The organism is Anaerorudis cellulosivorans (assembly GCF_025943985.1).
Lineage (GTDB): Bacteria > Bacteroidota > Bacteroidia > Bacteroidales > Dysgonomonadaceae > Anaerorudis > Anaerorudis cellulosivorans.
The window spans coordinates 1-43,965 of sequence record NZ_JAPCWE010000022.1 but is presented as its reverse complement, the minus strand read 5'-3'; the positions used below and the strand labels follow the sequence as shown (position 1 = coordinate 43,965).

Genomic DNA, 43,965 nt, shown 5'->3' with positions numbered 1-43,965 from the left:
ATTAAAAAATGGATATGTTTTGAAAATAATGTAAACTCTCTAATAAATAATTTTTTAAACAACTCTCGTCTGAAATATCTCAATTTTTCGTACTTTTGAAAAATGGGGTTATCAGAGGAGACTCATCAATTCAATTATAAATCGAGTTATAAAGCACCTGATGGGACCCTTTATTTTGGTTCGATAGATGGTTTTGTGCGATTTAATCCTGCTTATTTTAAAGAAGATAGTGCTATTCCGCCTATTGTGTTGACGGATTTTCATTTGAATAATTCGCCTGCAAATGTGTGCGATAAAAATTCTCCGTTAAAAGAGAGCATTTTGTATACTCAATGTATTCGTCTTCCTTATGATAAAAATTCTTTTACCATTAAATATGCGCTATTGAGTTATTCGGGGTTTCATCCTAAAAATGTGGTTTACAAGCTTGAAGGTTTCGATAAGGAATGGATCCCGGCCAATTCCACTCAGTCTATTATTTATTCAAATTTAAATCCGGGAGAATACAAGTTGATTATTTCTTTAGAAACCGAATCTTCGAGTGGAATAAATAAGGCAATGAAGACGTTGGATATAATTGTTAGTCCACCTTTTTGGAAAACTTGGTGGGCATATGCGTTTTATATTATATGCTTGATTTCTTGCGCATTCTTTATCATATTCTATTTTCATCGGAGATCGAGAAAACTTCAGTTGCAAAAAATGCGCCTTTTTGAGCGTGAAAAAGAAAAGGAATTGTATGAATCAAAGATTGATTTTTTCACTAACGTGGCTCACGAAATTAGAACCCCATTATCATTGATTAAAGCACCTCTTGAACAGATTTTGAAAAATGATGCGCTTCCAACCGAAGTAAAAGATAATCTGGAAGTAATGAGTAAAAATACCGATAGATTATTGGATTTGACCAATCAATTGCTGGATTTTAGAAAAACGGAAGCCGAACTTTATAAGTTAAACGAGAAAGTGGCAAATGTGTCAGATGTGGTCAGGAAAACTTTTGAACGATTTATACCGTTTGCAAAACAGAAAAATATCGATTTTAATTTAAAACTTCCTGAGAAAGACATCATTGCAAAAATTGATGTCGAAGCTTTTATCAAAATTATTAGTAATTTGATAAACAATGCTATAAAATATTGCGATAGTTGCGTGAATGTTTTTCTCGATTGTTCAACCGACGAAAATTCAAATGACTTCTTCAATTTTGAGACCGAAAACGATGGTCCGATCATACCGGATCGTTTTAAAAAAGAAATGTTCAAGCCTTTCACCCGCTTTGATAGCGAGAAAGATAAAATCGTCACCGGAACCGGGATAGGTTTGGCTTTAACAAAATCGTTGACCGAATTATTAAAAGGATCGATAACATATTGTTTGAGGAATAATTTGAACGTATTTCGAGTTATCTTCCCAATAGGATCTTTAGGTGATGACGAAAATACTGAAGTCGTCGAAGAGAGGGATGAAATTTCGGAGAAAACAGATAATGGGAAAAAAGGAAAATCAAAAAAGCGACCTTTGCTTCTTTTGGTTGAGGATGATTTGGAGATGAGGGATTTTCTCGAAAAATGCTTACAAATCCAGTATAATACGATAGTGGCATCCAACGGAGAAGAGGCATTGGGTATACTGAAAAATCAAAATGTAGATCTTGTTGTCAGCGATATCATGATGCCTAAAATGGATGGTTTTGAATTGACCGGGCATATAAAATCCGATATCGAGTTTAGCCATATTCCGGTAATTCTTCTTACTGCCAAAGTAAATGTCCAATCCAAAGTACAGGGTTTTGAAGTAGGTGCTGATGCGTATGTCGAAAAACCTTTTTCTGTTGAAGTCTTACTTGCCCAAATTACCAGCCTTCTTCAAAATAGAGAAAAATTTCGTGAAGCGTTCTTGAAATATCCTTTTGCCGGAATGAATAACATTGATCTTAATAAATCGGATAGCGAGTTTTTGCAGAAATTGGATGAGATTATACAAGACAATATTGCAAATTCGGATTTCAATATTGAAGATTTGGCCGACCGGTTTTGTATGAGCAAAGCTAGTTTTTACCGAAAAATCAAAGGTGTTCTCGATGTAACTCCTAACGAATACCTTAAAATAGCACGATTAAAAAAAGCGGCTCAATTGTTAAAAGAAGGCAACTATAGGATAACCGAAATATGTTACATGGTCGGATTTAATTCTCCTTCTTATTTTGCTAAATGTTTCCAACAGCAATTTGGGGTTTTACCCAAAGATTTTTCTTAGGTCATGGATTTTTGAGATGATAGTTGCATTTTTCGATTCATTTGTTTTGTTGTACTGCTGAAATTTGGGTTATGTTTGCTTTGTTTTTAATTCGCGATAAAAATACCGGTATTAACTTTAAAATAAATTTAAATTTAAAATGAAAATGAAAGTAAGACTTCTTGTATGTATGGGTTGGCTGATGGCCTTTTCTGCTTTTGCCCAGTGGCAGCCGGCCGGCGATAAGATTAAAACCCGATGGGCATCGCAAATCGATGTGAACAATGTATTGCCTGAATATCCCCGTCCGATTATGGAACGTGCGGAATGGCAAAACCTGAATGGCTTGTGGAATTATGCCATACTTCCTATAGGAAAGCAAACACCTTCAACATTCGACGGCAAAATTTTGGTTCCGTTTGCAATAGAATCAAGCTTATCCGGTGTACAGAAAAAGGTAGGTAGGGAAAACGAATTATGGTATCAGCGGGAATTTACCATTCCTTCAAAATGGAAAAATAATCGGATATTGTTGCATTTTGGTGCAGTGGATTGGAAAGCCGATGTGTGGGTAAACGATATTAAAGTCGGTCGACATACCGGTGGTTACACGCCTTTCTCTTTCGATATAACGTCGGCGTTAAAAAGTGGGTCCAATACGTTGGTTGTAAAAGTCTGGGATCCGACCAACGACGGTTATCAACCTCGCGGGAAACAGGTAAATAGGCCCGAAGGCATTTGGTATACATCGGTAACCGGTATTTGGCAGACAGTTTGGTTGGAGCCTGTCCCGGAAAAATATATTACGAATGTAAAAATTACTCCGGATATCGATAAAAACATACTTACCGTGGAGGCATCGGTAAATGAAGTATCTGCATTGGATAAAATAGAAGTAAAAGTAATGGATGGTTCGCAAGTTATTGCTTCCGGTCGTTCCATCAATCATCTTCCGGTTGAGATTACGATGCCGGAGCAGGTAAAGCTGTGGTCTCCCGATAGCCCATTTCTTTATGATTTGGAAATTACGTTATGGAGCGACAATAAACCGCAGGATAAAGTAAACAGTTATGCGGCCATGCGTAAATATTCGATAAAACGAGATAATAAGGGGATTGTTCGTTTGCAATTGAACAACAAAGATTTGTTCCAGTTTGGTCCTCTCGATCAGGGTTGGTGGCCTGACGGTTTATATACCGCTCCTACCGACGATGCTCTGAAATTCGATATTCAGAAAACCAAGGATCTTGGGTTTAACATGATCCGCAAACACGTGAAGGTTGAACCTGCACGCTGGTATATGCACTGTGACCGGTTGGGCATGATTGTTTGGCAGGATATGCCCAATGGAGATCGTGGTCCCCATTGGCAGCCACGTCAATATTTCAATGGTGTGGAATGGCTCCGTTCTCCCGAATCCGAAGCAAATTATCGCAAGGAGTGGAAAGAAATCATCGATTTTCTGTATTCCTATCCTTGTGTAGGCGTTTGGGTTCCTTTCAATGAAGCATGGGGCCAATTTAAAACGAAAGAAATAGCGGAATGGACCAAACAATACGATCCTTCCCGCTTGGTTAATCCGGCTAGTGGGGGCAATCATTATCCTGTAGGGGATATGTTGGATTTGCATAATTATCCACACCCCGAATTGTATTTGTATGACGGTCAACGGCCAACCGTTTTAGGCGAATATGGCGGAATTGGATGGGCTGTAAAAGGGCATTTGTGGGAACCCGACCGTAATTGGGGATATGTGCAGTTCAACAGTTCCAAAGAAGTTACCGATCAATATGTGGAATATGCCGAGCAGCTTAAGACACTGATTAAACATGGTTTCTCTGCAGCAGTTTACACCCAGACTACCGATGTGGAGGTTGAAGTCAACGGTTTGATGACTTACGACAGGGAAATGATCAAGATGGATGAACAACGAATCAAACAAGTAAATAGTGAGATATGCAATATCTTAAACTATTGATTTATACATTGTTATTTTTGTCGTGCAAGGGGAGTGAGGCAATCACTCCTCAGCCGACAGATAAAGATAGATATCAAAATCCGGTGATTCATCGCAGTTTGCCGGATCCTACCGTAATAAAGGCAAATGATGGTTATTTCTATCTTTATGCGACAGAGGATATTCGTAATATTCCGATCTATCGCTCTCCCAATCTTATTGATTGGGAGTTTATGGGAACCGCTTTTACCGATCAAACGCGTCCTACTTTTGTATCGAGAGGCGGATTGTGGGCACCCGATATCAACTACATAAACGGCAAATATGTGCTGTATTATTCCATGTCGGTTTGGGGTGGAGAATGGGCGTGCGGAATCGGGGTGGCTACGGCCGATAAACCCGAAGGACCGTTCACCGATCACGGGAAACTTTTTCGCAGCGACGAGATCAATGTTCAAAACTCCATCGATCCGTGTTATTACGAGGAGAATGGAGAAAAATATTTGTTTTGGGGGAGTTTTCACGGGATATATGCCATTGAATTGTCAGATGATGGGTTGGCTTTGAAATCCGGTGCGGAAAAAGTACAAGTGGCAGGTACGGCATACGAAGGAACCTACATTCATAAACGCAATGGCTATTATTATTTATTCGCTTCCACGGGTACCTGTTGTGAAAGATTGAACAGTACGTATACTACAGTAGTTGGGCGGTCTGAACATCTTTTCGGCCCCTATGTCGATAAATCAGGTCAATCAATGATGGATAACCATCATGAGATTCTTATTCGTAAGAATACCGAATTTGTCGGTACCGGACATAATTCGGAAATCGTAGCGGATGATAAAGGTCAAACTTGGATGTTTTACCACGCCTATTGGACAGCGCATCCCGATAAGGGAAGGGTATTGATGCTCGACAAAATACAATGGATAAACGATTGGCCTTCTGTTGCGAATGGGACGCCGTCGTTAAAATCCGAAAGACCTGTTTTTGACGAATAAGCCGGCTACGAATTTCAGAAGAGCGGCATTTATTTTTTTCGGCTCAATCGAAAAATGGAAATGATCAGTCCAAGTCCCAAAACGCCGGCAAGAATATAGCCAATAATTCCAATGATGGAAACATTGGAAATTGTAGGTCCGATCCCTTGTTGCAAAATTAAAGAAGATCCCACGATGAGTGCTGCGATAATCAAGCTTGCCGAAATTCGGTTGCTCGATCCCTTAATTTCCTGGGTAATTTCTTCCAGCTTGTGATGTTCAAGTTTTACCTCAAACTGCCCTTCTCTTAATTTTCGGAGCAAATCGGATAAGTGGTGGGGCAAGTGTTCGACGAGCTCTACACTTTCATCCATTACGTTTACACCTCGTTCTTTCCATCGTCTTGGAGAATAAAGTTTAAAATATATTTTTCTGACAAAAGGTTGTACGAGGCTGAACATATCGAAATCGGGTTCCAATTGTTTCCCTACCGATTCGGCAATGGAAATGGAACGTAGCATCATTACCAGATTTGAGGGGATGGCCATTTTGTGACGCATCATGATTTCCAAAATTTGCTGATTCATTTTGGCCATGCTGATGGTTTTGAAAGGGCGATCGGAATAGAGTTCTATCAATTCGTCTAAATCTTGCCGCAGGGAAAACTTGTCTATTTTTTGAACGACCAATCCCAGATCCTGCAGTCCGCGAATGATGTGGCTATAGTCTTTTTCGTTGGCTGCACGCAAGGTCTTGGCAATGATGATGATGGTCCTTTCGTCGAGATGCCCCGTCATTCCCACGTCGAGCATCACGATGGTGTCGGGAGGCTGCACGAAAAGATTTCCGGGATGCGGGTCGGCATGAAAGAACCCGTCGAGGAGGATTTGTTTAAGAAGCGCTTCCGCAGCCCGATCGGCAATTTTCTTCAGGTCAAACTGTTGTCTGTATTTTTCTTGGGTGATTTCTGAAATTTTTACCCCTTCGATAAATTCCATGGTCAACAGTTTCTCGGTAGTCAAATCCCAATAAACTTTGGGAACTTTAATATAATCAATCCCCTTAAAATTATTTCTGAATTTATCGAAATTATGGGCTTCGTTCAAGAAGTCCAGTTCTTTTCTGAGGGCTTTTTTTATTTCTGCCACCACAGCTTTGGGACTGTGAAAAGGACCGTTTCGCAGTCGTTTCTCCAACACATCTGCAAAGCTTTCCAAAATGGAAAGATCCAGTTCAATGGTATTCCGAATGCCGGGTTTTTGAATTTTTAGGGCTACAATTTCTCCATTGTATAAAACGGCTTTATGAACCTGGCTTAAAGAAGCAGAAGCAACAGGTTTTTCATCGAACTCCTTAAACACTTGGTTTAATGGTTTATTGAGTTCTTTTTCAATACATTCCCGAATCCGTAAGGTTTCTACCGGTAAAACTTTATCTTGAAGTTTTTCCAATTCGGAGATATAGTCTGAAGGAAGGAAATCGGGGCGAGTACTCAGAATTTGACCGAATTTGATAAAAGTAGGACCTAATTCTTCAAAAGCCAAACGAAGCCTTTCGGCACTCGATAATTTTTCATATCCTTTTCGACGGCTTCGTATTTTGGTAATAAAGTTTACGCGAGAAACATCCAAAAGGTAATCCAGACCAAATTTGATAAAAACAGAAATGATCTGGCGACTTCGTTTGACTTTATCCAGATTACTACGAAAACTCAACCCTGACTGTGGGTAAAATTCCGGCATTAAATCGAGGTTTTTAAAAGATTGCTATGCTGTTTTGTTCACCTGTCGGGATAATTCTTCCACTTTATTCTTTAATTCTTCAAATTCCTTTCGTGAAGGAATATTTATTCTGGATAAAATGGTTTCGACCGTTTTCTCGATTTTCTGTTCGATTTCTGTTTTGGTTTTTTCCGATTGATCCAAAACATCTTTTACGAATTTAGCTTTCTCGTTTTCGGTTAATTCACCTCGTTTAATAAGTTCTTTTGCAAATTCTTCGGCTTTTTCGCTAGTTAGCGAAATAAGACCCAATCCTGCCAAAACTGCATTTTTAATGAAGTCTGCCATAGCTATATCCTCCTTCTTTAAATGATTTATATTTTAAGGTACTGAGAACTTTTCTTTCATTTCTTTGTAAAGTTACACTATTTATTGAATATTTCACTTCCGGCATTCACTTTTTCTTAAGCTTTGAAAAAATAATTTTCATGCAGGGACCCATGCATCGGAATGGGTACAAACCAAAGCCGACCTGTCAATCACCGGTCGATGGGTTTCTCGTTCGTTTTTTAGATTTTTTGTCGATTGATTTTATTGCTTTAGCAATAAAAAACATGAGGATAAGAACAAAAATGATGAAAGCTCCTGAAGGTACATTCAGGTAGTAAGACAAGAATAAGCCGACGATGCACCCTACAAAACTAAAGGCGGAAGAAAGGTAGATGATGTGAGAATATTTTACGGTGAATACGTTTGCCGTCATCTGTGGAACGGTGATCAGCGACATGAGCAGGACGATTCCAACCAAGCGGATACTCAGCACGATGGTGACAGCAATAAAAAACATCATTGTATATTCGATGAAACGAGTGGATATTCTTCGTGTTTTTGCAAACTCGATGTCGAAAGAAACGGAAACGATGGCTTGGTAATGGGTCAAAAAAAACATGGCAAGCAAAACACTAAGGGTCAACAATGCCCAAATATCGGTTTTAGTAATGGTGAGGATGTTGCCGAAAAGATATTCGGACAAATTGGGTGCGTATCCCGGCGAGAGAAAAGTAAGAATAATTCCTATAGCCATACCGAGCGACCAGAAGACAGCTATCGCAGAATCTTCGCGTACACCTTGTTTTGTTGATAGCCATTCGATGCCGAATGCCGAAAGGACCGAAAAACCCATTGCTGAGAGAATGGGATTTAAGCCGAAATAAAATCCGATTCCTAATCCCCCGAACGATGCATGTGTGATTCCGCCGCTGATAAACACCAGTCGGCGTGAAACTACATATGTTCCGATCATTCCACAGGCTATGCCGGCAAAAAGGCTACCCCATAGTGCATTACGAAAAAAAGCATAATCGAATAGTTCCAATAAATTCATGTTCAATAAACATCATGCATGTGCTTTTCGGGTACGCAAATCAGTAATAACCATCATTACCTCATCATTCATTTGCTCGGGAATAGAAATTTTGCGTATCTGCAAACTGTGTATCCATCGGGGTTTTTCTTCATCGAGAAGTGAATAGAAAACTTCTCGAAACTTCTCAACTTGTTCTTCGCTATAGTCGGAAGAGTCTTTACCTTTATATTCGTCAAGTTCCTCGTCGTCGAAATATTCCGGTTTTTGACCGAAGGCAGCTTTTAGATTGTTGCGTTCGCAAACTTCATGCATGCCACAGCATCCCCCCTCAATGAGTGGTGGAGCCGGCTTGTTTTCCTCTATATTTCCTTTTTTGCGCTGGATCGAATTCCAGATATGAAGTGCAATTACGAAAAAAATGATAATTCCTATAAATAGAAACAGACTAAGCATGTTAATTTTTTTTTTCTTCAATAGTGAAACCTGCTTTTTTGAGGTCATCCCAAAATTTTGGATATGATTTTGCGACGACTCCCGGGTTATCGATAATTACAGATTCGAAGGGTATGCATGCAGGAGCAAATGACATTGCCATTCGATGATCGTTATAGGTTTCGATAACAGCATTTTTTTGTGGGAAACATCGTTCCTTATCCCATTCCAGCATTCTATATTCGTTATCGTCTTTCAACACATATCCGAGTTTTAATAATTCCGTTTTCAATGCATTAATGCGATCGGTTTCTTTTATTTTGAGACTTTGTACTCCCGAGAACAGAAACGGTACATTCAATAAACAACAAGCAACCACAAAAGTTTGTGCGAGATCGGGTTCGTTGACAAAATCGTGAAAGAATTTTTTTGCCGATTTTTTTGTCTTTCGAATAATCACGCCATCGGGAATGAATTCTGTGGACACGCCAAGATCGGGAAAGAGATTTACAAGGTTAGAATCTCCCTGCAAACTGTTCCTGTTTAATCCTAAGAGCGTTACTTCTGCTTCCGGAATCAATGAGGCTATCGAATACCAATAGGAAGCCGCAGACCAATCGGCTTCAACCTTGATAGGGGTGGGGACATATTCCTGGTGTTTTACAGTGATGTCTTTTCCTTCCCATTTTGCTTTCACTCCATATTTCTCCATGAGTCCGAGTGTCAGATGAATGTAGGGTTTCGAGATCACTTCGTTTTCCAAATGGATGATGAGACCGTTGTCCATTTTGGGTGCAATCATCAGTAATGCCGATACAAATTGCGAACTCATGTTGCCCGAAAGATACACTTCGCCTCCTCCTAGGTGTTTGCCTTTGATTTTCAACGGAGGATAACCTTCTTTTTCTAAATATTCAATTTCGGCTCCTAAAGCAATAAGGGTGTTAACCAGTGGATAGATAGGACGTTCGTGCATGCGGTTGTTTCCCCTAATAATCCATTCTCCCTCCATTTCGGCCAGAAAGGCTGTTAAAAAACGCATGGCTGTACCTGCTCCTTTGACGTCGAAAACATTGGAGTCGGAGTTAAAAGCATCGATAAGTACTTGGGTGTCTTCACAGTTAGATAAGTTTTCAATGGGGTAGGGGCTGCAACTCAGGGCATTTAGAATCAGCACACGGTTGCTGATGCTTTTTGAAGGGGGGAGGGTAATGGTGGTTTGTAATTTTTCAGGTGGAAATATTTTATACTGCATGGATTTCCTTCTTTATTTTACACAAAAGTAATACATTTTGGAGGAAGAGCAAAACACTTGAATAGAACTTTTCTGCAATCCGCCGATTTATGAAAGGACTTTAGTGGATGATTATTATTCAACCTGCTTCCCGATACGATTTTTCTGAAAATGGCGTGGCGATAAGGCTCAATGAGAAAGATATATGTTGCAGTTTTGATTTTTTTCGAAAATGTTAGGATAACAAGCCGTAGAGAAATATGGCTAAGATTGCAATGGGGGCTACATAGCGAAGAATAAAAATATATCCTTTAAGAAATGCTCTACCATATTTGATAGTTCCTTTATTGGTGATATGAGCCATGATCATTCGTTTATCCAGATACCAACCAACAAAAAGAGAAATAAAAAATCCACCGATAGGGAGCATAAGTTTAGCAGAAGCATAATCGAGTAAATTAAAGAATTCAGGAGAGAAAGAAGAGATGGTTCCTGTAATGAATACACCGATACACACAAAGAATGTCGCTTTTTTTCGCGAAATTCGATATTCTTCCTGGAGATAAATAGTGGTTACTTCCATTAACGATATGGTTGAGGTGATGGCGGCCAGTGCCAGAAGAACAAAAAAGAACGTTGACCACAATGCCGATAGCGACATTTGGCCAAACAATTGGGGTATAGTGATGAATAATAAACCGGGACCACCGGCTACCAGATCGGAAATAATGGTATCGGGGTTTGCCGTTAGTGCAAAAGCAGAGGGAAAGATAACCACTCCTGCCAGAATAGCTACCAAGGTATCGAGAACGGAGACTTGAACGGCTGTTTTTGTTAGGTTCACATCATTTCTAAAATAGGAGGCATAAGTTGTCATGCATCCCATTCCAATGGAAAGCGAGAAGAAGGCTTGCCCCATCGCATCGAGGAAGACGGTAGATTTTACGTTTTTCATTTCGGGCTTAAATAAAAAAGCCAATCCTTCCGATGATCCGGGAAGAGTAACTGCACGAATTCCCAAAATAATGAGAAGCAGAAAAAGTATCGGCATAAAAATTTTGGACGATTTTTCTACTCCCCTTTTCACGCCGGACAACGTAAATAAAGCGGTCAAAATAATGAAAATAGTTGTTAACAGGGTTTGTTTCAAATGATTTTCCTGAAGTTGGACAAAGTTAGCGGCATAATCTTTAACGGAAAATAATTGCCCGGTAAGCGATTGAAAAATATAGTCGAGCGTCCAACCGCAAACTACCATGTAAAAACCCATGATTACAAATCCGGTAAGTACCCCCAAACGTCCTACCCATATCCAAGGTGTACCCGGCGCCAATTTGCGAAAAGCCCCTGCTGTATTTGCCCGAGATGAACGACCAATGATAAATTCGGCTGTCATCAGAGGTATGCCGAAAAACAATACACAACCAATATAAACCAAAATAAAGATGGCACCTCCTCCGCCGGCCGTTTGGCTTGGAAAACGCCAGATGTTGCCCAATCCTATGGCAGATCCTGCAGCAGCAGCTACCATTCCTATTTTCGATACAAACGTTACTCTGTTTTCGTCCATATTAGTAGGGATTGTCTTTTTATTTCAATCTCCATTCGAAACCATCTTTGGTATCTTTTATTTCGAATCCCAACGCAGTCAGTTCATTGCGTATCCTGTCTGCCAGTGCCCAATCTTTTCGTTGTTTGGCTTCCTGACGAATGGTCAAAAGTAAATCGACAGCTTTAACAAAAGCTTCATGACCGGCAACGTTGCTTTCAACTTCGTTTTTAATACCAAGAATAGTAAACAAAAAGTCGTTAAAGAGGTTTTTTAACTCGGTCTTGTCTTCTGTTGTTATCTTTTCTACTTCGCTTTTAGTGGCATTGATGAGGTGTGCAGCCTCAAACAGGTGTGAAATAAGAATAGGAGAATTCAGGTCGTCGTTGAGCGCCTCGAAGCATTTTTGGCGCAGAGCCTTGACGTCTATCGTTGAAGCATTGCTGACGGGAATTTTATCGATCATGTCATATGCTTCCAATAATCGTTTCAAACCCTTTTCAGAGGCTTGAAGAGCTTCATTACTGAAATCTACGGTACTTCGGTAGTGAGATTGCAGAATGAAAAAACGGATGGTCATGGGCGTATAAGGCTGTTCTAGCAACGGATGTTTTCCGGTAAAAAACTCTTCGAGTGTGATAAAATTACCGAGCGACTTACCCATTTTCTGCCCATTGATGGTGATCATGTTATTGTGCATCCAATATTTGACAGCAGGAGTCCCTTCGGCAGCCGTATTTTGAGCGATTTCACATTCGTGATGAGGAAACATCAGATCCATTCCGCCTCCGTGGATATCGAATTCCTTGCCAAGATACTTAATACTCATGGCAGAACATTCGAGATGCCAACCGGGAAACCCCTTGCTCCATGGCGATGGCCATTTCATGATGTGTTCAGGAGCTGCTTTTTTCCATAAGGCAAAATCGTAGCTTTTGCGTTTTTCCTCTTGTCCTTCCAATTGTCGGGTATTTTCGAGCAGTTCCTCGATGTTTCGTCCCGAAAGTTTACCGTAGTGATAGAGTTTGTTATATTTTTCTACATCGAAATATACGGATCCGTCGCTTTCGTAAGCAAAACCGTTATCCAGAATGGTTTTGGCCATTTCTATCTGCTCGATGATGTGACCGGAGGCGCGTGGTTCTATCGAAGGAGGGAGCACATTGAGCGCTTCCATTGCTTTGTGATAGCGAAGGGTATAGTATTGGGCTACCTCCATGGGTTCGAGTTGCTCGAGGCGGGCTTTCTTTTCGATTTTGTCTTCTCCCTCATCCGCATCGTTTTCCAGATGTCCGACATCGGTAATGTTGCGTACATAGCGTACCTTGTAGCCGATAAATTTGAGATATCGGAACAACAGGTCGAAAGTGATTGCCGGCCTTGCATGCCCAAGATGCGGATCACCATATACCGTGGGGCCGCAAACATAAAGCCCTACATGAGGCGGATTCAATGGTTCAAAAACTTCTTTCTTTCGGGTAAGCGTGTTGTAGATAACCGGTTTTTGTGCTATTGTATCGGACATATTTAAACTATTGGAAATTTTGTTTTGGGAACACAAAAATACAAATTTATATCTTATGTTGTATAAATCAGAGCAAAAAGTGGGAAATGCATTTTTTAATGATCCTGTTTCTACTCGAGTTAGGTTTCGGGACAGAATAAAGCGATATAATGGTGAATTGATATTGAAGTTAATTCACTACTTTTGCACAAAAAGCAGAATTCTTAATTGGCGTTTATTATTAAATAATTGAAAGTAAGCTAAAAAGAACGATAGAATGTTGGAGAAACTTTTTAACTTAAAGCAAAACCGGACGAATGTCAGAACAGAGATTGTGGCGGGAATCATCACGTTTCTCACAATGTCCTATATTTTAGTGGTCAATCCCAATACATTGGGAGCGACCGGCATGGATAAATCGGCGTTGTTTACGGCGACCGCTTTGGCAAGTATTTTGGGCACGCTTTTCATGGCCTTTATCCCCAATTTGCCGGTTGCTCAAGCTCCGGGAATGGGGTTGAACAGTTTTTTCGCTTTTTCGGTAGTCATCGGCTTGGGCTATTCTTGGCAAATGGCTCTTACAGCCGTGTTCATCGAAGGAATCGTTTTTATTATTCTTACGTTTTTTAACGTGCGAGAACTCATTGTCAAAAGCATTCCGAGAACCATTAAAGAAGCCATTCCGGTGGGGATAGGTTTGTTTATTGCCTTTATCGGATTACAGAATGCCGGATTGATTGTTAAAAATGAAAATACCATGCTTTCGTTGGGCGATATGTCCAATCCACATGTGTGGGTGGCTTCGTTAGGGTTAATTGCGACCAGTGTATTATATTATCGCAATGTGCCGGGTTCTATTCTCATCGGGATCATCCTATCTACGATATTTTCCGTTATTCTCGGATTGGTTGAAATGCCAAAAGAAGGTATCGTTTCGCTTCCGCCGGATATTTCGCCCGTTTTTATGAAATTTGAGTGGGGAAATATTTTTACACTCGACATGTTGATCGTGGTGTTTACCTTTTTATTTGTAAATCTTTTCGATACGATTGGAACATTGTTGGGAGTGGCCTCCAAAGCGGGGTTTATTGATAAAGACGGTAATTTTCCGCAAATAAAAAAGGCGCTTTTTGCCGATGCTCTCGGTACCACTTTCGGTTCAATGTTGGGAACGAGTACGGTGACTTCCTATGTGGAAAGTGTATCGGGTGTTGCTGCCGGGGGAAGAACCGGGCTTACTTCCGTATCAACGGCATTGATGTTTACCCTTTCTTTATTTCTCGCCCCTTTATTTCTGATGGTTCCTCCATCGGCAACGGCTCCTGCCTTGATTTTGGTAGGTTTGTTTATGATTACTTCTATTGTCAATATCAATTTTGCCAATATAACGGAATCTTTACCTGCCTTTCTGACCATCATTATGATGCCTTTTGCTTTCAGTATTGCTCAAGGGATTGTGTTCGGCATGCTTTCGTATGTATTTTTAAAAGCGTTGACCGGCAAGTTTCGCCACATTTCCGTTACCATGTGGGTTATTTTTTTGTTGTTCATTGTTAAACTGGCGTTGGAAGGGATGCATGTCATTTAGTAAAGGTGTTGATTTGGTTTTTTGAGGGGGAATAATTACTTTTGCTTGCAAAATACAGAATACAATATTAACTATAACCATAATTTATGGCAACAACTGCTGATTTCAGAAACGGAATGTGCATTGAGGTCGACGGCCAATATTATTTCATTGTGGAATTTCTCCATGTGAAACCCGGTAAAGGACCTGCTTTTGTGCGGACGAAATTAAAAAATGTAACAACAGGGCGTGTAATCGATAAAACGTTTTCTTCGGGCGTAAAAGTAGATGAGGTTCGCATTGAGCGTCGTCCATTTCAGTTTCTTTACAAAGATGAAATGGGGTATAATTTCATGAATACCGAAACCTTTGAGCAAGTTTCTCTCCCTGCCGAACAGATCGAAGGAGTAGACTTCCTTAAGGAAGGCGATATGGTGGATGTACAGGTGCATGCCGATACCGATACTATTTTGACGGTTGAACTCCCTTCCCATGTTGTTTTGGAAGTTACTTATACAGAACCGGGTTTGAAGGGCGATACGGCAACCAATGCATTAAAGCCTGCAACGTTGGAAACGGGGGCTGAAATTCGTGTTCCGCTCTTTATTGAGGCGGGCGATAAAGTAAAGGTAGATACCCGAAGTGGTAGCTATGTGGAACGAGTGAAGGAATAAATGACCCCTTTCGATTCCACGAAAATTTCCATTAAGCAATGGGCTGAAGAAGATCGACCGCGCGAAAAACTATTAATGAAAGGCGCTTCCGCTCTTTCCAATTCCGAATTATTGGCTATTCTGATTGGTTCGGGAAATGATAAGGAAAGCGCTGTCGAATTGAGCAAACGAATTTTGCAAAAGGCCGATAACGACCTGGGTAAACTGGCAAAATTTGCGGTGAGTGATTTGGTTAATAATTTTCGAGGGATAGGTACAGCTAAAGCTGTTACTATAGTAGCCGCCATGGAACTGGGAAAACGAAGAAAAGAGGCAGGCGCTGCGGAACGAAAAAAGATTCTTTCGTCAAAAGATGCTTATGAAATTTTTTCTTCTGTCTTTATCGATCTCAATCATGAAGAAACCTGGGCTTTGCTGTTGGATCGTGCCAATCAGATTGTAGATCACATGCAGGTTAGTCGTGGCGGTATAGCCGGAACGGTGGTCGATATTCGTCTTATCCTGCGTGAAGCACTCAATAACTATGCATCGGGGATTATTTTGGCTCACAATCATCCCTCCGGCAATTGTGTCCCCAGCGGGAACGATGTTCAGCTTACAAAAAAACTGAAGGAAGCCGCTCGTTACATGGATATTGTGTTGCTTGACCATCTTATCGTGACCGACCATACCTATTATAGTTTTGCGGATGAAGGGGCAATCTGATTGTTGAGCAGTCGATTTTTTTTTTGAGGGGTCGGCATAAACAATACGTGAAAAAATTCGTTTAGTTAGAAGCGATTATTTTGTAATGTATAAATAAAAGACAATGAACGAAGAACTTCAGAAGATACAGGATCAGATAGTTACCTTGCTTCGTACAGTGTACGATCCCGAAATTCCCGTAAACATCTATGATTTGGGAATGATTTATGATATAGATGTGGATGAAAATAATAATGTAACCATTGAAATGACATTCACTTCGCCCGCTTGCCCTGCTTCCGATTTTATCCTTTCGGATGTGCAAATGAAAATTGAATCTATTCCTGAAGTCAATCATGTAGATATCAACCTTACTTTTGATCCGCCCTGGGATCAGTCGATGATGAATGATGAAGCCAGGTTGGAATTAGGGATGATGTGAAAGGGACACTGCCTCTTTTTTCTGTTGCTATAATTTGAATACAACGGATGATCTCGAAGAAAAGGATATATTTTCTGGCAGATGCACATTTGGGGTCGAAATGGCATGCCGATTCTGTTGAAACCGAGCGGAAATTATGCCGATGGCTCGATCAAGTAAAGCAGGATGCCCGTGCGATTTTTCTTTTAGGTGATATTTTCGATTATTGGTTTGAGTACAAATATGTCGTACCGAAAGGCTACACGCGCGTGCTTGGAAAATTGGCCGAAGTAAGCGATTTGGGAATAGAGGTCCATTTCTTTATCGGCAATCACGATATTTGGCTCACGGATTATCTCTCAAAAGAGTGCGGCATGATTCTTCATTTTGAGCCCTTTATTGCCGAGTGGAATGGCAAGAAATTTTTTCTTGCACATGGCGACGGGTTGGGTGATGATTCACCGGGTTTTTTGTTCCTCCGTAAGTTGTTTCACAGTAAGTTTTTGCGTTTTCTTTTTTCTGCTATTCACCCCCGATTAACGGTTCCTCTGGCACATGCCTGGTCGAACCACAGTCGTGAAAACGGTGGAATGGTCGAATATTTGGGCGAAGACAAAGAGTACCTTGTGCTCTTTGCAAAACAAAAACTCAAAGAAATGCCCGATATAAATTATTTTATTTTCGGTCATCGGCATATTATGCTTGATCTGCCGATTGGCGAGTGTTCTCGCGTCATTATTCTTGGCGATTGGATTCGTTATTTTTCGTATGCCGTTTTCGATGGAGAAGAATTAACCTTAAAAACATTCGAAGAATAACTGCTTATAAAAGCAACTATCAAAATTTCCATCGAAAATAGGTGTAAATGTCTGCGCGCAGGTTCCCATCGATTTGCTCCGTTCCCGAGCCAAGGGTATTTCTGTCTGAATAGCGGGTAACTCCTCCTTTCACCGATAAAATTACGTTCCGAAGGATAGCGTATCGTGCCGAAAGCGTTATTCGGATTCCTTTTCCGTAAAATGACGGCATATAAAAAGTGTTCAAGATATTACGTTCGTAAGAATATACGCGTGTGTTATAGGTGTCGGTGTGGAAGTAACCTACAAAAAAGTCACCCGAAATCTTGTTATCCCCACTATATCCAATATTCTGAGCGAGGATATATCCATATTCCTTGGGGAAGTATTTTGTCCGATACCTATTTACGTCGACGGTTGTGTGCATGTTCCATCCATTTTTGAAGGTGCCTGTGTAACGTAAACGGATTTTATGCGTCATATAAGGAAGAACCGAGGTTGTTGTGTTGTTGGGGTAAGTCGTGTTTTTTTCTTTTCGTTTTATTTTATAACGGATATCGAATAGGGAATTTTTCGAAAAAGAATAGGAAGTCATCGCATAAAAATCAACGGCCGATGAAGGTTTATTGATATTATATCGGAGCCAAGGAAATCGGGCGATATCGATAAACATGGTCAATGAAGTACGGGGAAAAGGATAAAGGGTTGAACCGATATACAGGCCTTCTTCGTTTTGGATATGGCTGCTTTCCGAAAATGCGTTTGCATAGCTTGCTTGAAATGCTTTCGAATAGTTTCTGTAGAGCAACGAAACGGATTCAATATGAGGCGTTGCCGGCTTCCATTCTATTGCATGTATTGTAGCCGCTGCTCCGTTTTGCGATATGGCCGTTTCGCCCGCTAAAACAAGACGGTAAAAACGATACGAATAATCTATACTCCCATTTGTGTTCATGCTGTCGCGCAGATAATAGGTATTGTAATCATGCAATACAGGGTTGTACATGCGGTTGTAACGATAGTATAAACCATTGATTCCGATCTGAAATCGGTTGTTGCTATAATGTATGTTCATGCCTGTCACTTCCTCGCGGGTATTGTTTTTCTTTTCCATATCCAGGGGTACACGATGATAGCCATCGGTTTTGAATGAGGTGATGTTCCCTTCTTCGGAGATAGTGGCATCGATGTACTTATTGGAATAAAAGGCAGTAATCATGATATTTTTTATTCCTATCGCTGCTGCAGCCCCTCTGAAAAAGCCGTTTTCGGCAGTAGAAAAATGGCGCTTAGGTTTTATGGTATTGCGAATCACGGTGTTGGATGTTCCTGATTTTGAGATCATGAAATCGTTGTTAAGCACCAATCCCTGACCGAATGATAATCGATAATCGCCTAAGGCCAACGTTTTCAGTATTCCCCTATCGCGTACGATCAGATGAAAGCCGTAATGGTCGTATCCTTTAGGATAACCGGTTTTTAGGAATGGTTCACCGGCGTCTTTTTCGCCGACAATGCCGAACTGGATTTTGTCCTTATAAGCAAACGAATATTTTAACGACGTGTAAAAATCTTCTCCAAGGTATTTTCTGTTGGGATAACGTGCGAGAATACTATCGGAGAAACATCCGTAACCGGCACGCTGCGTCAGGGTTTTATCGAAACGGTTTTGAATCTCGTTTTTGCCATTTTTTATTATTTCACCCAGTGTTTCTTGTTTTCGATCGCCTACTTCTCCTACGTAAAAGAAAGGGAGTATACGTTCTATTGTTGCATAATCCAATGCAAGTACATTCCTTAATTCATAAACAGTATAAACCGGTCTGTTTTTCTCCAGAAAATCGGCTATCGCCCATGCCTGGTCAATCGAAAGAAGCGGAAATCGTTGCAATTCATCTCGGGTCACGGCATTCAGGTTTATCGGATTATTTTCGAGGGAAGTAAGCTCTTCGTACATGTTTTCGATAGTTGTTCCGTCCGTTCCCTCTTCGGCCAACTGTTCAAGATATTCACGCCACGTTTGATTTTGCCCTTTCACTTGAATCTCTATACCTTCAAAAAGAATTATGAATAGCAAGGTAAGTATACGATATTTCGTAGGTATTGATGCTAGCGTCTTTCTTCTTTCCATTGTGCAAAAGTAAAGATTTTTTGTGAGTTTATGTGAATATCTGTTGTTTTATTCCGCTTTCAGCCGTAACGTTAGTTAAAGCAAATTGACTAACAGGTACTTGGCGAAAGAGATTTTTTGTACCTTTGTGGTCGTTTTTTAGATCGTATACGCATAGAAGGATGAAGAAGAAACAGCTATCTATTTTTTTAAGGTATGCCGTGCCGGTACTTCTTGCAGCAATGTCGATTTCCTGCATGAGGAACAAGAAGAAAACTTCAACGTCCGATTTTCCTCAGATTATGGAGCGAGATACGCTTAGGGTGCTGACACTGAATACTTCCATTTCTTATTTTATCTATCGTGATCAACCGATGGGGTATCATTACGAAATGATCAGCGATTTTTGCAATAAACATGGTTTAATTCCTGAGGTTGTTCTTGCTCATAATTCAGAGGCATTGGTAAGCATGTTGAATAACAACAAAGGCGATGTTATTGCGTATAATGTCCCGGTGGATAATACCTTAAAAGATTCTCTTTTGTATTGCGGATTGTCCGAGATCTCACATCAGGTACTGGTGCAGAGGGCCGAAAGAGGGGATACATTATTAAAAGATGTCACTCAATTGATCGGTAAGGAAGTATATGTGAAGTCCGGCACTAAATATTATGACCGGCTGGTGAATTTAAACGAAGAGTTAGGCGGGGGGATCATTATAAAAGATGTAGATAAAGACACCATTGTGGAAGAAGATCTTATTCGGATGGTAGCAAATAGGGAAATCGATTATACAATTGCCGATGAACATGTAGCGCGTCTCAACAAAACCTATTTTCGGAATATCGATGTGAGTCTTGTGGTAAGTTTCGATCAACGTTCGTCGTGGGCAGTGCGAAAAAATACACCCATTCTGGCAGATTCGCTTAATCGTTGGTTTGCCCGTGTAAATATAGAACCTACCTATCAGCGCATTACTAAACGGTATTTTGAAGAAGCAAAACGATTTGAGAGAGGTGGAATCTCATCGTTTGTGACTTTTTTAAAGCCCGGACAAATTTCGTCTTTCGATCATTATTTTAAGCAGTATGGTAAAAAAATTGGCATCGATTGGCGGTTATTGGCTTCAATTGCCTATTATGAATCTTCCTTTGATCCTCAAAGTCGTGCATGGACGGGAGCCGGTGGGGTCATGGGCTTAATGCCGGTCACGGCTGCGAACTTTGGCGTCAAGGGCAACTTGCTTTATGATCCCGAAAAAAATATAAAAGCGGGGACCGAGTATCTGAAGACATTATTGGTTTCCTTTTCTTCGGTGAAAGACAGTATGGAACAGGTGAAAATGGCGTTAGCAGCCTACAATGGCGGCATCGGGCATGTGTTTGATGCTCGGGCACTTGCCGAGAAGTATGGAGCCGATAAAGATAGATGGGATGGGAATGTGGAGAAATATTTACAACTGAAAAGGCTGGAACAATATTATGAAGATCCCGTGTGCAAAATGGGGTATTTTCGTGGAGACGAAACGATTGAATACGTGCGTAATGTAATGGATTTGTGGGGAGTATATAAAACGAAAATAAAGGATTAAAAGTGCGTTTGTTCGTCGATATACCAAGCGTATATTCTTTCCACCCCTTCTTCAATTTCTATTTTGTGCTGCCATCCCAATGCATGTAATTTGGAAACATCCGTCAATTTGCGCATTGTGCCATCGGGTTTTGAAGGATCGAAAACGATACTTCCTTCATAGCCGATGGTTTTTTTAATAAGTTGAGAGAGATTATAGATGCTGATTTCTTTGCCTGTACCGATATTGATATGACAATTTCGAATTTCTGTTTTGCCTTTTGCCAAGTCTGCAAAATCCACATTCTCCATGATAAAGACACATGCATCGGCCATTTCTTCGCTCCAAAGAAATTCCCTCATGGGTTTTCCGGTACCCCATAGTATCACCTTATTGCTTAAAATACCATATTTTCCCAGAACACCAAGGATTTCTTCTTTCGGACTTTTCCCCGAAATGTTTTCAACAGGTCGTGTATTCAAATCTTTCCGCAGACCATCCCAATTATTGGTCATGAGGCATTTGCCCAGATGGATTTTTCTGATCATGGCAGGTAAGACATGACTTTTTTCAAGGTCGAAGTTATCGTTTGGTCCGTAAAGATTCGTCGGCATCACGGCGATGTAATTTGTGTCGTACTGAATATTGAAACTTTCGCACATTTTCAACCCTGCGATTTTTGCAATAGCATAGGGTTCATTGGTGTATTCGAGAGGAGAGGTCAGCAAAGTCTCTTCACTCATGGGTTGAGGTGCTTCTTTGGGATAAATGCAAGTGCTTCCCAAAAAAAGGAGTTTCTTTACGCTATGGCGAAAACTTTCGCCAATCACGTGGTTTTGTATCTCCAGATTACGATAAATGAAATCGGCACGATAGGTATTGTTAGCAACAATACCGCCCACATAAGCAGCGGCAAGAAATACATATTCGGGTTGCTCTTCGTCGAAAAAATGTTTTACGGCATCGCCATCCAATAAATCCAACTCGTTGTGGGTGCGCCCGACAAGATGGGTATATCCTTTTTCTTCTAATTTTTTCCAAATTGCCGATCCTACCAAACCGCGATGACCTGCAACGTAAATTTTTGATTGTTTTTCCATTAAACTGCCTATTATCGGTGTTTTTTTACAAATTCCATATCATGCTTTACCATGAGCTTTACCAAATCTTCAAATGAAGTTTTTTGCGGATTCCATCCCAATACGTTTTTTGCTTTACTTGGATCACCCTGTAGTTGTTCTACTTCAGCCGGGCGAAAATATTTCGGATCAACTTCCACCAATACTTTTCCTGTAGCCTTATCGATTCCTTTCTCTTCAATACCTTTCCCTTCCCATTGGAGCTTGATTCCGATTTCGGCAAAAGCCAACGTGCAAAATTCCCTGACGCTGTGCATCTGACCGGTGGCAATAACAAAGTCTTCGGGTCTATCGTGTTGCAGCATCAACCACATGCATTCTACATAGTCTTTGGCATAGCCCCAGTCACGCTTTGCATCTAAATTTCCGAGATACAACTTATCCTGCAAGCCTTGAGCAATACGGGCCACAGCAAGGGTAATTTTTCGACTTACAAAAGTTTCTCCCCGTCGTTCGCTTTCATGATTGAACAGGATTCCGTTTACGGCAAACATACCGTATGATTCACGGTAGTTTTTGGTAATCCAGTAGCCGTATAGCTTGGCTACACCATAGGGACTGCGGGGATAAAAGGGCGTGGTTTCCCGTTGGGGTATTTCCTGCACCAATCCAAAGAGTTCGGAAGTAGATGCCTGGTAAATACGGGTTTTATTTTCTAGTCCCAAAATGCGCACAGCTTCCAGCAGACGGAGGGTGCCTACTGCATCAGTTTCGGCTGTGTACTCAGGTACATCGAAGCTAACTTTTACATGACTTTGTGCTGCCAAATTGTAGATTTCATCGGGTTGGATGTTCTGAATAATACGTATCAGCGAACTTGAATCGGTCATGTCGGCATAATGCAGGTTAACAAGACGTTGTTGGCGCATATCGCGCACCCATTCTTCAAAGTACAGATGTTCGATACGGCCGGTGTTGAACGAGGAAGAACGACGCAGTGTTCCGTGGACTTCATACCCTTTTTCGATCAATAGTTCGGCAAGATATGATCCGTCTTGTCCTGTTATTCCGGTGATTAAAGCTTTTTTTTTCATTGAATTTTGTTTAGTTGTTAGCGATCATCGGGAAAGTCTTTCCACCATTTTTTGACTTTATTGTTGCAAATTTACTAAATTCTTCTTTTCAACTATTAATTTGGTAAAAAATTACCAGAAGAAAAGCAATTTAGAAGTAATGTTGATTATAAGAGATGATGAGGATTAATCACTTTAGCCGATAAATTCTATTTTAATCTTTTAAAAAAATCCCATACCACTATGCCGGTTGCAACCGATATGTTGAGCGAATGTTTTGTTCCATATTGGGGAATTTCGATGCTTCCATCCGAAATATCGATTACTTCTTGTTGTACACCATGCAATTCGTGACCAAGAACGAGGGCATACTTCCCGTTTTTGTCAATCTGTATTTTTTCGAGAGATAGGCTGTTTTTGGTCTGTTCCACCGAAAACACCGCGTATCCCCTTGCTTTGAGTTCATGAACTGCTTGCAAGGTTTCATGATAATATCTCCATTTCACTGAATCTTCAGCACCCAGTGCCGTTTTATGGATTTCGGCATTGGGAGGTGTAGCCGTGATTCCGCAAAGCAGAATCTCTTCCACTCTGAAAGCATCGCACGTACGAAAAACGGAACCAATGTTGTTTTGGCTGCGCACGTTGTCGAGTACGATAACTAAGGGGATTTTTTTTGCTGCTTGAAATTCTTCAATACTGATGCGGTTAAGTTCTTCAACTTTTAGTTTTTTTCGCTGACTTGCCATAATTGTCCTTATTTCTCCGGTTTAATAATTGCCCTAATAACAAACCAGATATGGTATAAAAAGGTAGAAACTTTACCATAATGTTTTTCCATAATGCGGTAACGCTCTCGTAGAGAGGCTTTCCGGTTGGCAGTGGTCGTGCCTGCATTGAGATAATTGACCAGGATCATGCCGGTGTTGTGAATGTTTTTTGCCTTTTTCATCATCCGGATGCACCAGTCGAAATCGGCTGAGAACCGATACGATAGCTCATAGGGTTCAACGATTTCTCGTTTAACAATAAATGCCTGATGACAAACTACCATACCGAGTTTGAAGCTTTTCCATGTGAGGGTTTTCGGTGCCCGCAAACGGCGCATATGCAAGAAATGGCCGTTATCGTCAACGATTGCCGTTTCCCCATAAAGAATGTCAGGGAAAGCATTCTTATCAATCGTATTGAACATTTTTTCCACGGTATCAACATTATAAAAAGTATCGCCTGCATTTAAAAAGCAGAGATAATCACCGGTTGCCATTTTAGCTCCCTTGTTCATGGCATCATAGAGCCCTTTGTCGGGTTCACTCATCCATTTTAATCGTTCGTTTTCATACCGGTGAATCAGCGCTACTGTGCCATCGTTTGAATTTCCGTCGACAATGATATGCTCAATAGCGGGATAGGTTTGTTCCCGGACGCTTTTCAGCGTTCGCTCCAACGTGTGCTCGGCGTTGTAAGTAACCGTTATTACCGATAGTTTTTTCATTTTCCGGCGTATATGGCAACAAATGGTGATAGGAATTGTCCTTTAAACGGGAATAATTTTATTGCATAACTCAGCGTCTTTACAAGTTTTTGTTTACCCTTGTTTTCGGGTTTCGGTTCAAGCCATAACATGGGTTTACCGATATATTCAATGCGAACATCTTTTAATCCGAATGTTTGTATAATTTCTTGTAAATAAGGTATTTCCATGGAGTGAAGGTTGTGAGCGTTCAGATTGTCTTTATCGAACCAACGTTGGATCAATCCATTCAGTCCCCGAAAATTTGGAATAAGAATAAGTAGTTGACCGTTTTCAGAAAGTAGATCGATGTGGCGACAGATAACATCGTGTGTATTATGAAAATGCTCCACAAAACCGGATGAAAATACGATATCGTATTTTTTATCGGACGAAAACTTGAAAAAATCAGCGTTAATGCACTGTATCGTATTTTCAGGTATGTGATTTAATTTTTCAAGTTTTCGAACTATTTTGCTATCCATGTAAAAATCAAGGATTGTTACATCAGTGATGCCTTGTTTATAAAAATAGGCTGCATATATCCCGGGAAATCCTCCAATTTCGATAAAACTTTCACCTTGTTTCAAGAGAGGCATATATTTTTCGAAAACCACTTTGTCGGGAATTCTATCAAAGCGGTAGTTTTTCCAATAGTCTTGCCAGTCTGATTGTGTGGTGATATTGTTATCGTTATTGTTGTTGGTCATATACTTTTTTATATTGTTCGGCAATTTTTTCTTGAGCGTATGTATTTAATGTTTTTTCCCGAGCATTGGCAGAGAGTGTTTCGGTATCGGCTTCAAATAATGTCCAAAACAAGCCTTTGGCCAGATCATCCGCATTTTTGTATTCGGCCAGGTATCCCGTTTTCAAATGGTCGATCATTTCGGGAATGCCGCCGATACGAAATCCCACGCAGGGTGTGCCGCATGCCATAGCTTCCATAATGGTATTGGGCAGATTTTCCTGCAACGATGGGGTGACAAACACGTCGGCAGCATTATAGATATCGGGCATGTTTTCGGGAGCAACAAACCCCATGCTTTGAGCAGGCAGAGCAAGTCGGGTTTCGATTTCTTTTCCGTTGTTGCCGGCGATAAGGAATAGGACATTATCGGTATGCTGTTTCATTAATCGGCTTGCCTCACTGAGGTAATCCATTCCTTTGCGTTTATCGGATGTTTTTACGGCAGCAAACAATACGATTTTTTTATCGAGAGGCAATTGCAATTTTTTGCGTGTACTGATTTTGTCTTTTGGGCAATAGTGTTGGGTATCGATGGGGTTGGGTATCGAAATTACCCTGTGAGCTGTGGTAAGCGGACTTTTTTTGGCCAGGTCTTTCAACCAGTTGCTGCAGGCTACGAAGGTGATGTACCCCGATGAATAAACTGCTTGTTTTTGTTTGAAAACTTTACGGGAAAGATCATGGGGTGAGGCGTCAACAAGATAGGGGCATAAGCCGCATGTCTGTTGATAGTTTGTGCAATTTCCGGCATGATGGCAAATGCCGGTAAAAGGCCACATGTCGTGCATGGTCCATACAACTTTTTTCCCGGAAGCAAAAATATTTTCCAGCTCTTTTAATGACAACATGCCCTGATTAATCCAGTGCAGATGAATGATATCGGCATGCTTAAATTCGGGGAGTTCGGTTACAGAAACGCCGGTATTGGCAATGGATATGTCGAAAAGATTTTTTCGGGAAAAACGATTTGTCATGAATATTTTTCCCCGTTCCCAAAGAAAATTCCACTCGTTTATGGTTTTATTGCCGACTTCAATCACGTTGCCGTTGGAAGAACGTTTATCCCGCACGAGCATGTTGACGTTCATTCCCTTGGCTTGCAAGGCATTCATTAGTCGGAAAGCCGCAATGGCAGCTCCGCCATGCAAATCGGATGTGCTGATGAGAAGGATATTCATTTTACGAGTCTTCTTTTGACTTTAGCCCAAAAAGAATTGGTCTTTCTATAGTAACACTCAAATGCTTTTCGGGCATTTTCGTTTTCTTTGATTTCCGATACTTCTGTTAAGAGTTCTCTATCGTATAAATCGGTGACATAAATGTTGCTGCTGCCACTATGTGTACCTGTTCCATCGAAGCCGATGTTTTGCACCAGCGACTTTCCGGCGTTGGCAGAAAGAATATCAGCCAAAAAAAGAGAAGCATTCCATCGGATAGCCCACGAATCGTTGTCACCCCTCACCTGTTGGCGTAGTATACGTGTGTAAGGATAACTTCCGTTGAAATCGAATGTTTTGGTCAGTTTCCTTCTTTCCAGTTCGTAAAGAAGATATTCACCGTCGGGGTTAAAATATTTCCATGCTCTTTCCCATGTTCCCCATCCCCAGCTCCCGGTCCACTTGATTAAAAATAGATCGGGAAGTCCCATATTTGGATAGCAGTAGCCATGTACATGCCCGATTTTTTCTTCTTTTCCAAATTTATTCAAGACATCATTCATAAAAGTCAGGAAGAATGGCGAAGTGATCAGGTCATCTTCCATGACAATCACTTTTCCATATTCGTTGATTACACGGGTTACTCCTTCTATAATATTGGTGGCCAATCCTTTGTTTCCCGAATTTTCCTGAATTCGGATATCTTTGAATCCGTCAAGCGAGTGAATGACCCTTCGAACCTCTTCAACCTGTTGCCGGTCTATCTCATTTTTATACCCGTCCGAAAAAACAAAAAGCGTACTTTCTCTGCTCAGCGGGTTTTTCCGTAATGCATCCAGCATTTGTTTGGTATGTACAGGACGATTGTAGGTAAACAGGAGAACAGGTGCAAACATCATAATGAAACAGGTTTAGAGTTCGGTTTTTAAAGATAATGTATTTCTTTTCAGCACTTGCAGTGATACTTCTATTCCCACTTTGATGCCTTTCTCGACAAGTTGTCTTTCTACTGTTTGTAAAGCCAGGTCGGGATGGTTGTTATTGCCGCTGAGATGGCAAAGCCATATGTTGCGGAGCTTAGATGAATAGTTGGCCGCCAGAAATTCGGCAGTTTGTCGATTGCTCAGATGGCCTGAGCCTGAGGAAATGCGCTGTTTCAAGGGATAGGGATAACGGCCGTTTTTGAGCATATCTTCATCGTAGTTGCTTTCGATAACCAGATGGTTGGCTTTACAAATGTAGTGAGCCACTTCTTCGGTGATAGATCCTGCATCAGTTACCAGCGTAAGATTATGGCCTTCAAACTCAAAAAAGTATCCGGCATTGTCGATGCTGTCGTGAGGTACATCAAAAGCAGTAATTTTGAAATCTTCGATTTGAAAAGGAACTCCTTTTTCGATATACCGTGTAGAACCGTTCAGTCGGGTTTTTGTAAGGGGAGAATTGGCAATACCGTGATGTACTTGTCGAGTAGCATAAACAGGGATATGGAGCTTTTCCCCCAGATAACCTACCGATTTGATATGGTCATAATGATCGTGAGTAATCAGAACGGCATATATGGAAGAAAAATCGATACCGTATTCGGCAAGTCGTTTTTTTGTTATTCGAGGTCCGATGCCCGCATCAATCAGCATTCCGTAACGACTGTTGCCCAGGTAATAACAATTACCCGAGCTGCCGCTACCCAAGCTGAAAAAAGTAAATTGTTCCGAAGGAAAGAGTTCTTGTTGCATAATTACCGCAAAGATAATTATAATTGCCAAGTGTCGAAATTTTCTTATTTCGAAAAATCATCGAAATAGCACGGAATATGTTCGTGTACATATAGAGATTAATTTCTCCGGGATCAACCGATTATTTTCTTGAGCGAAAATGTTTCCCGAAAAACAAGATAAAAAAACCGTAAGCAGTGTAAGCTGTAATTTTTTCATCATTTAAAATTGTTGTAGATACAGCGACTGAACGGTTTTATTATAATGGGCAATGATTTCATCAATTACTTGTTTTGCAGGAACAATTTCGGTAATCAATGAAGCAATCTGTCCAATTTCGAGTTCCCCCTCTTCAAGATCTCCTTCAAAAATGCCTTTTTTTGCACGGCCGTATCCCAAGAGTTGTCGCAGTTCATCGGGAGAAGCTCCCCGATCTTCCAGTTCCTGTACTCGTTTATAGAATTGATTTTTAATGAGGCGAGTTGGGGATAATTTTTTTAAAGACAAAATGGTTTCGCCTTCGTTCAGAGCGAGGCATCTTTTTTTGAATGCTTCGTTGGCTGAACTTTCTGTGGTCAGGGCAAAGCGTGTCCCTATTTGCACCCCTTCTGCTCCGAGTGCAAAAGCAGCAACCATACCTTCGCCTGTGGCAATACCACCGGCTGCAATTAGTGGCAGATCAATAGCTTTACGTACCAAGGGAACGAGAACAAAGGTGGTGGTTTCTTCTCGACCGTTATGCCCTCCGGCTTCGAATCCCTCGGCGACTACTGCATCCACACCGGCTTCTACGCACTTTTTTGCATATTTCGATCCTGCAACAACATGAGCAACAATGATATCGTGAGATTTGAGTTTTGATGTCCATGTCATCGGATTCCCGGCTGATGTAAAAACAATCGGCACTTTTTCTTCTATCACGATTTGCATAATTTCTTCTACCTGAGGATACATCAACGGTATGTTTACCCCAAAAGGCTTATTGGTTGCAATCTTACACTTTTGAATATGTTCTTTTACTATTTCCGGATGCATTGACCCGGCGCCGATTAATCCCAATCCCCCGGCATTGCTCACTGCCGAAGCCAATCGCCATCCACTGCACCATGCCATCCCTCCCTGGATAATAGGGTATTGGATGTGAAAGAGGGAAGTGATTCTGTTTTGAGCCATGTTCTTTTGATTTTGCATATTGCAAATGTAGTTTTTTTTGGCGAATGCCACTCTATAGTAAAAACTTCTCTTTAATTTTCGTAATTTTTTATTAGCTTTGTGACATCAATTTATGAAAACAATTTTGTAATTATCTATAGGTATATGAATGTTTTACTGTTGGGATCGGGTGGAAGAGAACATGCACTTGCTTGGAAAATGAGGCAAAGTAAGGAACTGAATAAACTGTTTATAGCCCCGGGTAATGCAGGTACAGCAGCTATCGGTACAAATATTCCCTTAGGCGTGACCGATTTTGGCAGCATAAAAAAATTTTCGCTGGAAAATGATATCGATATGCTTGTAGTAGGTCCGGAAGATCCGTTAGTGCAGGGGATTTACGATTACTTTCAAAAAGACGAAGATCTTTGTCATATTGCTGTTATCGGCCCTTCCAAACGAGGAGCACAACTGGAAGGAAGCAAAGACTTTGCAAAGGAATTTATGATGCGTCACAATATTCCTACGGCTCAACATACAACCGTTACTCTTGAAACTGTGGAAGAAGGCAACCGTTTTCTCGAATCGTTGCAAGCGCCTTACGTCTTGAAGGCCGACGGTTTGGCTGCAGGGAAAGGAGTTCTCATTATCAATGATTTGAATGAAGCCAAACACAAACTTTGGGAAATGCTGAACGGTATGTTCGGTGCTTCGAGTCGTAAAGTAGTGATCGAAGAATTTTTGTCGGGAATTGAATGTTCTTTTTTCGTGCTTACTGATGGTAAATCATATAAAATATTGCCAGAGGCTAAAGATTATAAGCGGGTAGGAGAAGGAGATACCGGTTTAAATACGGGGGGAATGGGAGCAGTTTCGCCTGTTCCATTTGTGGATGAAGCATTTAGGGATAAAGTTGAGAAACGAATTATTATTCCCACAATTGATGGATTACGGAAAGAGTCAATCGATTATAAGGGGTTTATTTTTTTCGGATTAATTAACGTAAATGGCGATCCTTATGTTATTGAGTATAATGTTCGAATGGGTGATCCCGAAACTGAAGTGGTCTTGCCGAGAGTTAAATCGGATTTGCTGACACTTTTCTCAGGTGTGGCTATGGAAACATTGGACAAACAATCCCTGGAAATTGATAACCGTTTTGCGGTTACAGTGATGATTGTTTCGGGAGGATATCCGGGAACATATGAAAAGGGGAAACTGATTTACGGGTTGGATGAAGTTGATGACAGTATTCTTTTTCATGCCGGGACCACCCTTACAGAAGAAGGTGTATGTACATCAGGCGGGCGAGTTATTGCTGTTACCTCATTTGGCAATACATTGCAGGAGGCGTTGACCAAATCTTACGAAAATGTGAAAAAGATCTCTTTTGAAAATATGTATTTTCGCAGCGATATCGGGTTTGATCTTCTGCGGTTTGTGTAAATGATTTTTTTCTTTATATTATGCTTACCAAGAATGCAAATGGACAGACTAGTAAGGAGTTTCAAACATAACATTGTCGAAGGACGTTTTGTGGGGGTTGTTGTGGCAATCGTAGTTATTGTCATGCGTGTATTGATGTTTTTGAATGGAGAACTCCATCAAAACGAATTTTTTGATTCGGGGTATGTATGGAAATTTCTTGCCCCTTTCTTTTCCGATCGGCGAATATCTTTTGCAGCTTCCACGTTCTCTGTTTTCATCATTGCGGGAATCATTTCCCAACTCAATCACCGTTTCAACATCATAAGAACACATACGAGTTTGCCGTTTATTGTTCCCCTTGTCCTTTTTAGTCTGCATCCTCATTTTCTGCAAATGATACCGGATTTTGTGGCCGTTTTTTTTATGTTGTGGGCGCTGTTCCCCCTATTAAATTCGTATCATCAATCCGAACCCCAGTTATTTGCTTTTCAGGCTGCCATATTGATCGGCATAGCCGGTGTTTTTCAAATTTATGCCCTTCTTCTTTTGCCGTTGTGGTGGCGTGGCGAAATGATGATGAGGGGATTTAAGTTTAAATCGTTGTTAGCTTCATTGATAGGCGTAGGATTGGTTTATTGGATGGTTTTTGCTTTGCTTGTTTTCTTGGGACGGGTCGATACGTTTCTTGCTCCTTTCGATTTTATCACCCGGGTATCCCTAGTGCAATTTTCCGAATTTACGGTTTCAAAATGGATATTTTCAGGAATGATTTTTGTATTTCTTTTTACCTTTATTATTCTTGTACACCGAAAATCTTCCCATGACAAGGTGCTGACGCAAATTCTCTTTGGGTTTCTTAACTTTCTGATCATTTGCGCCGTTGTCTTGCAACTTCTTTATTGGTCAACTACTCTTTTTTGGTTTACTATTACACTCACTTTGCTCTCTTTCCTTATCGCTTATTATTATTCGTTGGTTGAAAGTAAATGGCAGGTTTATTCGTTTTACCTCATCTTTAGTGCATTTATTTTGATTTATGGTGTCAATTATTTTTCAATTATGCCGACTTTTTTATAACAAAACAAGGATGTTGAGCGTTTATAAAAGAGGGATTTGAATAGAAAAAGGAGACATTCTCATGAAAAAACAAATTTTTTATGCTGCTTTTATCTTTTTTTTCGGTTTGATTTTTCAGACAGGATGCGGCACTGCTCAATCCGCAGCCGAAAAGAAAGCTAAAGCTGCCGAAATCGGTCAAAAAATAAACGATTTTGAATTTACGTTTAAAGCTACGTATGCATATCCGACCGGATATCGATCAATTTATCTGAGCCCATATTATTATTTGAAAGTATCTAAAGATACTGTCGTTGCTTATTTACCTTATTATGGGCGTGCATATACGGCTCCTATGGACCCTGCAGAAGGAGGTATTAAATTTACGAGTACCGATTTCGAATATGAAGTAAACAAAGGTAAACGTGAGGGGAATTGGCAGGTTCGCATAAAGACACACGATACAGATCGTGAAATCGTTTTATACGTTGATATTTGGGAAAATGGGTCAGCCCGGCTCGATGTAACGGATCCCAATCGACAGGCCATCTCATTCCAGGGAAATATCGAAATGAAAAAGGAATAAAAAAGAGGGTGAAATCACCTGGTGATACGCCCTCTCTTTGTGCGGCTGAAGGGACTCGAACCCCCACGCCTTTCGGCACCAGATCCTAAGTCTGGCGCGGCTACCAATTACGCCACAACCGCAAATTGGAAGCAAAGATAACACTTTTTTCCTGCTGCTGCAATTTATTGTTCGTCGTTTTTTTTATCGATTCCTCCGCAGGCCTGTTTTGCTATTTTTTCGATTACCTGCGGATAATATTCATATTCCAACCGGTGTACCCGTTGAGCTAATTCTTCGCATGTATCGGAAGGAAGAACCGGACATCGAGCCTGAAAAATAATGTCGCCTTCATCGTATCGCTCGTTCACATAATGGATAGAAATACCCGACTCTTTTTCTCCTGCCTGAAGCACAGCCTTATGCACATGATCGCCATACATGCCTTTCCCGCCATATTTGGGCAACAATGCCGGATGTATATTGATAATGCGTTGGGGATAAGCTTTCAAAATAGAATCGGGTATTTTTAGCAAAAAACCGGCTAATACAATGAAATCGATTTGATATTCACGTAATTTTTGAAGGATTGGATCTCCCTTTTCAAATTCGTCTTTGGAAAAAGTATACGAAGGGACTCCCCAATTTTTTGCTCGTGTATGAACATAAGCGTTTGCCTTGTTCGATATGATGAGGGCAACCCTTATCTCTTCATTATCTTTGAAATACCGAATGATATTTTCGGCATTTGAACCATTACCCGACGCAAATACAGCTATTTTTATCATATTAATGCGTAAATTTATGCACAAAAAATGCAAAAATGTGCAGTTATTTTGAATTTATTGCCGAAAATGTTATGTGATTCCGGAAAAAATACGTTACTTTGCATCGCAAATTTAGAAATAAAATTTTTTTATTTATTAATTAATATCGAAAATTATGTCTGAAGTAGCACAAAGAGTAAAATCGATTATCGTCGATAAATTGGGTGTTGAAGAATCTGAAGTAACAGAAAATGCAAGTTTTACTAATGATCTGGGAGCAGACTCTCTTGATACGGTTGAATTGATCATGGAGTTCGAAAAAGAATTCAATATTTCCATTCCCGATGATCAAGCAGAAAAGATTTCTACTGTGGGCGATGCTATCGCTTACATAGAGCAACACGCAAAATAATTCGTTTTCAATTCATTTATGGAAATTAAAAGAGTAGTAGTAACAGGTCTGGGAGCCGTTACGCCTCTTGGCAATGACGTTGTAACGACGTGGAAAAATGCCATTGCAGGTAAGAGCGGTGCCGGACCTATTACTCAGTTTGATGCATCGTTATTCAAGACTCAATTTGCTTGCGAAGTAAAAGACTTCGATCCGAACGAACTTTTTGATCGAAAAGAGGTAAGAAAATACGATCGTTATGCACAATTGGCTATTAAAGCCGCCAAAGAAGCAATAGAAAATTCGGGGTTGGATTTCGAAAAAGAAAACACCGATCGTATTGGCGTAATTTTTTCGGCAGGTATCGGTGGAATAAAAACATTTGAAGAAGAGGTGGGAGGTTATTATCTCGAAAAAGATAAAGGTCCTCGTTTCAATCCTTTTTTCATTCCGAAAATGATAGCAGATATAGCCGCAGGTCATATCTCTATGATTTACGGACTGAGGGGCCCGAACTATGCAACTGTTTCGGCTTGTGCCTCTTCTACCCATGCTATTGCCGATGCATGCAATCTTATTCGGTTGGGGAAAGCCAATGTAATTGTCAGTGGCGGTGCGGAAGCTACTATAAGTGCTTCAGCTGTAGGCGGGTTCAATGCGATGCATGCCTTATCCACGCGTAATGATTCACCGGAAACGGCTTCACGTCCGTTTAGTGCAAGTCGCGACGGATTTGTAATCGGTGAAGGTGCAGGGTGTGTTGTTCTCGAAGAGATGGAACATGCCATTGCTCGTGGAGCAACCATTTATGCCGAAATAGCAGGAGAAGGCATGTCGGCCGATGCCTATCACATTACTGCTTCTCATCCCGAAGGATTGGGAGCTAAGTTGGTTATGCGTAATGCATTAGACGATGCCGGAATGCGACCGGAAGATATCGATTACATCAATGTGCATGGAACATCGACTCCGGTGGGAGATATTTCCGAGGTGAAAGCTATCCTGGATGTTTTTGGGGATCACAGTTATAAACTGAATATCAGTTCCACTAAATCGATGACGGGTCATCTGCTTGGCGCTGCCGGTGCCGTTGAAGCAGTGCTTACGATATTGGCGATGCAGAATTCCATTGTTCCGCCGACCATTAATCACACAGAAGGAGATGATGATCCCGAAATTGACTATAATCTTAATTTTACATTTAACAAAGCTCAAAAAAGAGAAATTAGAGCTGCGTTATCCAACACATTTGGTTTTGGAGGACACAACGCGTCTGTAATTTTTAAACGATTTAAAAAATAGCGTGTTCAGAAAATTAGGCCGACAGATGCGGGCTATCCCTCATAAAGGGAAAGAGCCTTATCTGTCATTTTACAAAATTCTTGGATTTTATCCCGATCGTATCGATTTATACAACGAAGCTGTTACCCATAGATCTTCACCTCTACGTACAAGTAACGGGAAATGGGTAAACAATGAACGCCTTGAATTTTTGGGAGATGCCATTCTTGATGCGATTGTTGCCGATATCCTTTACAAGGAATTTCGAAACAAAAAGGAGGGCTTTCTTACCAGCATGCGTTCGCGTATCGTTCAGCGTGATACGCTGAATAAATTGGCTGTCGAGTTGGGATTGGATAAATTGATTGTGTCTTCTACACGAAATTTGGCCCATAATACCAATATTTACGGCGATGCACTCGAAGCTATTATCGGTGCCATTTATCTGGATCAGGGCTATCGTGTGGCAAAGAAATTTGTATTCGAAACGCTCATCAAACAACATTTGAGCATAGAGGAAGTCATGAAATCGGAGGTTGATTTCAAATCCCGATTGATCGAATGGGGGCAGAAAAACAAAATCGACGTAAATTTCAATGTTATAGAATCTTCATACGATGAACAAAACAATCCTGTTTTTGTATCGCGTGTTTCTGTTGGCGATATGGAGATAGGTACCGGCGTCGGATATTCCAAAAAAGAATCGCATCAGATGGCTGCAAAACAAGCCATCCAACGCATTCGCGAGGATAAGGCTCTTCAACAAACTATACTGGGAAATACAAAAAAAGCCGCTGACGAAAAACCATCTGAGCCGGGAGAAACGAATTTTGATGAGTTGAACGAAGAATTTTTATCCGAACCGTAAGGATTCTGTTTACCACATTATTTATCGAACGCCGAAAGATATACCCATTTTTTTACCTTGAACCACCAGTGGAGTATCGGGTGTTACCAACCGAAGTTTTCCTGCTACTTCTTTAAGAGGAACGTCTGTAATTTCGTTCCTGATGTTTGCAACCATACGTCCAAATTTCTTTTCGTGGATAAGTTGCGCTGCATGCCCTCCAAACAAGGTTCCCAGATTGCGGTCGTAAGGAGACGGGGATCCTCCCCGTTGTATATATCCGAGCACTGTTTCCCGGGTTTCGAAACCGGTTTGTTTTTCAATTTCACGAGCAAAATAAATGGCAGGGCGCTCTTTTCTCTTTGGAATTTTTATACCTTCAGCAACAGCTACAATGGAATATGCTTTCCCAACTTCCATCCTTTTTTTTATTTTTTCGAGAATTACCTCCATATCATAACCCAATTCGGGAAGCAAGATGATGTCGGCACCCCCTGCCATACCGGCAAAAAGGGTTATCCAACCGGCGTGATGTCCCATCAATTCAATAACCATGACGCGGCGATGGGCACTTGCCGTGGAATGCAATCGGTCGATAGCTTCAGTCGCAATATTTACGGCCGAATCGAATCCGAAAGTAACATCGGTGCCGTACACGTCGTTGTCAATGGTCTTCGGTATTCCCACCACGTTTAAACCCAATTGCGAAAGCATCCATGTGGTAAGTTGCGTACCGTTTCCTCCGATACAAACCAGTCCATCCAGATTCAGTTCGTGATAACATTTTTTTATTTGTTCCCGATCTTTTTCGTCGGGAGAAGTAATCATTTTTCTGAAAACCTTTTCACGTGTCGTTCCCAGGATGGTTCCTCCTAAATTGAGGATCCCCGAAAGAGATGGATCGGTAAGCTCAATAACATCTTTATAAAGTAAACCCGAAAAACCGTTGAGAATTCCGATGACTTCCATTCCATAATGATTGATAGCCGTTTTCCCGACCCCTCTGATTGTTGCGTTTATTCCCGGACAATCGCCTCCTGAACTTAGAATACCTATTTTCATGTGTGTGCTGTTATTTTCGGATTAATTTCTCACAAAGGAAATAAAAAAGGTCAAATAATGGCTCATAAAAACTATTTTCCCTTGAAATCTTTTTTGATCTTCGAATTGAAAAACCGCAGATAGTGCGGCGATTATTCCTTCGTGACTGTTTCTTCGGGCAAGAGCAGTTGTGCGTCTTTATTGAAAAAGACTTTATATGCCCTGTGAACAAAGATCAGTACCGTGAATGCCACACTGCCGAGAATTCCCAGCATAATGGCAATTTGGTATTTGATGGCAATCAGAGGAGAAGTGCCCGAAAGGATTTGTCCGGTCATCATTCCGGGAAGGAAAACAATGCCCATCCCCAACATCGAGTTGATGGTGGGCAGGATGGAAGCATCGAAAGCCTTATTGACAATATCTTTCGATGCCGTTTTTGGAGTTGCTCCCAGCATGAGCGCCCCTTCAATCCGATCGCGTTCTGTTCGCATGCTGTCAATCAGTCGGTTGATTCCCAGGGATATACCCGTCATGGAATTGCCAATGAGCATGCCTGCTATAGGGATGAAGTAGCGAGGATCGTTCCATGTGTTGCTGCCAATTACAACAAGCAGAAAATACATCAAACTGATAGTTGTTCCTCCACCGAGCGAATAGGCGATTATTTTTTTCAACTCCCGGTTCAACGGCACTTTCACCCTTTTAAAGGTGTTATTTATGGCGAATCCTTCCATCAACAGGAAGAGAAGAATCAAGAACCAAAAGGAAGGATGATTGAAAAGATAAATGAGTATGTAGCCGGCGATAATCAGTTGCAGTGTCATGCGGATGGAAGACATCACGATGATTTTTTCGCGTTTTATTCCCATTATGCGCACGATAACAAGGAGCACAATCACATACGCATAGGCTGCCATAAGCTGCCAGAGTTCAATATCGACGATTCCGCTTTTATTCATGATGATTTTGTTTTATGGAAACAATTTCTCCATTTTCTATTTCAATTATTTCTTCGGCATATTTTTCTGCCATCGGTATGGAATGGGTTACAAAAATAATTGTCGACCCGTTTCTTTTTCCGAAATCCATTATCTTTTGCATCACCTCGTCTTCCGTGTCTTTGTCGAGTGCCGACGATGGTTCGTCGAGTAACCAAACGCTAGGTTCCATCAGCATTACCCGTGCAAGCGCAAGACGTTGTTTTTCTCCTCCCGACAATTGATGTGCCGGTTCGTCGAGTTTTTTGTCGAGACCCACAACCTGCAACATATTCATGAGCCGGTCATCGGAGGGAAGTTCCTTTTCCGAGAATTTAAGACCGATCAGCAGATTTTCCCGAATATCTCCTTCAAAAATCACCGGTGTTTGGGGCATCATAACCACTTCGCGACGAAGGGTTATCGAATCGATGGCCTCCAATGGAGTATCCCGATAATAAATTGTGCCACTGTCCGGTGAAATCAATTTGTTCAATAGTTTCAACAGGGTAGTTTTCCCGCTGCCACTTTTACCGACAATGGCCGTGGTTTTCTTTTCTGTGATTGCCAGTTCCTTTATGTAAAGGATATCGTTGAATTTTACCTCCTTGAGCGTGAAAACAGGTTTTTCGTTATCCGGTGATTCCATATGCTTTTTTATTGCGGTTGGATGATTGTTCCCTTTTTTATCTTTTCGAAGATGATTTGGGCAGCTCTGTCCGAAGCGCCGGGACCACCCAGTATTTCGCGCATTTCCCGATAATTTTCCAGCATGGTTTGGCGGTACCGCTTAACAAATAAAAGGCGGTACAATTCTTCCCGGATATTTTCGACGGTAAAAAACTTGGCAAACAGTTCCTTTACCACTTCTTTGCCGCAAATCAAATTGACCAGTGAAATATAAGGGGTGTGCAAGATATGGCGAAAAGCCCAATAAGCGAGATGCGGCAGTGGGGTTTTGTAGCATACGGCTTGTGGAACATCGAGCAGTGCGGTTTCAAGTGTTGCCGTTCCCGAAGTCACCAGGGCAGCATCGGCTTGTGCCAGTATACGGTAGGTTTGTCCAAAAAGCAAGGTTGCCGGTTGCCCGTCAATAAAACGATTATAGAATTCCGCATCGATTCCCGGCGCTCCTGCGATGATGAGTTGATATCCGTCGAAGCTTTTTGCAGCCCGCAACATCGTAGGCAAATTAGCCGAAATTTCCTGTTTTCTGCTGCCGGCAAGCAGTGCGATAACGGGTTTGCTTTCCAATTGATTTGCCTTGACAAATTCTTCGAATGTTTCGTTCCGATACGCTCTTTCGTTTATGCTGTCTACTGTCGGATTGCCCACATAGTGTACTTCATAGTGGTGTTTTTTGAAATAATCCACTTCAAAAGGGAGGATACAAAGCATCTCATCGACATACTTTTTGAATGATTTTACCCGATATTCCTTCCAAGCCCACACTTTCGGCGAAATGTAATAATGTACCGGGATATGGAGCTTCGTTTTTACGAATTTGGCTATTCGAAGATTGAAACCTGGATAATCGATGAGGATCACCACGTCGGGGCGATAGACGGTAATGTCTTTTTTGCATTGACGGATAGCCTTTGTAATCGAGCCGAGATGGGTGATAACAGGGAGGAAACCCATATAGGCCATTTCGCGGTAATGCTTGACAAGCGTACCTCCTTGAGCCTGCATCAAATCGCCACCAAAGTAACGAAAATCGGCATCGCTGTCCACTTTTTTGAGCGACTCCATCAGATTCGACGCATGCAGGTCGCCCGATGCTTCTCCGGCAATCAGGTAGTATTTCATTGTTTTACTTTGAGTAGGATTGTTGAAATTCCCATTGTTGAAGATGGGGGATAAAATCGTAAGCCGTCATGTCTATTTTCACGGGCACGATGGCTGCATATCCGTTTGCCAATGCCCATTCGTCGGAGTTGTGATTATTGCCTTCCCAATTTTCGAAGTTGCCCGTCATCCGAAAAATATCGCGTCCCATTTCATCCTGCATCTTGAAATATTCATTCACCCATTTTCCTTGCGTTTGGGTAGCGATTTTTATGCCTTTTACTTCCCCTTCGGGGATATTCACGTTCAGACAAATACCTCGAGGTAAACCTTCTTCCAGTACTTTCATGGCTACTTTGCGTGCTATCCGGCAAGCCGTGGAAAAGTCGGGATCGCTTTGGTGGTTACACAACGAAACTGCCACTGAAGGAACATTAAAAATGCAGCCTTCGATAGCGGCACCCACCGTTCCCGAATATAATACGCTGATTCCCGCATTCGATCCGTGGTTGATTCCGGAAACCACCAGATCGGGTTTGTATGGCATAAACTCGTTCAACGCCAGTTTTACGCAATCTACCGGTGTCCCGTTACAAGCATACCATTTGATATTATCCGTTTCTTTCACTAATTCGCTATACAATGGGGTATTCGATGTAATGGCACACGACATGCCCGAGCGTGGCCTGTCCGGCGCAAAAACAACAATATTTCCCAAGTCTTTTAATGTTTCAACTAACGATGAAATGCCTTGAGCTTCATATCCATCGTCGTTCGTTACCAATATGAGTGGTCTTTTTTCGGCCATAGTATCTCTAATTTTAGATGAAAGACAAAATTAACAAAATTCGAGCATTATTCCTTCTTTTCGTTGGTTACAAAATTGTTAAATCCACAATTTTCATTCCAATCCAACAATTGCCGCTTCTATTTTTCCCTTGTAAAATATTATCGCTATTTTTGTATCCCGGGAAAAAAACGCTTCTACGGCTAATTCTTTTGATTTTAGTAATGCAAATCAATGAAAATATGAAAAAAACGGTATTGTTATTTTATGTGTTTGTCTTTTCGGTCTTTGCTTTTTCGCAGCAAGTAAGGCCGGTAAAGAATGTTATTGTGATGATCCCCGACGGAACCTCCATCGGTGTATATTCTGCTGCGCGTTGGTACAAAATGTACAATGAACTCGGTGAGGCGCTCAATATCGATCCCTATATCACGGGAACGGTCACTACCTTTTCGTCCAATGCACCCATTGGCGATTCGGCACCTACCAGTTCGGCATATGCAACCGGTGTCCTTCAGCAATCGGGCAACGTAGCCATCCATCCCGAAGCCGATCCCGGGAAAGACATTTATCCCGTCGATACCTCGCGAACCTATCAACCCGCAGTGACCATTCTTGAAGCATCGCGCATAGAAAAAGCAAAGGCAACGGGACTGGTGGTTACCTGTGAGTTTCCTCATGCAACACCCGCCGATTTTTCGGCGCATTATTACAATCGGGGAAGCTATAAAGCCATTGCTCCGCAAATAGCCTATCAAAATCTCGATGTGATGTTCGGCGGAGGAACGGGGATATTGACCGACGATATCCGGCAGCACTTCAACCATAACGGCACCACGTTGATCGAGAACGATAAACAGGCGCTGATGAATTATACAGGGAAGGGAAAGGTATGGGCGCTTTTCGGCGAAAAAGCACTTCCTTACGATTTGGATAGGGATCCGGAGAGAATCCCCTCGCTTGCCGAAATGACGGAGAAAGCGTTAGAAGTGTTATCGCAAGATGAAGATGGATTCTTTTTGATGGTGGAAGGCAGCCAGGTGGATTGGGCAGCCCATGCCAACGATCCGGTGGGCATCATTACCGAATTTCTTGCTTTCGATGAAGCAGTGGGGAAAGTGATGGATTTTGCCCGCAGTAACGGTGAAACGGCAGTAATTGTTCTTGCCGATCACGGAAACAGCGGCTTCACCATCGGTTCTTCCCGTTGCAAGGGATACGATAAATTATCGCTTGCCGAACTGTTTTCGACCGTTTCGCAATGCAAGCTCACCGCTTCGGGTATCGAGTCGGTATTGGTAAACACACGGCCTGAAAACGTGAAAGGCGAATTCAAGAAATACACCGGCATCGATTTGACGGATGAGGAGGTTGGGATGTTGCTCTCGTCAAAAAACTATAAGGCGAGCGATTACACTCAGGTAAAAAACAGCAACAACATGTTGAACAATATTGTGAATATCCTGAATGCGCACATGTGTTTCGGATTCACAACCGGCGGACATACGGGCGAAGAGGTGTTGCTTTCGGCTTATCATCCTTTTGGTGATGTTCCCCGCGGTCATCTCTGCAATCGCGATGTGAATGCCTATTTGGTCGAGGTTTCGGGATTGACTACCCCGTTGCACGAACTCTCCGACCGCATTTTTGCCAAGCATACGGACGTTTTTGCGGGAATGCGCTATACGATTGACAGCAGCAATCCCGATTTCCCCGTCCTGAAAGTGAAGAAAGGAAGAAACACGCTGGAGATAAAAGCTTTTTCGTCGGTTGGTAAATTGAACGGCAAGCCTTTCGATATCGGGTCGGTCGTGGTGTATATCGACAAAAACCATACATTTTATCTTCCGCAAGACCTTGCCAAGAAGCTGTAATTTCGAAAACAGAAGAAAAACGTGCCTCATATAGAAAAATTGGGGAGAGAATAAAATCCTGCCGTGGGCACGTTTTTATGTAATTTTTTGACAATAGATCGGCGATATGCTTCGATCAAAAAACTTGCTTTTGTGTTGAAATATGAAAAATAAAAACGTATCTTTGCACTGCCAAAAAAGAAGAGCGACTCCGTAGCTCAGTTGGTAGAGCAATTGACTCTTAATCAATGGGCCGAGGGTTCGAGTCCCTCCGGGGTCACATAAGAAAGCGTCCAATACACCGATGGGCGCTTTTTTATTATCAAATACCCCTATAACGTTTGTAATCTCTTCCGTAAATCTGTAATATGCCACATGCAAATGGCTGTTTTTCGGCAAAGTGAATTCCCCGATTTTAATTTGATGAAAGTTTACCGGGTTGTCCAATTTTTTTTCATTTACTGTAAATGTATCGTCCTGATTTTTGTTTACATTGAGTGTAAACCTATTTCAGGACGAGACACACCTTCTCCGTACCTTCGCCGTACCAAGGCCGTACCATCCTCGCTCCATGCTTGCATCAGGGTTGCGTCGAGTCCGCATGACAATCGTGCGGTTTATGTAGTGTACATGCGGGTTTCACGTATCATCAAGCTGCGGAATCCGGAGCGGTTGTCCCTGCCTTGGAGCGAACAAACAGCGAAGGAGGAGCGAAGAAGGAGCGAAGGAGAGGCGATAAAAAGGTCTAAAACCCATCTGTCGAACAAAAACGTGGGGAGCCAATACTCCAATGTCCGAAAAAAGAGGTGCCGTCGGGAAGGGTGTACTCGAAATCGGTCGCTTTGGTTCCCGGTTGGTTTTTCTGCACCGTTTTCAACAGCATCTTCGGGCGTATTTTATGGGTTTCGTCGATGCCCGGAGAACGGATGACGGTCCGGAGAAAATATTCGAAAAGTTGTTCGTTTCTCATCGGCGAATTGGGATCGTAAAGGTATTTTTCGGCGAGTTTGTCGAAATAAAGCACCATTTCGGTGCTTACGGCAGCTTTGTCCATGAGGGCGGCAATGCCTTTTTCTGCCGTTTTGTAAGGTAGGTTGTTGAGGATATAGACAAAGTCGGCGAAAGCCTGTTCCGATACCTGTGGCTTGCTTATCGGGGAGGTGTCGTTGAAGGGGAAGTTATCCCAATAATGTGCCATCAGCTACTCGGCTTTTGCTGCCGGAGTATTTGCCGATAGAGGGATCTCGGTCGTTACGGATGTTTCGGTCGGAGAGGCTGCTTTGCTCTCCGAGGGTTTATTTTTTGTGGAGCAGCTGCCCCATGACAGGGCAAAAGAAAATGTGCCCAGCATACAAAGCACTTTGCGTGTTGTGCCTACGAGTTTTTCCATTTGTCCGAGACTTTCCATGACTTGATTTTGTTGTTACGCAAACATACGGCGTAAAAAGATTCTCAAAGTTACATCATAATTTTTAAAATCGAGTATTTATTGCCGCAATACCTTATCATCGATTTCTCTATAGTTTGTCCACTCTTTACAAGTAAATTAGCTGTCCTGAATAGATTTCAGATAGGGGGCGCTGTCGAGAATGCTACACTTTTTTACGTTAACAGATGGATTTTTAACTCTCAGTTATATTTTTTCAATAAATCGTCAGAAAATATCTCCACCAATGCCCGTGCGATAATTAAATCCTGTTCCACCTGCGCATCGATAGGCCAAGGTGCTTGTGACTTCCATTCGTTTATATATCGTAGCGGTATCATAAATCACTTTCAATTCGGACGTTTTTAATCACTTTCCACCACTACTGTCCCGTTAAGATTTGAGGTCTCGAAATAATTCGAGTTGACCGTCGTCAGACGAGACATTTAAATTTGGTTTGTTGAACAATTCACGAACCGGTATCTTCTCAAACAACATAGTTCCTAT

Annotated in this window: 42 protein-coding genes and 2 tRNA genes; 17 read left to right on the top strand and 27 right to left on the bottom strand. The window is 41.5% G+C overall.

Going from position 1 to position 43,965, the window contains the following annotated elements:
* Positions 1-102 precede the first annotated feature (102 nt).
* From OLM34_RS10815 to OLM34_RS10805, 3 genes are all read left to right on the top strand, one after another.
* Entirely contained in the window at positions 103-2,259 is a 2,157-nt protein-coding gene (locus OLM34_RS10815; protein ID WP_264407252.1) for a hybrid sensor histidine kinase/response regulator transcription factor, read from the top strand.
* A gap of 139 nt (positions 2,260-2,398) precedes the next feature.
* Positions 2,399-4,216 (top strand): glycoside hydrolase family 2 protein, encoded by a 1,818-nt coding sequence (locus OLM34_RS10810; RefSeq protein WP_413777228.1) that lies wholly within the window; start codon positions 2,399-2,401, stop codon positions 4,214-4,216.
* The gene (locus OLM34_RS10805) at positions 4,195-5,199 is read left to right on the top strand and encodes a family 43 glycosylhydrolase (protein ID WP_264407250.1); all 1,005 of its coding nucleotides are present in this window, start codon (positions 4,195-4,197) and stop codon (positions 5,197-5,199) included. The genes OLM34_RS10810 and OLM34_RS10805 overlap by 22 nt, the downstream gene beginning before the upstream one ends.
* Before the next feature lie 29 nt (positions 5,200-5,228).
* On the opposite strand, the gene OLM34_RS10800 is transcribed toward OLM34_RS10805, so the two are convergent.
* From OLM34_RS10800 to cysS, 7 genes are all read right to left on the bottom strand, one after another.
* Positions 5,229-6,920: an ABC1 kinase family protein gene (locus tag OLM34_RS10800; protein ID WP_264407248.1), complete on the bottom strand. Its 1,692-nt coding sequence runs from the start codon at positions 6,918-6,920 to the stop codon at positions 5,229-5,231.
* 24 nt (positions 6,921-6,944) lie between these two features.
* The gene (locus OLM34_RS10795; protein ID WP_264407246.1) at positions 6,945-7,247 is read right to left on the bottom strand and encodes a phasin family protein; all 303 of its coding nucleotides are present in this window, start codon (positions 7,245-7,247) and stop codon (positions 6,945-6,947) included.
* A gap of 187 nt (positions 7,248-7,434) precedes the next feature.
* Positions 7,435-8,283 carry a metal ABC transporter permease gene (locus OLM34_RS10790; RefSeq protein WP_413777227.1) on the bottom strand — a complete coding sequence of 283 codons (849 nt, stop codon included), beginning with the start codon at positions 8,281-8,283 and terminating at the stop codon, positions 7,435-7,437.
* Positions 8,284-8,295: 12 nt separating this feature from the next.
* Positions 8,296-8,718 (bottom strand): phospholipase, encoded by a 423-nt coding sequence (locus OLM34_RS10785; protein WP_264407245.1) that lies wholly within the window; start codon positions 8,716-8,718, stop codon positions 8,296-8,298.
* Between the two features lies 1 nt (position 8,719).
* The gene (locus OLM34_RS10780) at positions 8,720-9,952 is read right to left on the bottom strand and encodes a 3-phosphoshikimate 1-carboxyvinyltransferase (RefSeq protein WP_264407243.1); all 1,233 of its coding nucleotides are present in this window, start codon (positions 9,950-9,952) and stop codon (positions 8,720-8,722) included.
* A gap of 214 nt (positions 9,953-10,166) precedes the next feature.
* Positions 10,167-11,501, bottom strand: a complete 1,335-nt coding sequence (locus OLM34_RS10775; RefSeq protein WP_264407241.1) for a sodium-dependent transporter — start codon at positions 11,499-11,501, stop codon at positions 10,167-10,169.
* 19 nt (positions 11,502-11,520) lie between these two features.
* The gene (gene cysS / locus OLM34_RS10770) at positions 11,521-13,005 is read right to left on the bottom strand and encodes a cysteine--tRNA ligase (RefSeq protein ID WP_264407238.1); all 1,485 of its coding nucleotides are present in this window, start codon (positions 13,003-13,005) and stop codon (positions 11,521-11,523) included.
* A gap of 256 nt (positions 13,006-13,261) precedes the next feature.
* Between cysS and OLM34_RS10765 the strand changes: the two genes are divergently transcribed.
* From OLM34_RS10765 to OLM34_RS10745, 5 genes are all read left to right on the top strand, one after another.
* Positions 13,262-14,572: an NCS2 family permease gene (locus OLM34_RS10765; RefSeq protein ID WP_264407237.1), complete on the top strand. Its 1,311-nt coding sequence runs from the start codon at positions 13,262-13,264 to the stop codon at positions 14,570-14,572.
* Positions 14,573-14,658: 86 nt separating this feature from the next.
* Positions 14,659-15,225 carry an elongation factor P gene (gene efp, locus OLM34_RS10760; protein WP_264407235.1) on the top strand — a complete coding sequence of 189 codons (567 nt, stop codon included), beginning with the start codon at positions 14,659-14,661 and terminating at the stop codon, positions 15,223-15,225.
* Complete coding sequence (gene radC / locus OLM34_RS10755; protein WP_264407234.1) at positions 15,226-15,930, top strand: RadC family protein; 705 nt, start codon at positions 15,226-15,228, stop codon at positions 15,928-15,930.
* Positions 15,931-16,033: 103 nt separating this feature from the next.
* Positions 16,034-16,351, top strand: a complete 318-nt coding sequence (locus OLM34_RS10750) for a metal-sulfur cluster assembly factor (RefSeq protein WP_264407233.1) — start codon at positions 16,034-16,036, stop codon at positions 16,349-16,351.
* Between the two features lie 47 nt (positions 16,352-16,398).
* Positions 16,399-17,148 carry a UDP-2,3-diacylglucosamine diphosphatase gene (locus tag OLM34_RS10745; protein WP_264407231.1) on the top strand — a complete coding sequence of 250 codons (750 nt, stop codon included), beginning with the start codon at positions 16,399-16,401 and terminating at the stop codon, positions 17,146-17,148.
* Positions 17,149-17,167: 19 nt separating this feature from the next.
* Here the strand turns inward: OLM34_RS10745 and OLM34_RS10740 are convergent, their stop codons facing one another.
* Positions 17,168-19,258, bottom strand: a complete 2,091-nt coding sequence (locus OLM34_RS10740; RefSeq protein WP_264407230.1) for a ComEA family DNA-binding protein — start codon at positions 19,256-19,258, stop codon at positions 17,168-17,170.
* A 161-nt stretch (positions 19,259-19,419) separates the two neighbouring features.
* On the opposite strand from OLM34_RS10740, the gene OLM34_RS10735 reads away from it, so the two are divergent.
* On the top strand, positions 19,420-20,829 hold the full coding sequence (locus tag OLM34_RS10735; RefSeq protein WP_264407228.1) for an MltF family protein: 1,410 nt from the start codon (positions 19,420-19,422) through the stop codon (positions 20,827-20,829).
* Here OLM34_RS10735 and OLM34_RS10730 read toward each other — a convergent pair.
* From OLM34_RS10730 to OLM34_RS10690, 9 genes are all read right to left on the bottom strand, one after another.
* Positions 20,826-21,908: a GDP-L-fucose synthase family protein gene (locus tag OLM34_RS10730; RefSeq protein WP_264407227.1), complete on the bottom strand. Its 1,083-nt coding sequence runs from the start codon at positions 21,906-21,908 to the stop codon at positions 20,826-20,828. The genes OLM34_RS10735 and OLM34_RS10730 overlap by 4 nt on opposite strands.
* An 11-nt stretch (positions 21,909-21,919) precedes the next feature.
* Positions 21,920-22,981 carry a GDP-mannose 4,6-dehydratase gene (gene gmd / locus OLM34_RS10725; protein ID WP_264407226.1) on the bottom strand — a complete coding sequence of 354 codons (1,062 nt, stop codon included), beginning with the start codon at positions 22,979-22,981 and terminating at the stop codon, positions 21,920-21,922.
* Positions 22,982-23,169: 188 nt separating this feature from the next.
* Complete coding sequence (locus tag OLM34_RS10720) at positions 23,170-23,709, bottom strand: RNA methyltransferase (RefSeq protein ID WP_264407225.1); 540 nt, start codon at positions 23,707-23,709, stop codon at positions 23,170-23,172.
* A gap of 8 nt (positions 23,710-23,717) precedes the next feature.
* Positions 23,718-24,455 carry a glycosyltransferase family 2 protein gene (locus OLM34_RS10715; RefSeq protein ID WP_264407224.1) on the bottom strand — a complete coding sequence of 246 codons (738 nt, stop codon included), beginning with the start codon at positions 24,453-24,455 and terminating at the stop codon, positions 23,718-23,720.
* Complete coding sequence (locus tag OLM34_RS10710; RefSeq protein ID WP_264407222.1) at positions 24,452-25,183, bottom strand: class I SAM-dependent methyltransferase; 732 nt, start codon at positions 25,181-25,183, stop codon at positions 24,452-24,454. The genes OLM34_RS10715 and OLM34_RS10710 overlap by 4 nt, the downstream gene beginning before the upstream one ends.
* The gene (locus tag OLM34_RS10705) at positions 25,167-26,402 is read right to left on the bottom strand and encodes a glycosyltransferase family 4 protein (RefSeq protein WP_264407221.1); all 1,236 of its coding nucleotides are present in this window, start codon (positions 26,400-26,402) and stop codon (positions 25,167-25,169) included. Before OLM34_RS10705 ends, OLM34_RS10710 begins: the two co-directional genes overlap by 17 nt.
* Positions 26,399-27,280 (bottom strand): glycosyltransferase family protein, encoded by an 882-nt coding sequence (locus tag OLM34_RS10700; RefSeq protein WP_264407220.1) that lies wholly within the window; start codon positions 27,278-27,280, stop codon positions 26,399-26,401. Before OLM34_RS10700 ends, OLM34_RS10705 begins: the two co-directional genes overlap by 4 nt.
* A 12-nt stretch (positions 27,281-27,292) precedes the next feature.
* The gene (locus OLM34_RS10695) at positions 27,293-28,117 is read right to left on the bottom strand and encodes an MBL fold metallo-hydrolase (protein ID WP_264407253.1); all 825 of its coding nucleotides are present in this window, start codon (positions 28,115-28,117) and stop codon (positions 27,293-27,295) included.
* 201 nt (positions 28,118-28,318) lie between these two features.
* Entirely contained in the window at positions 28,319-29,269 is a 951-nt protein-coding gene (locus tag OLM34_RS10690) for an NAD(P)H-dependent flavin oxidoreductase (protein ID WP_264407219.1), read from the bottom strand.
* A gap of 144 nt (positions 29,270-29,413) precedes the next feature.
* Between OLM34_RS10690 and purD the strand changes: the two genes are divergently transcribed.
* From purD to OLM34_RS10675, 3 genes are all read left to right on the top strand, one after another.
* Positions 29,414-30,694, top strand: coding sequence for a phosphoribosylamine--glycine ligase (gene purD / locus OLM34_RS10685; RefSeq protein ID WP_264407218.1), 1,281 nt, complete (start codon positions 29,414-29,416; stop codon positions 30,692-30,694).
* A gap of 39 nt (positions 30,695-30,733) precedes the next feature.
* Positions 30,734-31,753, top strand: a complete 1,020-nt coding sequence (locus tag OLM34_RS10680; RefSeq protein ID WP_264407217.1) for a hypothetical protein — start codon at positions 30,734-30,736, stop codon at positions 31,751-31,753.
* Positions 31,754-31,814: 61 nt separating this feature from the next.
* Positions 31,815-32,318, top strand: a complete 504-nt coding sequence (locus OLM34_RS10675; RefSeq protein ID WP_264407216.1) for a DUF4251 domain-containing protein — start codon at positions 31,815-31,817, stop codon at positions 32,316-32,318.
* A 40-nt stretch (positions 32,319-32,358) separates the two neighbouring features.
* Here OLM34_RS10675 and OLM34_RS10670 read toward each other — a convergent pair.
* Both OLM34_RS10670 and purN read right to left on the bottom strand, forming a co-directional pair.
* Positions 32,359-32,440: transfer RNA gene (locus OLM34_RS10670), tRNA-Leu, on the bottom strand.
* A 42-nt stretch (positions 32,441-32,482) separates the two neighbouring features.
* Positions 32,483-33,085 carry a phosphoribosylglycinamide formyltransferase gene (purN, locus tag OLM34_RS10665; protein ID WP_264407215.1) on the bottom strand — a complete coding sequence of 201 codons (603 nt, stop codon included), beginning with the start codon at positions 33,083-33,085 and terminating at the stop codon, positions 32,483-32,485.
* A 154-nt stretch (positions 33,086-33,239) separates the two neighbouring features.
* On the opposite strand from purN, the gene OLM34_RS10660 reads away from it, so the two are divergent.
* Genes OLM34_RS10660 through rnc form a run of 3 tightly spaced genes read left to right on the top strand, consistent with a single transcriptional unit; the run spans position 33,240 to position 35,604 of the window.
* Positions 33,240-33,476, top strand: coding sequence for an acyl carrier protein (locus tag OLM34_RS10660; protein ID WP_264407214.1), 237 nt, complete (start codon positions 33,240-33,242; stop codon positions 33,474-33,476).
* An 18-nt stretch (positions 33,477-33,494) separates the two neighbouring features.
* The gene (gene fabF, locus OLM34_RS10655) at positions 33,495-34,757 is read left to right on the top strand and encodes a beta-ketoacyl-ACP synthase II (protein ID WP_264407213.1); all 1,263 of its coding nucleotides are present in this window, start codon (positions 33,495-33,497) and stop codon (positions 34,755-34,757) included.
* A gap of 1 nt (position 34,758) precedes the next feature.
* Entirely contained in the window at positions 34,759-35,604 is an 846-nt protein-coding gene (gene rnc / locus OLM34_RS10650) for a ribonuclease III (RefSeq protein WP_264407211.1), read from the top strand.
* 21 nt (positions 35,605-35,625) lie between these two features.
* Here rnc and OLM34_RS10645 read toward each other — a convergent pair whose 3' ends face one another.
* The 5 genes from OLM34_RS10645 to surE all read right to left on the bottom strand — a co-directional run bounded on the left by OLM34_RS10645 (position 35,626) and on the right by surE (position 40,200).
* On the bottom strand, positions 35,626-36,645 hold the full coding sequence (locus OLM34_RS10645) for a 6-phosphofructokinase (RefSeq protein ID WP_264407210.1): 1,020 nt from the start codon (positions 36,643-36,645) through the stop codon (positions 35,626-35,628).
* A 131-nt stretch (positions 36,646-36,776) separates the two neighbouring features.
* Positions 36,777-37,586 (bottom strand): ABC transporter permease, encoded by an 810-nt coding sequence (locus tag OLM34_RS10640; protein WP_264407209.1) that lies wholly within the window; start codon positions 37,584-37,586, stop codon positions 36,777-36,779.
* A complete protein-coding gene (locus tag OLM34_RS10635) occupies positions 37,579-38,253 on the bottom strand; it encodes an ABC transporter ATP-binding protein (RefSeq protein WP_264407208.1) in 675 nt (224 codons plus the stop codon). The genes OLM34_RS10640 and OLM34_RS10635 overlap by 8 nt, the downstream gene beginning before the upstream one ends.
* Before the next feature lie 8 nt (positions 38,254-38,261).
* Positions 38,262-39,413 carry a lipid-A-disaccharide synthase gene (gene lpxB, locus OLM34_RS10630; RefSeq protein WP_264407206.1) on the bottom strand — a complete coding sequence of 384 codons (1,152 nt, stop codon included), beginning with the start codon at positions 39,411-39,413 and terminating at the stop codon, positions 38,262-38,264.
* Positions 39,414-39,417: 4 nt separating this feature from the next.
* A complete protein-coding gene (surE, locus tag OLM34_RS10625; protein ID WP_264407205.1) occupies positions 39,418-40,200 on the bottom strand; it encodes a 5'/3'-nucleotidase SurE in 783 nt (260 codons plus the stop codon).
* 221 nt (positions 40,201-40,421) lie between these two features.
* Here surE and OLM34_RS10620 point away from each other — a divergent pair, with 221 nt between their 5' ends.
* Both OLM34_RS10620 and OLM34_RS10615 read left to right on the top strand, forming a co-directional pair.
* Complete coding sequence (locus OLM34_RS10620) at positions 40,422-42,053, top strand: alkaline phosphatase (RefSeq protein WP_264407203.1); 1,632 nt, start codon at positions 40,422-40,424, stop codon at positions 42,051-42,053.
* A gap of 186 nt (positions 42,054-42,239) precedes the next feature.
* Positions 42,240-42,312 (top strand) — tRNA-Lys (locus OLM34_RS10615).
* A gap of 465 nt (positions 42,313-42,777) precedes the next feature.
* Here the strand turns inward: OLM34_RS10615 and OLM34_RS10610 are convergent.
* The 3 genes from OLM34_RS10610 to OLM34_RS10600 all read right to left on the bottom strand — a co-directional run bounded on the left by OLM34_RS10610 (position 42,778) and on the right by OLM34_RS10600 (position 43,799).
* The gene (locus OLM34_RS10610; RefSeq protein ID WP_264407201.1) at positions 42,778-43,230 is read right to left on the bottom strand and encodes a DUF5106 domain-containing protein; all 453 of its coding nucleotides are present in this window, start codon (positions 43,228-43,230) and stop codon (positions 42,778-42,780) included.
* Positions 43,231-43,233: 3 nt separating this feature from the next.
* Positions 43,234-43,440 carry a hypothetical protein gene (locus OLM34_RS10605; protein WP_264407199.1) on the bottom strand — a complete coding sequence of 69 codons (207 nt, stop codon included), beginning with the start codon at positions 43,438-43,440 and terminating at the stop codon, positions 43,234-43,236.
* 221 nt (positions 43,441-43,661) lie between these two features.
* The gene (locus OLM34_RS10600; protein ID WP_264407197.1) at positions 43,662-43,799 is read right to left on the bottom strand and encodes a hypothetical protein; all 138 of its coding nucleotides are present in this window, start codon (positions 43,797-43,799) and stop codon (positions 43,662-43,664) included.
* Positions 43,800-43,965 lie beyond the last annotated feature (166 nt).

Bases quoted from the DNA above. Each gene is read 5' to 3' on its own strand.
- fabF (WP_264407213.1), top strand. From the start codon at position 33,495: ATGGAAATTAAAAGAGTAGTAGTAACAGGTCTGGGAGCCGTTACGCCT.
- OLM34_RS10660 (WP_264407214.1), top strand. From the start codon at position 33,240: ATGTCTGAAGTAGCACAAAGAGTAAAATCGATTATCGTCGATAAATTG.
- OLM34_RS10690 (WP_264407219.1), bottom strand. From the start codon at position 29,269: ATGGCTCAAAACAGAATCACTTCCCTCTTTCACATCCAATACCCTATT.
- purN (WP_264407215.1), bottom strand. From the start codon at position 33,085: ATGATAAAAATAGCTGTATTTGCGTCGGGTAATGGTTCAAATGCCGAA.
- OLM34_RS10720 (WP_264407225.1), bottom strand. From the start codon at position 23,709: ATGGCAAGTCAGCGAAAAAAACTAAAAGTTGAAGAACTTAACCGCATC.
- OLM34_RS10805 (WP_264407250.1), top strand. From the start codon at position 4,195: ATGCAATATCTTAAACTATTGATTTATACATTGTTATTTTTGTCGTGC.
- OLM34_RS10635 (WP_264407208.1), bottom strand. From the start codon at position 38,253: ATGGAATCACCGGATAACGAAAAACCTGTTTTCACGCTCAAGGAGGTA.
- OLM34_RS10600 (WP_264407197.1), bottom strand. From the start codon at position 43,799: ATGATACCGCTACGATATATAAACGAATGGAAGTCACAAGCACCTTGG.
- OLM34_RS10795 (WP_264407246.1), bottom strand. From the start codon at position 7,247: ATGGCAGACTTCATTAAAAATGCAGTTTTGGCAGGATTGGGTCTTATT.
- OLM34_RS10645 (WP_264407210.1), bottom strand. From the start codon at position 36,645: ATGAAAATAGGTATTCTAAGTTCAGGAGGCGATTGTCCGGGAATAAAC.
- OLM34_RS10815 (WP_264407252.1), top strand. From the start codon at position 103: ATGGGGTTATCAGAGGAGACTCATCAATTCAATTATAAATCGAGTTAT.
- OLM34_RS10610 (WP_264407201.1), bottom strand. From the start codon at position 43,230: ATGGCACATTATTGGGATAACTTCCCCTTCAACGACACCTCCCCGATA.
- OLM34_RS10675 (WP_264407216.1), top strand. From the start codon at position 31,815: ATGAAAAAACAAATTTTTTATGCTGCTTTTATCTTTTTTTTCGGTTTG.
- lpxB (WP_264407206.1), bottom strand. From the start codon at position 39,413: ATGAAATACTACCTGATTGCCGGAGAAGCATCGGGCGACCTGCATGCG.
- OLM34_RS10640 (WP_264407209.1), bottom strand. From the start codon at position 37,586: ATGAATAAAAGCGGAATCGTCGATATTGAACTCTGGCAGCTTATGGCA.
- OLM34_RS10775 (WP_264407241.1), bottom strand. From the start codon at position 11,501: ATGGACGAAAACAGAGTAACGTTTGTATCGAAAATAGGAATGGTAGCT.
- purD (WP_264407218.1), top strand. From the start codon at position 29,414: ATGAATGTTTTACTGTTGGGATCGGGTGGAAGAGAACATGCACTTGCT.
- OLM34_RS10735 (WP_264407228.1), top strand. From the start codon at position 19,420: ATGAAGAAGAAACAGCTATCTATTTTTTTAAGGTATGCCGTGCCGGTA.
- gmd (WP_264407226.1), bottom strand. From the start codon at position 22,981: ATGAAAAAAAAAGCTTTAATCACCGGAATAACAGGACAAGACGGATCA.
- OLM34_RS10765 (WP_264407237.1), top strand. From the start codon at position 13,262: ATGTTGGAGAAACTTTTTAACTTAAAGCAAAACCGGACGAATGTCAGA.
- OLM34_RS10745 (WP_264407231.1), top strand. From the start codon at position 16,399: ATGATCTCGAAGAAAAGGATATATTTTCTGGCAGATGCACATTTGGGG.
- OLM34_RS10810 (WP_413777228.1), top strand. From the start codon at position 2,399: ATGAAAATGAAAGTAAGACTTCTTGTATGTATGGGTTGGCTGATGGCC.
- OLM34_RS10620 (WP_264407203.1), top strand. From the start codon at position 40,422: ATGAAAAAAACGGTATTGTTATTTTATGTGTTTGTCTTTTCGGTCTTT.
- OLM34_RS10695 (WP_264407253.1), bottom strand. From the start codon at position 28,117: ATGCAACAAGAACTCTTTCCTTCGGAACAATTTACTTTTTTCAGCTTG.
- OLM34_RS10605 (WP_264407199.1), bottom strand. From the start codon at position 43,440: ATGGAAAGTCTCGGACAAATGGAAAAACTCGTAGGCACAACACGCAAA.
- OLM34_RS10680 (WP_264407217.1), top strand. From the start codon at position 30,734: ATGGACAGACTAGTAAGGAGTTTCAAACATAACATTGTCGAAGGACGT.
- OLM34_RS10730 (WP_264407227.1), bottom strand. From the start codon at position 21,908: ATGGAAAAACAATCAAAAATTTACGTTGCAGGTCATCGCGGTTTGGTA.
- radC (WP_264407234.1), top strand. From the start codon at position 15,226: ATGACCCCTTTCGATTCCACGAAAATTTCCATTAAGCAATGGGCTGAA.
- OLM34_RS10740 (WP_264407230.1), bottom strand. From the start codon at position 19,258: ATGGAAAGAAGAAAGACGCTAGCATCAATACCTACGAAATATCGTATA.
- OLM34_RS10710 (WP_264407222.1), bottom strand. From the start codon at position 25,183: ATGACCAACAACAATAACGATAACAATATCACCACACAATCAGACTGG.
- OLM34_RS10790 (WP_413777227.1), bottom strand. From the start codon at position 8,283: ATGAATTTATTGGAACTATTCGATTATGCTTTTTTTCGTAATGCACTA.
- cysS (WP_264407238.1), bottom strand. From the start codon at position 13,005: ATGTCCGATACAATAGCACAAAAACCGGTTATCTACAACACGCTTACC.
- OLM34_RS10705 (WP_264407221.1), bottom strand. From the start codon at position 26,402: ATGAATATCCTTCTCATCAGCACATCCGATTTGCATGGCGGAGCTGCC.
- OLM34_RS10700 (WP_264407220.1), bottom strand. From the start codon at position 27,280: ATGATGTTTGCACCTGTTCTCCTGTTTACCTACAATCGTCCTGTACAT.
- efp (WP_264407235.1), top strand. From the start codon at position 14,659: ATGGCAACAACTGCTGATTTCAGAAACGGAATGTGCATTGAGGTCGAC.
- OLM34_RS10785 (WP_264407245.1), bottom strand. From the start codon at position 8,718: ATGCTTAGTCTGTTTCTATTTATAGGAATTATCATTTTTTTCGTAATT.
- OLM34_RS10715 (WP_264407224.1), bottom strand. From the start codon at position 24,455: ATGAAAAAACTATCGGTAATAACGGTTACTTACAACGCCGAGCACACG.
- surE (WP_264407205.1), bottom strand. From the start codon at position 40,200: ATGGCCGAAAAAAGACCACTCATATTGGTAACGAACGACGATGGATAT.
- OLM34_RS10800 (WP_264407248.1), bottom strand. From the start codon at position 6,920: ATGCCGGAATTTTACCCACAGTCAGGGTTGAGTTTTCGTAGTAATCTG.
- OLM34_RS10750 (WP_264407233.1), top strand. From the start codon at position 16,034: ATGAACGAAGAACTTCAGAAGATACAGGATCAGATAGTTACCTTGCTT.
- OLM34_RS10780 (WP_264407243.1), bottom strand. From the start codon at position 9,952: ATGCAGTATAAAATATTTCCACCTGAAAAATTACAAACCACCATTACC.